Consider the following 56,581-nt stretch of genomic DNA (forward strand, 5'->3'; position numbering starts at 1 on the left):
ACTGGCTGCCGGTACTGCTGGGCGCCGCGTCGATGGTGGTGTGCTACGCCCTGTTCTACATCTCTACGGTGTTTTCGCTGAGCTACGGCGTCTCGACCCTGGGCTACAGCCGGGAAACCTTCCTCGGCCTACTGTGCTTCGCCGTGCTGTTCATGGCTGCGGCCACTCCACTGTCGGCCTGGGCCAGTGACCGCTTCGGGCGCAAACCGGTGCTGATTGTCGGTGCCGTGCTGGCGATTCTCTCCGGCTTCACCATGGAACCCTTGCTGACTCAGGGCTCCACCGTCGGCGTGGCGCTGTTCCTGTGCATCGAACTGTTCCTGATGGGGGTCACCTTCGCCCCGATGGGCGCCCTGCTGCCGGAACTGTTCCCGACCCACGTGCGTTATACCGGCGCTTCGGCGGCGTACAACCTGGGGGGCATCGTCGGAGCTTCGGCCGCGCCGTTCTTCGCCCAAAAACTGGTAGCGATGGGCGGTTTGAGCTGGGTTGGGGGGTATGTTTCAGGGGCGGCGATCCTGAGCCTGATCGCGGTGCTGTGCCTGAAGGAAACGCGCAATAACGATTTGAATCGGGTCGCTTGAGCGACCGCTTCACGAGCAAGCTCGCTCCTACAGGTTCAATCCGGACGCTGTAGGAGCGAGCTTGCTCGCGATGCTTTTTACAGTTCGACCACCACCGCTTGCGCAGCGCGGGTCGCCTTGGCCCGGGCGGCTTCGATCGACTCGTCACGCGCCAGGGCTACACCCATGCGGCGCTGGCCATTGACTTCCGGCTTGCCGAACAGGCGCAGCGCAGTGTCCGGCTCGCTCAGGGCGGCACCGAGGTTGGCGAAGGCGGTCTGGGTGGATGTGCCTTCTACCAGGATCACCGCCGAAGCCGAAGGGCCGAACTGGCGGATCAGCGGAATCGGCAAGCCGAGAATGGCCCGCGCATGCAGGGCGAACTGGGACAGGTCCTGGGAAATCAGGGTCACCAGGCCAGTGTCGTGTGGGCGCGGCGAAACTTCGCTGAACCACACCTGGTCGCCCTTGATGAACAGTTCCACGCCAAACAGGCCGCGGCCCCCCAGGGCCTCGGTGACTGCCTTGGCCACCCGCTCGGATTCGGCCAGGGCTTTGGGACTCATGGCCTGAGGCTGCCAGGATTCCTGGTAGTCGCCCTTTTCCTGACGATGGCCGACCGGCGCACAGAAGGTGGTGCCGCCCACATGACGTACGGTCAACAGGGTGATTTCGTAGTCGAAGTCGATAAAGCCTTCGATGATCACCCGGCCCTTGCCGGCACGGCCGCCTTCCTGGGCGTAGTCCCAGGCTTTCTGCACGTCGTCGACGCTGCGCAGCAGGCTCTGGCCCTTGCCCGAGGAACTCATCACCGGCTTGACCACGCACGGGAAGCCCAGGTCTTGCACGGCCTTGGAATAGTCTTCGAAGGTGTCGGCGAAATGGTACGGCGAGGTCGGCAGGTCCAGCTCTTCAGCGGCCAGGCGCCGGATGCCTTCGCGGTTCATGGTCAAGGAGGTGGCCCGGGCGGTGGGGATCACGGTGAAGCCCTCGGCTTCCAGTTCCACCAGGGTCGCGGTAGCGATGGCTTCGATTTCCGGCACGATGAAGTGCGGCTTCTCGGCTTCGATCACGGCCCGCAGCGCCGCGCCATCAAGCATGTTGATCACGTGGCTGCGATGGGCCACCTGCATCGCCGGAGCGTTGGCGTAGCGGTCCACGGCAATCACCTCGACACCCAGGCGTTGCAGCTCGATCACCACCTCCTTGCCCAACTCACCACAGCCACAAAGCAAGACGCGGGTCGCGGTTGGCGACAGTGGAGTTCCGATACGAGTCATCTGAAGGTCCTCAAAGGAGCGGATCATCGAGGGCCGAGCGCCAGGCGGGCGACCCATGGGGAGCGGCATTTTACATGAAGCGCGGGCTTTGGCTCAGCCGGCGCACGCCGCTTTGCGCAAACGCCAGGCCATGGCCAGCCAGACCACGGTGACACCGGCGAACTTCGAACCCAGGGCGGTCAGGATCACCCCAGGGGTCAAGGCATCGATCATGCCGAAGAAGATGAAGGTATCCAGGGGAATGCTCAGGGCCGAGCTGATCCACAGACGATCATGCAGGGGCCGCCTGGTGATACTGAACACCAGCCAGTCGATGCATTCCGAGACGGCGAATGCCGTGGCGCTGGCCAGGGCGATGGTCGGATCGGAGGTCACATAGGACAGCACCAGAGCCGCCAGCATCGCGACGATGGCGCCGTGGCCGAAACGAGTCTGCACCATGTCCCGCAGGACGAACACCAACCCGCCCCAGGCCGACCAGATGATGTCCAGATGCGGGGCAGACGAAAAGGCGTAGTTGATCAGCACGACACTGCTGATATAGGCGATCAGGAAGAACATGGGGGCGAAGGGTACCTGTCAGGAAGGTGCACAGGTTACTGCAGGCCCGGGGCTGGGCCAAGAAGCCCTTTCGCCAGCACGCTGGCACCTGCACAAGATTGCAGGTGCCGGCTTGCTGGCGAAACGAGCGGATCAACTTGCCGAGCTGGAGCCGATCATCCACAGCAAGCCGCTGGACTTGGCCCGCTCATGGCACAGGGCCAGGACCGCACGCCGCTCGGCGTTGTCCATGCGGCTCCAGCGGGTGATCTCGTCCACCGTGCGCTGGCAACCGGTGCAGATATCCTGCTCGTCCAGGGCACAGATGCTCACGCAGGGCGAAGCGACGGGTCTTTCAGGGGCTGTCATTGTTCTTGCTCTACCAGGTCTCGGGCATAACGCTGGGCATTATGAACGTAGTGCGCGGCGCTGGCTTCGAGCATTTTCTTCTGCGGCTCGGTCAACTCCCGTACCACCTTGCCTGGCGAGCCCATGACCAGCGAACCGTCGGGGATTTCCTTGCCCTCGCCGATCAGCGAGTTGGCGCCGATGATGCAGTTCTTGCCGATCTTCGCGCCATTGAGGATCACCGCGTTGATGCCGATCAGGCTGTAGTCGCCCACGGTGCAGCCGTGCAGCATGGCATTGTGGCCGATGGTCACGCCGGTACCGATGGTCAGGGGAAAGCCCATGTCGGTGTGCATCACCGTGCCATCCTGGACGTTGCTGTGCTTGCCGATCAGGATCAGTTCGTTGTCCCCGCGCAGCACGGCGTTGAACCAGACGCTGGCTCCCTCCTCCAATTTGACCTTGCCCACCAGCGTGGCATTCGGGGCAACCCAGCTCTGTGGATGGGTCTCGACTCGGGCGTCGCCCAGGCGGTATTTCATCTTATTGTCCTCATGGCTCAGGCAGCCGCGGGTTTATGCCATGCGAAGTGATGGCTTCAGGTATCGATATAGTTTTTCGGCGGGCGATGCAGGCTGATTCCGGCGTCGTACAACAGGTTGACCAGCTCGACGATCATGATCGCGGTCAGGCCCCAGATCTTGTACTCGCCAAAGCGATAGCTGGGGACGTACCAGCTGCGCCCCTGGTAATCGATGCGATGGGTATGTTCGCGGGGGTCCTGGCGAAAAAACTCCAGGGGCACGCTGAAAACGGCAGCGATCTCGGCGTCATTGGCCTGGTATTCGACATAGTCGGGAATCACCCCGACGTAAGGTGTGACCTTGATTCCGTGCAGGGAAATCAGCGGGCTCAAAGGCCCGATGACCTCCACCAGCCCCGGCGGCAGGCCGATTTCCTCCTTGGCCTCGCGCAGCGCGGTAAAGATCAGGTCCGGATCTTCCGGATCGCGCCGGCCACCAGGGAAAGCCACCTCGCCGCCATGGGTCGACAGCCCGCTGGCACGCAAGGTCAATACCAGTTCCGGTTCTTCGCTGCGGGTGATGGGCACCAGCACCGCAGCCTCGGGAAAACGTCGGTCGGTCTCCAGCGTACGCGGCGTGTAGTGGCTTACCCGATGAAGTAGCTCGTCCAGCATGAGGCATCTCGATCTGTTGGCTACCGTGCATCATGCACCAATCCAATCTTCGGCCCAACCCCCGCCCCCGGGCATGTCGCTTAACGACAACTTGCCGACAACGGGGCTGGCGCGCCAAGATAGCCCCAGCCTTTTCGGATACCCCACATGAAATTTTGCAGCCAGTGCGGCAACCCGGTGACCCAGCGCATTCCCGAAGGCGATTCGCGCCTGCGCTATGTCTGCGACCACTGCCAGACCATCCATTACCAGAACCCCAATATCGTCGCCGGCTGCCTTGCCACCTGGGAGGGCAAGGTGCTGCTGTGCCGTCGCGCCATCGAGCCGCGCCTGGGCTACTGGACCCTGCCCGCAGGCTTCATGGAAAACGGCGAGACCATCGAACAGGCGGCCATTCGCGAAACCTACGAGGAGGCCTGCGCCCGGGTGCGCGGCCTGAGCATCTACACCCTGATCGACGTGCCGCACATCAGCCAGGTGCATGTGTTCTTTCGCGCGGAGCTCGCCGACCTGGACTTTGCCGCCGGCCCCGAGAGCCTGGAAGTGCAGTTGTTCGACGAAGCCGATATCCCTTGGTCCGAGCTGGCTTTCCGCACCGTCGGCCGTACCTTAGAATGCTTCTTCGCTGACCGGCGGGCCGCAGCCTTTGAAGTGCGCTCCGAATCCATTCCGCCGCTCTCTCAGCCTGCCATCAGTTAAACAATAAAACGTGCACGGGATCTGTGTGCGCCTGGGGATATCGTGTCAATGCGCTGGTTGCTTGCCCTGCTGTGCTGTTCCGTCGTTGCTGTGTGCCAGGCCTCCACCGTGGAAACCCTGGACGGCAAGGTCATCGAAAAGGTCCTGGTGCTCAAGTCCGCCCATCAACTGCAACTGATCAACGGTGGCAAGCCACTGAAGACCTACCGCATCTCCCTGGGCAAGAAGCCCAAGGGTCCCAAGCTCATGGAGGGCGACAAGCGCACCCCTGAAGGCCTCTACTGGCTCGACTGGCGCAAGACCAGCGACCGCTACAACCTGGCCATGCACATCTCCTATCCGAACATCACCGATGCCGCCCGCTCGCGGCGCGAAGGGGTGGACCCGGGCGGCATGATCATGATCCACGGCACCCCGGACACCGAAGAATTCCCGGAGCAGTATTTCCACACCCTGGACTGGACAGACGGGTGCATCGCCATGCGCAACGTCGACATGCGCGAGGTCTGGGGCCTGGTCAAGGACGGCACCATGATCGAGATCCGCCCTTAATTTCCCTTCCGCAAAAAATATTTTTACCCCCGCCAGCTCTTCCACTGCGCCCATACCACTTGGCGACCCGCAAGGGGTCGCCACTCGACGCCATGGCGATGGCAGTCAGACCTGCCTAATACCACTTTAATCGTTTACCCTTCAAATCACTCCGCAAATGCTGGATTTACGCCACCTTTAGCAGACCAGTGGCGTTGACATGGTATCTAAGTGGTATTAGTTTTTCGGCACTACCGGGCGACAACAACCTAATAACCGCATCGGAAAACCTACAGATGAATCACCTCCTGGCCCTGCGCCCCGACGACTCCCAACCCACTCCGCTGTACCTGCAACTGGCTCGCAACCTGGAAGCGGCAATCCATGCCGGCCAGTGGAAAGCCGAGCAGGCACTGCCGTCGGAACGCAACCTCAGCGAATTGCTGGGGATCTCCCGGGTCACCGCGCGCAAGGCCCTGGAAGTGCTCTTCGAACAGGGCTTGATCCGCCGCAGCCAGGGCTCGGGGACCTTCATCACCCCGCGCCTGGAGCAACCGCTGTCGCGGCTCTCCGGCTTCAGCGAAATGCTCCGCCTGAAGGGTTTCGTGCCCGGCTCCCAATGGCTGGAACGCACCCTCACCCCGCCCACCCATGAAGAACTGATCCGCCTCGGCCTGTCGCCCAACGACAAGGTGGCGCGGCTCAAGCGCCTGCGCAAAGCCGATGACACAGTGATGGCCATCGAGATGAGCACCCTGCCGGCCAGCATCATCGCCCAGCCGGAAGCGGTCGGGGATTCGCTCTATGAATACCTCGATGGCATCGGCAAGCCCGTGGTGCGGGCGCTGCAGCACATCCAGGCGATCAATGCCTCGGACGAATTCGCCGCCCTGGTGGGCATCGCCCCCGGCACCGCCATGTTGCTGATGACCCGGGTCGGCTACCTGGAAGACAACACGCCGATCGAGGTCACCGACACCTACTGCCGCAACGACTACTACGACTTCGTCGCTGAACTGCGACGCTGAACCCGCTTCCGGAGCCAGAGAAACGCCATGTCCGAAGACAATATCCTCACGCCCCAAGGCTGGGTCCGCGGCCGTCTGCTGCATCAGGACGGCAAGGTGATCGCCATCGAAGGCAGCCCCTGCAATCCGGCGGACAACGACCTGCCCTACCTGCTGCCCGGCTTTATCGACCTGCATGTGCACGGCGGCGGCGGCAAGGACATCATGCAAGGCCGCGATGCCTTCCAGACCATCACCCGCACCCATGTGCGCTTCGGCACCACCTCGTTGCTGGCCACCACCATGACGGCCCCCAGCGAGGAAATCCGCCAGGTCCTGGAGCAACTGGGCAGCTATGCCGAACAGCGCCCCCAGGGCTGCGCCCGAGTGCTCGGCGTGCACCTGGAAGGCCCCTACATCAACCCCGGCAAACTTGGCGCCCAGCCCAACTTCGCCCACACCGCACTGCTGGCGGAGGTGGAACAGTACCTGGCGCTGGCGCCGATCCGCGTGATCACCATCGCCCCGGAAGTCGCCGGCCACGACGGCCTGATCCGCGAACTCAGCGCCCGCGGCGTGCGCATGCAGATCGGCCACACCCTGGGCAGCTACGAGGAAGGCGTGGCGGCCCTCGCCGCTGGCGCCACCAGTTTCACCCACCTGTACAACGCCATGAGCCCGCTGCATCACCGCGAGCCGGGGATCGTCGGCGCGGCCCTGGCCCACGCCCAGTACGCCGAGCTGATCCCGGACCTGCTGCACGTGCACCCCGGTGCCATGCGCGTGGCCCTGCGCTCGATCCCATGCCTGTACTGCGTTACCGACTCCACCGCAGCTGCCGGCATGCCCGACGGTGAATACAAGCTGGGCAGCCACACCGTGACCAAGTGCCTGGGTGGTGTGCGCCTGGCCGACGGCACGCTGGCTGGCAGCACCCTGACCATGGACCAGGCCCTGCGCAATCTGGTGAAGATCGGCCTGCCCCTGGCCGAAGCCTCGCAGCGCCTGTCGCAATTTCCCGCCGACTACCTCGGCATCCCTGAACGCGGCCGCCTGCAACCTGGCAGCTGGGCCGACAGCGTGCGCCTGGACCGGGCACTCACACTGACCGCCGTCATGGTCGAAGGAGAAGACATTGACTTCAAAAATGCTTGAAGAGGCGCTGTCCTCGCACCTGGCCGCGAGCAACCAGTTGCAGCACCTGGACCCGGCGCTGCTCGAGGTCGCCGGCCGCCTGCGCCGCCAGCCGCCGCAAGTGGCGATGACCGTGGCCCGGGGCAGCTCCGACCACGCCGCCAGCTACTTCGCCTACCTGACCATGCAGCAAGTGGGTATTCCCGTGGCCTCGCTGCCGATGTCGGTGGTGACCATGCAGCAGGCGCCCCTACGGGTCAGCGGCCAGGCGGTGTTCGCCTTTTCGCAATCGGGGCAAAGCCCGGACCTGGTAAACAGCGTGCGCCTGCTGCGCAAGCGCGGGGCCCTCAGCGTGGCCATGGTCAACGCGGAAAACAGCCCGCTGGAAGCGGCCAGCGAATTCTTCCTGCCATTGCACGCCGGCGCCGAGCAGAGCGTGGCCGCCACCAAGAGCTTTATTGCCACCCTCAGTGCCAGCGCGCGACTGATCGGCCACTGGAATGATGACGGACGCTTGCTCGAAGCCGGCCTGGCCCTGCCCGAAGGCCTGCGCCAGGCCGCGACCCAGGATTGGAGCCTGGCCGTCAATGCGCTGCGCGATTGCCAGCGCCTGATGGTGATCGGCCGCGGGGCGGGATTCGCCATTGCCCAGGAAGCCGCGCTCAAGCTCAAGGAAACCTCGGCCATCCAGGCCGAAGCCTTCAGCAGTGCCGAAGTCCGCCACGGCCCCATGGCGCTGATCGACCACGACTATCCGCTGCTGGTGTTCGCCCCCCGCGGCGCCGAGCAGGGCGGCCTGCTGAGCCTGGCCGCCGACATGCGCCAGCGCGGCGCCAAGGTGCTGCTGGCCGCTCCGGACGACATCGGTGAACGGGACCTGACCCTGAGTCGTGCCGAACACCCGGCACTCGACCCGATCCTGGCGATCCAGAGTTTCTACGTCATGGCCGCCGGCCTCGCCCAAGCCCGCAGCATGGACCCCGACCAACCGCGCCACCTGAGCAAAGTGACCCGCACTCACTAAGCCCCATCGCCAACGAGTACTGCGCCATGCACAACAACAATAACGAACTGACGCTCGGTGCCCCGTTAAGCGGGCCAGTGCTAGCACTACGCAGCGTGCCCGACCCGGTGTTCGCCAGCGGTGCCATGGGCGACGGCATCGCCATCGATCCCCTCAACGACACCCTGCATGCGCCCTGCGCCGGCCAGGTGATCCAGGTCGCACGTACCGGGCACGCAATCACCCTGCGCGCCGCCAATGGGGCCGAACTGCTGCTGCACCTGGGTCTGGACACTGTCGAACTGCAGGGCGAGGGGTTTGCCCTGCTGGTGAAGGAAGGCCAGCAGGTGCGTGCCGGCCAGCCCTTGCTGCGGGTTGATCTGGACCACGTGGCACAGCATTGCCGAAGCCTGATCAGCCTGCTGATCCTGACCAATGGCGAGGGTTTCGACCTGCGCCCGCTGACCCTGTCGACAGTCCAGGTGGGCGAGCCATTGCTGCACATCAGCCGGCGCGCCAACGCGGGCCCGCAGCCGCTGGCGCAAGAGCAATCCGGGCAGCAGGCCAGCGCCCGGATCAAGGTCGCCCATCGCGGCGGCCTGCATGCCCGCCCCGCCGCCCTGGTGCGCCAGACCGCCCTGAGCTTCAACAGCCATTCGCAGTTGACCTTCAAGGACAAGAGCGCCCCCTGCACCAGCCTGATTGCCCTGATGAGCCTGGGCATCGGTGAACAGGAAGAAGTGCTGGTCAGTTGCCAGGGCGACGATTGCCAGGATGCCCTGCAGGCGATGCTGCAGACCCTCGGCACCGCGATGGCCGCAGATGCCCATGGCGAAACCCCGGTACCGGCCCCGGCCGCCCAAGGCCCCGTGGAAGACGGCGTGCTGCCGGGCGTCTGCGCCGCGCCGGGCCTGGTGTGCGGACCCCTGGTGCGGCTCAACGCCATGGTCCTGGCGGAGGATCATGGCCAGCATGCACCCGAGCCCCAACGGCAAGCATTGAGCACCGCACTGGACCAGGTGCGCGGGGAAATCCGCCACACCCTGGAGCAGGCCCGGCAACGCCGCGACCAACAGGAACAGGACATCTTCAGCGCCCACCTGGCGCTGCTCGAAGACCCGACCCTGCTGGACGCCGCCGAAGCCTCCATTGCCCAGGGCCGCGCCGCCACCCATGCCTGGAGCGCGGCGATTACCGAGCAATGCCAGATCCTGCAGCAACTGGGCAGTACGCTGCTGGCTGAACGCGCCAACGACCTGCGGGACCTGCAGCAGCGCGTTCTGCGCGCCCTGCTGGGGGAAGCCTGGCACTACGACCTGCCAGCCGGGGCGATCGTTGCCGCCGAGGAGTTGACCCCTTCCGACCTTCTGCAACTCAGCGCCCAGGGCGTGGCCGGGCTGTGCATGGCCGCCGGCGGTGCCACTTCCCACGTGGCGATCCTTGCCCGGGGCAAGGGCCTGCCTTGCCTGGTGGCCCTGGGCCCGCAAGTGCTGCGCATCGACAGTGGCCGCCAGGTAGTGCTGGATGCCAACGGCGGGCGCCTGGAACTGGAGCCCGACCCGCAGCGCATCGCACAGGTGCAACAGGCCGGCGAAACCCAGCGCCAGCGCCATGCGCTGCAACAGCAAAAAGCCCATGAGCCCGCCCTGACCCAGGACGGCCAGCAGATCGAGGTGGCGGCCAATGTGGCGTCCAGCGAGGAAGCCCGGGACGCCCACCAGGGTGGCGCCGACGGCGTCGGCCTGCTGCGCACCGAGTTTCTCTTCGTTGACCGCCAGACCGCCCCGGATCAAGAAGAACAGCGCCAGGCCTATCAGGCAGTGCTCAACGCCATGGGCGACAAGCCGGTGATCATTCGCACCATCGACGTCGGCGGCGACAAACAGCTGGATTACCTGCCCCTGCCGGTGGAAGCCAACCCGGTACTTGGGCTGCGCGGCATCCGCCTGGCCCAGGCGCGCCCTGAGCTGCTGGACCAACAACTGCGGGCGCTGCTCCAGGTCAGCCCCGTGCAACGCTGCCGGGTGATGCTGCCGATGGTCACCGAAGTCGCCGAGCTGCTGCACATTCGCCAGCGCCTGGACCTGTTCGCTGCCGAACTGGGCCTGAGCCAGCGCCCGGAACTGGGGGTCATGATCGAAGTCCCCGCCGCCGCCCTGATGGCCGAGCAACTGGCCGAACACGCCGACTTCCTGTCCATCGGCACCAACGACCTGTCCCAGTACACCCTGGCCATGGACCGTGACCACGCCGGGCTGGCGGCACGGGTCGACGCCCTGCACCCCGCCCTGCTGCGGCTGATCGCCCAGACCTGCGCCGGCGCCCAGCGCCATGGTCGCTGGGTCGGGGTCTGTGGCGCCCTGGCCTCCGATCCCCTGGCCACACCCGTACTCATTGGCCTGGGCGTCAGCGAGCTGTCGGTCAGCCCGCCACAGGTGGGCGAGATCAAGGACCGGGTGCGCCAGCTGGACGCCAGCCAGTGCCGCCAGCTCAGCCAGCCGCTGCTCAACCTGCCCGGTGCCGCCGCAGTCCGTCAGGCCTGCGAACGGCTTTGGCCTCTGCACTCATAACAAGAATTCCAGGAGAGACGCCATGTACCAGTATTTCATCGAGGGCCTGCAACGCCTCGGCCGGGCGCTGATGCTGCCCATCGCCATCTTGCCCATCGCCGGTCTGCTGCTGCGCCTGGGCGACACCGACCTGCTGAACATCGCGATCATCCACGATGCCGGGCAGTCGATCTTCGGCAACCTGGCGCTGATCTTCGCCATCGGTATCGCCGTCGGCTTTGCCAAGGACAACAATGGCACCGCCGGGCTGGCCGGGGCCATTGGCTACCTGGTGATGATCTCGACCCTCAAGGTGCTGGACGCCAGCATCAACATGGGCATGCTCGCCGGGATCATCAGCGGGCTGATGGCCGGCGCGCTGTACAACCGCTTCAAGGACATCAAGCTGCCGGAGTACCTGGCGTTTTTCGGCGGCCGGCGCTTCGTGCCCATCGCCACCGGTTTCACCGCCGTGGGCCTGGGGGTGGTGTTCGGCCTGATCTGGCCGCCGATCCAGCACGGCATCAACAGCTTCGGCCAGTTGCTGCTGGAAAGCGGCAGCTTCGGCGCCTTCGTCTTCGGTGTGTTCAACCGGCTGCTGATCGTCACCGGCCTGCACCACATCCTCAACAACATGGCCTGGTTCATCTTCGGCAGCTTCACCGACCCGAGCACCGGCGCCGTGGTCACCGGCGACCTGACCCGCTACTTTGCCGGCGACCCCAAGGGCGGCCAGTTCATGACCGGGATGTTCCCGATGATGCTGTTCGGCCTGCCCGCCGCCTGCCTGGCGATGTACCGCAACACACCGCCGGAACGGCGCAAGGTAATGGGCGGGATCTTCCTGTCCATGGCCCTGACATCCTTCCTGACCGGGGTCACCGAGCCGATCGAATTCGCCTTCATGTTCCTTGCCCCCCTGCTGTACCTGGTGCATGCCCTGCTCACCGGGCTGGCCATGGCCCTGACCAACCTACTGAACATCCACCTGGGCTTTACCTTTTCCGGCGGCGCCATCGACATGGCCCTGGGCTGGGGCCGCTCCACCAACGGCTGGAAGGTGTTTCCGGTGGGCCTGCTGTACGCGGTGGTGTACTACCTGGTGTTCGATTTCTGCATCCGCCGCTTCAACCTCAAGACCCCGGGCCGTGAAGACAGCCCCTCCAGCGAAAAGACTGAACTGAGCGTCGACCAGCGCGCCGCGGCCTACATCAAGGCCCTGGGTGGCGCCGGCAACCTGCTTACCGTCGGTGCCTGCACCACGCGCCTGCGCCTGGAGCTGGCAGACCGCAACCTGGCTTCGGACAGCGAGCTCAAGGCCCTGGGCGCCATGGCCGTGGTGCGCCCCGGCAAGGGCGGCAGCTTGCAGGTGGTGGTGGGGCCGCTGGCAGACAGCATCGCCGACGAGATCCGCCTGGCGTCACCCGTTTCAGCCAGGGCTGCGGTGGCACAGGCGCCTGTTGAAGAACCCCCGCAGGTCGACATTTCCATCCACGAAGCCCAGCAGTGGCTCAACGCCCTGGGCGGTCGGGACAACCTGCTGCAGATGGACTGTGTGGCGCTGACCCGGTTGCGAGTGCGGGTGAACAATAGCCGCAGCCTGTCGGAGCCGGCGCTCAAGGGGCTGGGCTGCCAGGGCATGCGGCGCATGGAGGGGGACGTCTGGCACGTGCTGATTGGCGAAAAGGCCGGGGGCTTGCAGGTGGCGCTGACGGGCTTGCTGCACCGAGAGGTCGGCGCAGGAGCTTGAAGGCACTTTCGCCGGCCAGCCGGCTCCTGCAAGGCTCCTGTAGGAGCCGGCTGGCTGGCGAAGGCCCACAAAAAAGCCCGCTGACCGTTGCCGGTTCAGCGGGCTTTGTGTCTGTGGATAACCTCAGAACGCTTCGAGGCGCCAGACTTCATAAGCCGGCGTTTCGTAGGGATGGCTCTGCTTGAGGGCCAGTACCACGTCGCGAATCAGTTCGTCGGCCACCACCAGCTCGACCTTCCACTCCTCCACCCGCTCCACCTGGCCGGTCTGCCCGAGAAACGGCTGGCTGCCGTCCAACGGGCGAAACTGGCCCTGGCCGAGCACCTGCCAGGCGCACTGGTCATAGGCGCCGATGCGTCCGCCGCCCGCGGCGAACACAGCGCTCTTGACCGACTCCACATGGCTGGGAGGCACGAAGAAGCTGAGCTTGTACATCAGCCTCAGTTCACCCAGACCCGAGCGTTACGGAACATGCGCATCCACGCCCCATCTTCGTTCCACTCATCCGGGCGCCAGGAGTTCTGCACGGCACGGAACACCCGCTCAGGGTGCGGCATCATGATGGTGACGCGACCGTCGCGGCTGGTGAGGCCGGTGATCCCGCGCGGCGAACCGTTGGGGTTGGCCGGGTAGCGCTCGGTGACCTTGCCGTGGTTGTCGACGAAACGCAGGGCCACGCAACCGGACAGGTCGGCTTCCAGCAATGCCTCTTCGCTTTCGAACTCCGCATGGCCTTCACCGTGGGCGATGGCGATCGGCATCCGCGAACCGGCCATGCCCTGCAGGAAGATCGAGTTCGACTCCTGCACCTGGACCATGGCCACCCGGGCTTCGAACTGCTCGGAGCGGTTGCGCACGAAGTGCGGCCAGAACTCGCTGCCCGGGATCAGCTCGTGCAGGTTGGACATCATCTGGCAACCGTTGCACACACCCAGGGTGAAGCTGTCGGTACGTTCGAAGAAGCCCTGGAAGGCATCCCGCGCACGGCTGTTGAACAGCGCCGACTTGGCCCAGCCTTCACCGGCGCCCAGTACGTCGCCGTAGGAGAAGCCGCCGCAGGCAACCATGCCCTTGAAGTCGTTGAGGTCGACGCGACCGGCGAGGATATCGCTCATGTGCACGTCGATGGCGTTGAAGCCGGCGCGGTCAAAGGCCGCTGCCATTTCCACCTGGCCGTTGACGCCCTGCTCACGCAGTACCGCCACCTGTGGACGCACGCCTTTCTTGATGTAAGGCGCGGCGATGTCCTGGTTGACGTCGAAGCCCAGCTTGACGCTCAGGCCCGGGTTGTCTTCTTCCAGTACCACGTCGAATTCCTGCTCGGCGCAGTCGGCGTTGTCCCGCAGGCGCTGGATCTGGTAGCTGGTTTCTGCCCACTGACGCTGCAGCAGGCGGCGCTGGCCGGTGAACACGCTTTCGCCGTTGTAGGAGATGCTCACTTCACCGTTGTTGATCGGCTGGCCGATCACGGCCACGCAATCGCCCAGGCCGGCGGCGCTGAACTGGGCCAGCACGTCCGGAGTAGCGTCCTGGCGCACCTGGATCACCGCACCCAGCTCTTCGTTGAACAGGATGGCGGCGATTTCGGCGGTGTTTTCCGCCACGGCGTCGAGGCTCAGGTTCAGGCCGCAATGGCCGGCGAAGGCCATTTCCACGGCGCTGACCAGCAGGCCGCCATCGGAACGGTCGTGGTAGGCCAGCAGGTGACCGTCGGCGTTGAGGCCCTGGATCACCGCGAAGAAGGCCTTGAGGTCTTCCGCATCATCCACGTCCGGTGCCTGGCTGCCGAGCTTGCCGTGGGTCTGGGCGAGGATCGAGGCGCCCATGCGGTTCTGCCCGCGACCGAGGTCGATCAGGATCAGGTCGGTGGTGCCCTTGTCCATGCGCAGTTGCGGGGTCAGGGTCTGGCGAATGTCCGCTACGGGTGCGAAGCCAGTGACGATCAGCGACAGCGGCGAGGTGACGCTCTTGTCCACGCCCTCTTCGTTCCAGCGGGTGGCCATGGACATGGAGTCCTTGCCCACCGGGATGGTGATGCCCAGCTCTGGGCACAGCTCCATGCCCACTGCCTTGACGGTGTCGTACAGGCGCGCGTCTTCGCCCGGGTGGCCGGCAGCGGACATCCAGTTGGCGGAGAGCTTGATGTCGCTGATCTTGTTGATGCGCGAGGCCGCGATGTTGGTCAGGGTCTCGCCGATCGCCATGCGGCCGGACGCCGGGGCGTCCAGCAGGGCCAGCGGCGTGCGCTCGCCCATGGCCATGGCCTCACCGGTGTAGACGTCGAAGCTGGTGGCGGTCACGGCCACGTCGGCCACCGGCACCTGCCATGGGCCGACCATCTGGTCGCGGGCCACGAGGCCGGTGATGGTGCGGTCGCCGATGGTGATCAGGAAGCTCTTGCTGGCCACGGCCGGGTGGTGCAGGACGCGCTCGATGCTCTCGGCGATATCCAGGGTGCTTGGATCGAAATCGTCACCCAACTCGTTTTCCCGTACGGCCGAACGGTGCATGCGCGGGGCCTTGCCCAGCAGCACTTCCAGCGGCATGTCCACCGGGCTGTTGCCGAAGTGGCTGTCGGTCACGGTCAACTGTGGCTCGGCAGTGGCTTCGCCGACCACCGCGAACGGGCAGCGCTCACGCTCGCAGATGGCCTTGAAACGTTCGAAATCCGCAGCGCCCACCGCCAGGACATAACGCTCCTGGGATTCGTTGGACCAGATTTCGTGCGGGGCCATGCCCGGCTCGTCGTTGGGGATGTTGCGCAGTTCGAAGCGACCGCCACGGCCGCCATCGTTGACCAGTTCCGGGAAGGCGTTGGACAGGCCACCGGCGCCCACGTCGTGGATGAAGCTGATGGGGTTGTTGTCCCCCAGTTGCCAGCAACGGTCGATGACTTCCTGGCAACGGCGTTCCATTTCAGGGTTTTCACGCTGTACCGAAGCGAAATCCAGGTCCGCCGAGCTGGTGCCGGTGGCCATGGAGGAAGCGGCGCCGCCGCCCAGGCCGATGAGCATCGCCGGGCCGCCGAGCACGATCAGCTTGGAGCCGACGGTGATCTCGCCTTTCTGCACGTGCTCGTCACGGATGTTGCCCATGCCGCCTGCCAGCATGATCGGCTTGTGGTAACCGCGAACTTCATCGCCACGAGGCGTGGTAATGGATTGCTCGAAGGTGCGGAAATAACCGGTCAGGGCCGGACGGCCGAATTCGTTGTTGAACGCCGCGCCACCCAGTGGGCCTTCGATCATGATGTCGAGGGCGGTGACGATGCGCTCAGGCTTGCCGTACGGCACTTCCCACGGCTGTTCGAAGCCCGGGATCTGCAGGTTGGACACGGTGAAACCGGTGAGGCCGGCCTTGGGCTTGGCGCCGCGCCCGGTGGCGCCTTCGTCGCGGATTTCGCCGCCGGAACCGGTGGAGGCCCCCGGGAACGGCGCGATGGCGGTCGGGTGGTTGTGGGTCTCGACCTTCATCAGGATGTGCACCGGCTCCTGCACCGCACCGTACTGGCGGGTCTCAGGGTTCGGATAGAAACGCCCGGCAACCGAACCGACGATGACCGCGGCGTTGTCCTTATAGGCGGAGAGCACACCTTCGTTGTGCATCTGATAGGTGTTCTTGATCATGCCGAACAGGCTTTTTTCCTGGCTCTGGCCGTCGATATCCCAACTGGCGTTGAAGATCTTGTGACGGCAGTGCTCGGAGTTGGCCTGGGCGAACATCATCAGCTCGATGTCGTGGGGATTACGCTTGAGGCCCTGGAAGGCGTTCATCAGGTAATCGATTTCGTCTTCGGCCAGGGCCAGGCCCAGCTCGCTGTTGGCCTGCTCCAGCGCAGCCCGGCCACCGCCGAGGATGTCGATGGCGGTCAGCGGCTTGGGTTCGGCGTGGCTGAACAGGCCGGCGGCCTGTTCCAGGTTGGCCACCACGATCTGGGTCATGCGGTCGTGCAGGGCGTCGGCGATCAGTTGGGCCTCGGCCTCGCTGAACTCACCGGCCACATAGAAGGCGATGCCGCGCTCCAGGCGCTGGATCTTCGCCAGGCCACAGTTGCGGGCGATGTCGCTGGCCTTGCTCGACCACGGCGAAATGGTGCCGAAACGTGGCAGGACCAGGAACAGACGGCCGGTCGGCTCTTGTACCGGAACGCTGGGGCCGTACTTCAGAAGGCGCGCAAGCACCTGCTGTTCGTCGCCGGTCAGGACGCCGGTGACTTCGGCGAAGTGAGCGAATTCAGCATACAAGCCACTGACAGCCGGTACTTTCTGGCTCAGTTGCTCAAGGAGTTTGCTGTGGCGAAAGGCAGAAAGGGCAGGAGCGCCGCGCAGGATCAACATCTTCGGGACAGCCTCGGGAAGGGGGTGTGCTTTGAGGCCGTGCATTCTAACGTAAACCGCTGGCATCGGCACTCGAAACGCAACCCCCGGGCGCCTCCGGACGTCGGCCCGGGGCCAGCCCCCTATAACAAAGCCTCATCAGGGTCATTGCCGGTGGTTATTTTAAACGTCACATTCAGCGCCCAGGCCCCATTCCTGAGGCCTTCAGCCCGGCTCGACCATCGCTAGCAGACAAGCCCTTCGCTGTCGAGATATGGCGGCCGTTATCCTTTGCGTATACTGCGCCAATGTTTTCCCCTATGGCTTTACGTCCGCGCTGCGCCAAGTGGCTCATCGTTACCGGACTCTTCCTGATGCTCGGCGCCTGTGTTGAGAAACCCAGCACGCTCGAGCGCGTAAAGGAGGATGGTGTGCTGCGGGTGGTCACCCGTAACAGCCCTGCCACCTACTTTCAGGATCGCAACGGTGAAACCGGCTTCGAATACGAGCTGGTGAAACGCTTTGCCGACGATCTGGGGGTGGAGCTCAAGATCGAGACCGCCGACAACCTCGACGATCTGTTCGACCAGCTGGGCCAGCCCAAGGGCCCGGTACTGGCCGCCGCCGGCCTGGTGAGCAGCGAGCAGCGCAAGCAGCAGGTGCGGTTCTCCCACCCCTATCTGGAAGTCACGCCCCAGGTCATCTATCGCAATGGCCGTTCCCGCCCCACCACCGCGCAAGACCTGCTGGGCAAGCACATCATGGTGCTCAAGGGCAGCACCCACGCCGAACAACTGGCGGAACTCAAGCTCAAGTACCCCGGCATCGAATACGAAGAGTCGGACGCCGTGGAAGTGGTGGACCTGCTGCGCATGGTGGACGAAGGGCAGATCGACCTGACCCTGGTGGACTCCAACGAACTGGCGATGAACCAGGTCTACTTCCCCAATGTGCGAGTGGCCTTTGACCTGGGCGACGCCCGCAGCCAGAGCTGGGCCGTGGCCGCAGGCGACGACAACAGCCTGCTCAACGAGATCAACAGTTTCCTCGACAAGGTCGAGAAGAACGGCACCCTGCAACGCCTGAAGGACCGCTACTACGGCCATGTGGACGTGCTCGGCTATGTCGGCGCCTACACCTTTGCCCAGCACCTGCAGCAACGCCTGCCCAAGTACGAGAAGCACTTCAAGGCGTCGGCCAAGCAGGAAAAGCTCGACTGGCGCCTGCTGGCGGCGGTGGGCTATCAGGAATCGATGTGGCAGGCCGAGGTCACCTCCAAGACCGGGGTGCGCGGGCTGATGATGCTGACCCAGAACACGGCCCAGGCCATGGGCGTTTCCAACCGCCTGGACCCCAAGCAGAGCATCAGCGGCGGGGCCAAGTACCTGGCCTATATCAAGGAACAGCTGGACGACAAGATCGAGGAACCGGACCGCACCTGGTTCGCCCTGGCCGCCTATAACGTCGGCACCGGCCACCTGGACGATGCGCGCAAGCTGGCCGAGAAAGAGGGCCTGAACCCGAACAAGTGGCTGGATGTGAAGAAGATGCTGCCGCGCCTGTCGCAGAAGCAGTGGTACAGCAAGACCCGCTACGGCTATGCCCGGGGCGGCGAGCCCGTGCATTTCGTCGCCAACATCCGTCGCTACTACGACATTCTCACCTGGGTGACCCAGCCGCAGCTGGAAGGCGACCAGGTTGCCGAAGGCAACCTGCACGTACCCGGGGTCAACAAGACCAAGCCGCCGGAAGAGAATCCGCCGCTTTAAAAGCATTCGCCGGCCAGCCGGCTCCTACGCAGGTTGTGCAGGAGCCGGCTGGCCGGCGAAGGCGATTCAGGCCTTGGCCGCAGCCGCCAGGATCAAGGCCTTCATCTCAGCCACCGCACCTTTGAAACCGACAAACAGAGCGTGTGCCACCAGGGCATGGCCGATGTTCAGCTCGTTGATGCCCTTGATCGCCGCCACCGCCTCGACGTTGTGGTAATGCAGGCCATGGCCGGCGTTGACGATCAGGCCCTGGGCCAGGCCAACAGCAACGCCGTCGACGATACGCTGCAGCTCCTCGGCCACTTCACTGGGTGTCTGGGCATCGGCATAACGCCCGGTGTGCAACTCGATGGCCGGCGCGCCGACCCGCTTGGAGGCCTCGATCTGGCGCTCGTCGGCGTCGATGAAAAGGGACACTTCGGAACCGATTTTCGACAGCCGCTCTACCGCCGCCTTGATCCGCGCCTCCTGCCCCGCCACATCCAGACCGCCTTCGGTGGTGAGCTCCTGGCGGGTTTCCGGCACCAGGCAGATATGTGCCGGACGGATACGCTCGGCAAAAGCCATCATCTCTTCGGTGACGCCCATTTCGAAGTTCATGCGGGTCTGCAGCACATCCTTGAGCAGCAGCACGTCGCGCTCCTGGATATGCCGGCGATCTTCGCGCAGGTGCACGGTGATGCCGTCGGCGCCCGCCTCTTCCGCGTCCAGCGCTGCCTTGACCGGGTCCGGGTAACGGGTGCCCCGTGCCTGGCGCAGGGTGGCAACGTGGTCGATGTTCACGCCAAGAAGAATGCGATTGCTGGTGGTCACGGAAGCGCTCCTGAATAAATGAAGATTCGGCGCACAGCATACGGGGAGACTAAGGCTTGCGAAACAACTCGCGACTGACCAGGGGCCGGCCGCCCAGGTGCACCGCCAGGGCCTGGCGCATCAGGCGCTTGGCCGCCGACAGCGCGCCGGGAGCGCTCCAGTCGGCATCGGCCATGGCCAGCAACTCGGTGCCGTTGAACAGCCCCGGCTGCAGCAGGAACACCTGCTCCAGCCCGGCATCCACCTGTAAGCGATACAGGCCGTCGGCAGCAATGGGCGCGCCATGGATGTCGCTGTCCAGGGCAAAGCCGTAGCCCAGGTCATCCAGCAGGCGCCACTCAAAGGCCCGCAGCAGAGGCTCCAGGGGACGGCCTTCGGCCAGGGCCAGCAGCGTGGCAGCGTAGTGGTCGAATACCGCGGGATGGGGATCTTCCGCCGGCAGCAGGCGAATCAGCAGCTCGTTCAGATAGAGGCCGCTGAACAACGCCTCGCCATTGAGCCAGGCGGCAATGCCGGCACTTTCCATGCGCCCGACGTTCTTCAGTTCGCCACGGCCGCGAAACTCGACCTCCAGGGGCACGAAGGGCCGCGCCAGGGTCCCGGCCTTGCCCCGGGCATTGCGCAGCACCGCTCGCAGGCGACCTTGGGGGGTAAGAAAATCCACCAGGGCACTGCTTTCGCGGTAGGCGCGGCTGTGCAGGACGTAGGCGAGTTGGCCGACTAGGGCGTTGCTGGACATGGTTGCGGGGGATCTCAGGGGAAGAGAGGGAACCGGGTCCGGAGAAGGGGTTGCAGCTGTACGCCGACAAGCCGGCTCCTACAGGAAGGTGCAGGAGCCGGCTTGCCGGCTAAGTGCATCAGAGGTCGCCGTAGCCCAGCGAGCGCAGGGCGCGTTCGTCGTCGGACCAGCCGCCCTTGACCTTGACCCAGAGGTTGAGCATGACCTTGGAATCGAACAGCAGCTCCATGTCCTTGCGCGCCTCCATGCCGATGCGCTTGATCCGCTCACCCTTGTCGCCAATGATGATTTTCTTCTGGCCGTCGCGCTCGACGAGGATCAAGGCATGGATATGCAGGGTCTTGCCCTGCTGCTTGAACTCTTCGATTTCCACGGTGATCTGGTAGGGCAGCTCGGCACCGAGCTGGCGCATGATCTTTTCCCGCACCAGTTCGGCGGCGAGGAAGCGGCTGCTGCGGTCGGTGATCTGGTCTTCCGGGAAGAAGTGGTCGTTCTCCGGCAGGTGCTTGGCGATCAGGCCTTCCAGGGCTTCGAGGTTGTGGCCCTGCTGGGCGGAGACCGGCACGATCTCGGCGTTCGGCAGTTGCTCCTGCAGCCAGGTCAGGTGCGGCATCAGCTCGGCCTTGTCCTCGATGCGATCGGTCTTGTTGATCGCCAGGATTACCGGGCCCTGCACGTACTGCACACGCTCCAGTACCAGTTGGTCTTCGTCGGTCCACTTGGTGCGATCGACCACGAAGATCACCACGTCGACGTCTTTCAACGCCGCCGAAGCGGTCTTGTTCATGTAGCGGTTCAGCGCCTTCTCGTTGCTTTTGTGCATACCGGGGGTATCGACGTAGATCGCCTGGATGGCGCCTTCGGTCTTGATCCCGAGCATGTTGTGACGAGTGGTCTGGGGCTTGCGCGAGGTGATCGCCAGCTTCTGGCCGAGGATGTGGTTGAGCAGCGTCGACTTGCCCACGTTGGGGCGGCCGACGATGGCGACATAGCCACAGCGTGTTGCAGTTGAATCAGTCATGGCCATTCTCCACGCCCAGGGCAATCAGTGCTGCGGCGGCCGCTACCTGTTCGGCAATACGGCGGCTCACACCCTGACCTCGGCTTTTTTCATTCAATAAGGTGACTTCACATTCAACGAAGAATGTCCGGCAATGCGGTTCGCCCTGGATATCCACCACTTCGTAACGTGGCAATTCGCAGGCGCGGGACTGGAGGAATTCCTGCAGCCGGGTCTTGGGGTCCTTGTTGGTGTCCACCAGGGTCAGGCTCTCGAACTCCGAGGCCAGCCAGGACAGCACGCGGTCACGGGCAGTCTCCATGCCGGCGTCCAGGTAGATCGCACCAATCAGGGCCTCCAGGGCATCGGCAAGGATCGACTCACGACGGAAACCGCCGCTCTTCAATTCGCCGGAGCCCAGGCGCAGGTACTCGCCCAGGTCGAAACCACGGGCCAGCACCGCCAGTGTTTCACCTTTCACCAGACGCGCGCGCAAACGCGACAGCTGGCCTTCGCGGGCCTGGGGAAAGCGCTCGAACAGCGCCTCGCCGGCAACGAAGTTGAGAATGGCGTCACCGAGAAACTCCAGGCGTTCGTTGTTGCGCCCGGCAAAGCTGCGGTGAGTGAGGGCCAGCAGCATCAGCTCCTGGTCCTTGAAGGAATAACCGAGCTGACGCTCGAGACGGCTCAAAGAAACGCTCACGGTTTACCCACGCTGGTTTCGTTGCCGAAACTCGCCATCCCAGGGGCCGCGCACGAGGTGCGGGTGGCAATTAACGCTGTGTTCAAATTTACATCCTGAATATCGTTGACTGCATGCATCTGGCGATAAGGCTGTTACGGGTCGCCCAAGGGCAAGGCCGTTTTATACAAGAGCCAGAAAAGCATTCGGCGCTGTGTTCAACAGCGCCGCGTGTGATTACTTGATCAGGCCAACCCGCGAGAAATTCGGCAGGTGGCTGAGTTTCGGTTCGGGCCAGCTCATCCATACTGCGAAGGCCTTGCCGACGATATTCTTGTCGGGAACCATGCCCAGCAGGTCCTTGGGAATACTTGGATCGTCCCAATAGCGACTATCGTTAGAGTTGTCGCGGTTGTCGCCCATCATGAAGTAGTGCCCGGCCGGAACCACCCAGCGACCGTCCGGGGTTGCCCGGTAACGGCTCATTTCCTTGCGGATCAAGTGCTCGGCGGCGCCCAGTTTTTCCTTGTACAGCTCGGCGCTGCCCAAGGTGCCGGGTTCAGCCCCCACCAGTTGCTCCGCCACCGGCTGACCGTTGACGAACAGGTGCTTGTCGCTGGTGTAGCGCACTTCATCACCCGGCAGGCCGACCACACGCTTGATGTAGTTGACGTTCGGATCGCTTGGGTAGCGGAACACCATCACATCGCCGCGCTGCGGATCACCGACTTCGATGACCTTCTTGTCGATCACCGGCAAGCGGATCCCGTAGGAAAACTTGTTCACCAGGATGAAGTCGCCCACATCCAGGGTCGGCTTCATCGAGCCCGATGGAATCTGGAACGGCTCCACCAGGAACGAACGCAGCACCAGGACGATGAACAGCACCGGAAAGAACGACTTGCCGTATTCAACCAGCAGCGGCTCTTTGCTCAGCTTCTCGACCACCACCCCGTCCGGCTGGCTGACGCTGCCCTGATAGTTGGCAATGGCGGCACGCCGGCGCGGTGCCAGGAACACCAGGTCGAGCAACGCCAAGAGACCGCAAACGAAGACAGCGATGACCAGCAACAGCGGGAAATTTAGTGACATAGGACCTAACTATCCAACCTGAGCACGGCAAGGAAGGCTTCTTGTGGAATTTCCACGTTGCCCACTTGCTTCATGCGTTTCTTACCGGCCTTTTGCTTTTCCAACAGCTTGCGCTTACGGCTAACGTCGCCGCCGTAGCATTTGGCCAGTACGTTCTTTCTGAGTGCCTTGACGGTTGTCCGCGCCACAATCTGCCCGCCAATGGCGGCCTGGATTGCCACGTCAAACATCTGCCGAGGAATCAGTTCTTTCATCTTTTCGGTCAGCGCACGCCCTTTGTAGTGGGCGTTGTCACGGTGCACGATCAACGCCAGGGCGTCGACCTTCTCACCGTTGATCAGCACATCCAGTTTCACCAGATTAGCCGACTGGTAACGATCGAAATGGTAATCCAGCGAAGCATAGCCGCGGCTGGTGGATTTCAGGCGGTCGAAGAAGTCCAGGACCACTTCGTTCATCGGCAGGTCGTAGGTCACCTGGACCTGGCTGCCGAGGAACAGCATGTCGTGCTGTACGCCGCGCTTCTCGATGCACAGGGTTATGACGTTGCCCAGGTGCTCTTGCGGCACAAGAATATTGGCCCGCACGATCGGCTCGCGCATGTCTTCGATCGCCGACAGATCCGGAAGCTTGGACGGGTTGTCGACGTAGATCGTTTCACCGTTCTTCAGTTGCAGCTCGAAGATTACCGTCGGTGCGGTGGTGATCAGGTCCAGGTCGTACTCGCGCTCCAGGCGCTCCTGGATGATCTCCATGTGCAGCATGCCGAGGAACCCGCAGCGGAAGCCGAAGCCCAGGGCGTCGGAGCTTTCCGGGGTGTACTGCAGGGAAGAGTCGTTCAGGGTGAGCTTCTGCAGGGCTTCGCGGAAATCCTCGAAGTCGTCGGAGCTGACCGGGAACAGGCCGGCGTAGACCTGGGGCTGGATGCGCTTGAAACCCGGCAGCACTTCAACGTCCGGGGTCGAGCTCAGGGTCAGGGTGTCACCCACGGGCGCGCCGTGAATGTCCTTGATGCCCGCGATGATGAAGCCCACTTCACCGGCCTTGAGGTCGGTGGTGGCGGTGTGTTTCGGGTTGAATACACCAACGCTGTCCACCAGGTGGATCTTGCCGGTGGATTTCACCAGGATCTTGTCGCCCTTCTTCACCCGGCCATGACGTACACGTACCAGGGACACGACGCCCAGGTAGTTGTCGAACCAGGAGTCGATGATCAGGGCTTGCAGCGGGTCTTCGATGTTGCCGGTCGGTGCCGGAATGGTGGTCACCAGGCGCTCGAGCACCTCGTCCACGCCCAGGCCGGTCTTGGCGCTGCAGGTCACGGCGTCGGTGGCATCGATACCGATGATCTTCTCGATCTCTTCCTTGACCCGCTCCGGATCGGCCTGTGGCAGGTCGATCTTGTTCAGCACCGGCATCACTTCCAGGCCTTGCTCGATGGCGGTGTAGCAGTTGGCAACCGACTGGGCTTCGACGCCCTGGCCGGCGTCCACCACCAGCAATGCACCTTCACAGGCCGCCAGGGAACGGCTGACTTCGTAGGTGAAGTCCACGTGGCCCGGGGTGTCAATGAAGTTCAGCTGGTAGGTAATGCCGTCGCGGGCCTTGTAATAGAGGGTGACGCTGTGGGCCTTGATGGTGATCCCGCGCTCACGCTCAAGGTCCATGGAGTCCAGAACCTGGGCTTCCATTTCGCGCTCGGCCAGGCCGCCGCACATCTGGATGAAGCGATCGGCCAGAGTCGACTTGCCATGGTCAATGTGGGCGATGATGGAGAAATTGCGGATATGACTCAAATCACTCACGGATGAACACTCAAAAAGGCTGCAGGCATGGCCCGCCGAAAAATAGCCGGGAATTGTACCTGATACTCGGCACAAGCGTCACGCTCGCCTGTCAGCGTTTGTCAAATGCAAAAACGCCCCGATCCAAGGACCGGGGCGTTACGTCAAGACCCTGGCAAAGCCGCGGAATCAGCCGGCCCGGCGCAACAGCCAGACGCCCGCCACCGCGCAGATACCCGCAGGCACCAGCACCGCGAACAGCGGCGAAAAGCCAAATACCAGGCTCGAAGGGCCCAGCAGATCCTGGGCGATGCGGAAGGTGAAACCCACCAGTACGCCGGTGAATACCCGCTGACCCAGGGTCACCGAACGCAGCGGACCGAAAATGAAGGAAATGGCCATCAATACCAGCGCCGCCGTCACCAGCGGCTGCAGGACCTTGACCCAGAACGCCAGCCAGTAGCGACCGTTGTTCAGGCCCTGGTCGGCCAGGTAGTGGATGTAGCCCCACAGGCCGCTGATGGACAGGGATTCCGGCGCCATCACCACAGTGCTCAGCAGTTGCGGGCTCAAGGCCACATCCCAACGTTCGCCGGGCACGCTGATGACTTCGGTATGACCGTCGCGGAAGTAGGTGGTGGTGACATCCGTCAGCTGCCAGTAGTCCTCGTGGAAACGGGCCTGGCGGGCAAAGCTCGACGACAGCATGTGGCGCTGGTCATCGAAGTGGTAGCGGGTCACGCCATAGAGCAGGCCATTGGGCTGCACTGCGTTGATATGGATGAATTCATCGCCCTGGCGGTGCCACAGGCCGTGCTTGGAACTCTGGGCATCGCCGGAACCCTGGGCCAGGGCCCGACTGGCCTGGGCCTGGGTCTCGGTGGCCGGCGCTACGTATTCGCCCACCAGCACGCCCACCAGCATCAGCACCAGCATGGGTTTCATGACCGCCCAGACAATACGGCCCACCGATACACCGGCCGCGCGCATGATGGTCAACTCGCTGTTACTGGCCAGGCTGCCAAGGCCGATCAGGCAGCCGATCAGGGCTGCCATGGGCAGCATTTCATAGACCCGACGCGGCGCAGTGAGAGCCACGTAGCTCATTACATCCACCACGGTATACGTTTCGTTGACAGCCCCCATCTCATCGATGAAGGCAAACAGCGAGGCCAGCCCGAGGATGATCCCCAGGACCGCCAGGATAGCCATGAACACACTGCTACCGATGTAGCGATCGAGCTTAACCACGAGCCATCTCCTTCACGCTGCGACGACTCGCCATTTTCAAGCGCATCGGCTCCCAATACATGAGGCCGAGGCCGATCAACAGAAACAGTAGGTGCACCCACCACAGCCCCAGGGCCGGGGAAATCTTGCCCTTCTCCAGTGCACCGCGCACGGCGATCAGGATGGTCAGGTAGGCCATGTACAGCAGGATCGCCGGGATCAGCTTGAGGAAGCGACCCTGGCGCGGGTTGACCCGGGACAACGGCACCGCCATCAAGGTCACGATAAACACCAGCAATGGCAGGGACAGGCGCCATTGCAGCTCGGCACGTGCCCGCAGGTCATCCTTGCCGATCAGTTGGGAGGTCGGCATGGCGTCGCGATCGGTGACTTCGTCGCTGACGTCCGGACGTTCCAGCAAAACACCGTAGGTGTCGTACTTGATCACCCGGTAGTTGGCCTCGCCCGGGTTGCCGTCATAGCGATAGCCGTTTTCCAGGATCAGGTAGCGATTGCCGTCGGGGCGAATGTCCTGATGGCCCTTCTCGGCCACCAGCACCGAAATGCCCTCGTCCTTTTTCTGCTGGCCCAGGCGTTTCTCGGAAATGAACACGCCGCCCAGGTTGGCCCGGTCTTCGGACAACTGCTCGGTGTAGGTGACCCGGGTACCGTCGTTGAGCGCCTGGAAGCGCCCGGCCACCAGCGTGTCGAACTCGGTCAGGGCATCCTGCTTGTTCAGCAAAAGCTGGAACTGGTTGGCACCCTGGGGCGCCAGGCTCAGGCTCAGCCAGGCCACCAGCAGGGCCACCAGGGCCGCCGGGATCATGGTCATGCCCAACAGGCGCTGCTGGCTCATGCCGGTGGCCGACAGCACGGTCATCTCGCTTTCGAGATAGAGCCGGCCGTAAGCCAGGAGAATGCCGAGGAACAGCCCCAGGGGCAGGATCAGTTGCAAGAAGCCCGGCAGGCGAAAACCCATGATCAGGAACAGCGAGCCCGGATCCAGGGCCCCCGAGGCGGCTTGCGCGAGGAACTTGACGAAGCGCCCGCTCATGATGATGACCAGCAATACCGCGCTCACGGCACTCAGGGTCAGCAGGATTTCGCGGGACAGATAACGAAAGACGATCAAACCAGACACTCCAGGGTTGTCAGGCTAAGGCGGCCGAACAAGCAAACGTATCGAGCCGGCCCCAGACGCAGGGCCGCCGAAAAAAGATGGCGCATTATCCTGTGATTGCGCGCGCCTGTCACGGAGGATGCTCACCCAGCGCTCTAATGCGCCGAAACTGGCCCATGCGAGGGTTGTCAGCCGCGACCGGCGAGGTTCAAACTGGCGGCTTTGTCGTCGGCAGCATGCGGCGTCTTCTTCTATATAGATAAGCTCGGCGCAGGACAGCCTCCTGCGCTCTTTGACCATTTATTCAGGGACCCAGACATGGAACTGGTTGTAAAAAGCGTTAGCCCGGAAACGTTGAAGACCGCCACCCTGGTGGTCGCCGTCGGCGAAGGCCGCAAACTCGGCAGCGTTGCCAAGCAACTCGACGAACTCAGCGGCGGCGCCATCAGCGCCGTACTCAAGCGCGGCGACCTGGCCGGCAAGGTCGGCCAGAGCCTGCTGCTGCACGGCGTGGCCAAGCTCAAGGCCGAGCGGGTGCTGCTGGTAGGCACCGGCAAGGACGGCGAACTGGGCGACCGCCCGTTCCGCAAGATCATCAGCGGCGTGCTCACCACCCTCAAGGGCCTGGGCGGCAGCGACGCCGTGCTGGCGCTGGATGAAGTCGTGGTCAAGGGCCGCGACAGCTACGGCAAGACCCGCCTGCTGGCGGAAACCCTGGTGGACGGTGGTTATGTCTTCGACCGCTACAAGAGCCAGAAGGCAGAGCCCCGCGCCCTGAAGAAAATCACCCTGCTGACCATCAAGGCCGCCGAAGCCGAAGTCCAGCGCGGCGTGACCCATGCCCAAGCCATTGCCAACGGCATGGCCTTTACCCGCGACCTGGGCAACCTGCCGCCGAACGTCTGCCATCCGACCTTCCTCGGCGAACAGGCCAAGGCCCTGGGCAAGGAGTTCAAGGGCCTGAAGGTCGAGGTCCTCGACGAGAAGAAGATCAAGGAACTGGGCATGGGCTCGTTCTATGCCGTGGGCCAGGGCAGCGACCAGCCGCCACGCCTGATCGTCATGCAGTACAACGGCGGCAAGAAGTCCGAGAAGCCGTTCGCCCTGGTGGGCAAGGGCATCACTTTCGACACCGGCGGCATCAGCCTCAAGCCGGGCGCCGGCATGGATGAAATGAAGTACGACATGGGCGGCGCCGCCAGCGTATTCGGCACCCTGCGCGCCGTGCTGGAGCTGAAGCTGCCGATCAACCTGGTGTGCATCCTGGCCTGCGCCGAGAACATGCCCAGCGGTGGCGCCGCGCGCCCTGGCGACATCGTCACCACCATGAGCGGGCAGACCGTGGAGATCCTCAACACCGACGCCGAAGGCCGCCTGGTGCTGTGCGATGCCCTGACCTACTCCGAGCGCTTCAAGCCACAGGCCGTGATCGATATTGCCACCCTCACCGGTGCCTGCGTGGTCGCCCTGGGCGCCCATACTTCGGGCCTGCTGGGCAACAACGACGAACTGATCGACCAACTGCTCAGCGCCGGCCAGCAAGCCGACGACCGCGCCTGGCAACTGCCGTTGTTCGACGAGTACCAGGAGCAACTGGACAGCCCGTTCGCCGACATCGCCAACATCGGCGGGCCGAAGGCCGGCACCATCACCGCCGCCTGCTTCCTCTCGCGCTTCACCAAGAACCTCAACTGGGCGCACCTGGACATCGCCGGCACTGCCTGGACCAGCGGTGGCAAGGACAAGGGCGCCACTGGCCGTCCGGTCCCCCTGCTGACCCAATACCTGCTGGACCGCGCCAAAGCCTGAAAACCATGACCGCAGGGGGCGCCGCATGAAGGCGGCGCCCTCCTCGGCTCAGGAAGCCCAATGACCAAAGTCGACTTCTATATTCTTCCCAGCGCGGACCCTGCGGCGCGCCTGGATTTTGCCTGCAAGCTCACCGACAAGGCCTGGCGCATGGGCCACCGCATCTACCTGCATTGCAGCGATGCAGAGCAACGGGACGAGCTCGATGCCCGCCTGTGGCGCTTCAAGGGCGAAACCTTCGTCCCCCACGGCCCGGCGGAAAGCGAACCCGAAAGCCTGATCGTCCTCGGCCTCGGCCAGGACCCCGGCCCCCACAATGACCTGCTGGTGAACCTGGACCTGAAAGTGCCGGCCTTCGCCCCGCGTTTTGCCCGGATTGCCGAGGTGGTGGTGGAAGACCCCGCTATTCGTCAGGCGGCCCGCGAGAGTTTCCGTTTCTATCGCGAACAGGGCTATCCTCTGCAAGATCACCGTTTACAGCGACTCTGAGCACCCGATGGACACTCCCAATCCGCTGCAAAAGCCCGCGCACCTGCTGGATGACCTCGAGTCGATCCGTAAACTGCTCGGCGATGAAAACCTGCAACCGCCACTGCTGACCGAGACCGTCAGCAGCGAAGTACAGATTCCCCTGCTGTTCGACATGGTGGGCAACCAGCAGCCGGCCGCTGCCCAAGCCGCTCCTGCCGCACCCGCCAAGGCGCAACCCGCGCCAGCCCCGGCGCAAGTGGCCACCCCCGCGCCGGCTCAAGCGGCAACACCCGCTCCAGCACCTGCAGCGGCGGCCCCCGTCGCCAAGCCTGCCACCGCCAGCAACAACGCCGATGCCTTGCTGCACCTGGACAGCGAACTGCGCGCTGCCGCACAACTGATCATGCAGGACGTGATCGACGACTTCGCGCCGCATATCGAAACCGAGATCAAGCGTCGCCTCGACGCCCGCCTGGAACGCCTGCTCGCAGCGACCACCAGCGGCAAACCATAAGCCACACGCAAAAGCCGGGCCGGTCCATCTTGTCGCTTGCCGCTGGTGGCTTGCTGCCGCCCCCCTCCGCTATACTTCCCGGCTTTTCCTGAATAAATGCCAATAGGGTCCCGCCGCGCATGGATAAGACCTACCAGCCGCACGCCATTGAAACTTCCTGGTACCAGACCTGGGAGTCCGAGAACTACTTCGCCCCGCAAGGCGCGGGCGACTCCTACACCATCATGATCCCGCCGCCGAACGTCACCGGCAGCCTGCACATGGGCCACGGCTTCAACAACGCGATCATGGACGCCCTGATCCGTTTCCGCCGCATGCAGGGTCGCAACACCCTGTGGCAGCCGGGCACCGACCACGCCGGTATCGCCACGCAAATGCTGGTGGAGCGCCAGATCGAAGCCCAGGGCCAGAATCGCCATGACCTGGGCCGGGAAAAATTCCTCGAGAAAGTCTGGGAATGGAAGGATCAGTCCGGGGGCAACATCAGCCGCCAGATCCGCCGCCTGGGCTCCTCCGTGGACTGGAGCCGCGAGCGCTTCACCATGGACGACGGCCTCTCGGAAGCGGTGAAGGAAGCCTTCGTGCGCCTGCACGAAGACGGCCTGATCTACCGCGGCAAGCGCCTGGTGAACTGGGATACCAAGCTGCACACGGCGATTTCCGACCTCGAAGTGGAAAACCACGACGAGAAGGGTTTCCTGTGGAACCTCAAGTACCCGCTGGCCGACGGCGCCAAGACAGCCGAAGGCAACGACTACCTGATCGTCGCCACCACCCGTCCGGAAACCATGCTCGGTGACTCCGCCGTCGCGGTGAACCCTGAAGACGAGCGCTACAAGGCCCTGATCGGCAAATTCGTCGAGCTGCCCCTGGTGGGCCGCCGCATCCCGATCATCGCCGACGATTACTGCGACCCCGAATTCGGCACCGGCTGCGTGAAGATCACCCCGGCCCACGACTTCAACGACTATGAAGTCGGCAAGCGCCACAACCTGCCGCTGCTCAACATCTTCGACAAGAACGCCGCCGTACTGCCGGCCTGCCAGGTATTCAACCTGGACGGCAGCCTGAACGACAACATCGACGGCAAGATCCCGGCCGAGTACGTGGGCCTGGACCGCTTCGAAGCACGCAAGCAGATCGTGGCCGCGTTCGACGCCGCCGGCCTGCTGGTGAGCGTCGACGATCACGCGCTGAAAGTGCCGAAGGGCGACCGTTCCGGCACCGTCATCGAGCCGTGGCTGACCGACCAGTGGTATGTCTCCACCAAGCCGCTGGCAGAACCTGCCATCGCCGCCGTGGAAGACGGCCGCATCGCCTTCGTGCCCAAGCAGTACGAGAACATGTATTTCTCCTGGATGCGTGACATCCAGGACTGGTGCATCAGCCGCCAGCTGTGGTGGGGCCACCGCATTCCGGCCTGGTACGACGAGTCGGGCAAGGTCTATGTCGGCCGCGACGAAGCGGAAGTACGGGCCAAGCACAACCTCGGCCCGGACGTTGCCCTGCAGCAGGACAACGACGTGCTCGACACCTGGTTCAGTTCGGGGCTGTGGACCTTCTCCACCCTGGGCTGGCCGGAGCAGACCGACTTCCTCAAGACCTTCCACCCCACCGACGTGCTGGTCACCGGCTTCGACATCATTTTCTTCTGGGTCGCCCGGATGATCATGCTCACCATGCACCTGGTGAAGAACGAAGACGGCACGCCGCAGGTTCCGTTCAAGACCGTGTACGTGCACGGCCTGGTCCGCGACGGCCAGGGCCAGAAGATGTCCAAGTCCAAGGGCAACGTCCTCGACCCGCTGGACATCATCGACGGTATTGACCTGGAAACCCTGGTGCAGAAGCGCACCACCGGCCTGATGCAGCCCAAACTGCAGAAAGCCATCGAGAAGCAGACCCGCGCCGAATTCGCCGACGGCATCGCCAGCTACGGCACCGACGCCCTGCGTTTCACCTTCTGCTCCCTGGCCACCACTGGTCGCGACATCAAGTTCGACATGGGCCGCGTCGAGGGTTACCGCAACTTCTGCAACAAGATCTGGAACGCCGCGCGCTACGTGCTGGACAAGGGCGAGGACTGCGGCCAGAACGGCGAAGCTTACGAGCTGTCCCTGGCGGACCGCTGGATCATCTCGCAGCTGCAGCGCACTGAAGCCGAAGTCACCCGCCAACTCGACCAGTTCCGTTTCGACCTGGCCGCCCAGGCCCTGTACGAGTTCATCTGGAACCAGTACTGCGACTGGTACCTGGAGCTGTCCAAGCCGGTGCTGTGGGACGAGAACTCGCCGGTTGAGCGCCAGCGCGGCACCCGTCGCACCCTGGTACGGGTACTGGAAGTGGCGCTGCGCCTGGCGCATCCGTTCATGCCGTTCATCACCGAGGAAATCTGGCAGCGCCTGGCGCCGTTGGCAGGCAGCACCGGCAAGACCATCATGCTGCAACCTTGGCCGGTGGCTAACGAAACCCGCATCGACCAAGGCGCTGAAGACGACATCGAATGGCTCAAGGGCCTGATGCTCGGCACGCGCAACATTCGCGCGGAAATGAACATCGGCCCGGGCAAGCCCCTGGCGCTGTTCCTGAAGAATGTCAGCGCCGAAGACCAGCGTCGCCTGGCCGAGAACGAAGCCTTGCTGAAGAAGCTGGCCCGTCTCGAATCCATCACCGTACTGGCTGCCGGCGACGAAGCGCCGCTGTCCGCCACGGCGCTGGTGGGCGAGATGGAAGTGCTGGTGCCCATGGCCGGCCTGATCGACAAGGGCGCCGAACTGGCACGCCTGGACAAGGAAATCCAGCGCCTGCAAGGCGAAGTGCAACGCGTGGGCGGCAAGCTGTCCAACCCGTCCTTCGTCGACAAGGCCCCGGCCGAAGTGATCGAGAAGGAACGCGCCAAACTGGCCGAGGCCGAACAGGCCCTGGGCAAGCTGGCAGAGCAGCACGCACGGATCTCCAGCCTGTAACGGCGATTCGCGCAGTGTGAAAGAGGGAGGCCCGCAAAGGCCTCCCTTTTTTATTGGCGGCAGATCGCTTTCGCTGGCAAGCCAGCGAAAGCGTTACGCGGTGGTTTGCCAGGAGCCGGCTTGCCGGCGGCGAAGCCTCCCGCCCCAACGCCGCAAGATATGGGACAATGCCCGCCACTTTGAACCACCCCGAATCGATCCCCCATGACCGCCCCCAGCACACCCAAGCCTTCGCGCAAAAAGCCCAAGCCTGCCTCCCCAGCCAAGCCCGCCACGCCCCGGGAAAAGGCCAGCCTGCATCCGCGCAATCGTCACCAGGGGCGTTACGACTTCCCGCAACTGATCAAGAGCACACCGGAGTTGGGGCAGTTCGTGATCCTCAATCCCTATGGCAAGGAAAGCATCGATTTTGCCGACCCGGCCGCCGTGCGGGTATTCAACCGGGCCCTGCTCAAGGCCTTCTACGGCATCGCCCACTGGGATATTCCGGCGGACTTCCTCTGCCCGCCAGTGCCCGGTCGCGCTGACTATGTGCACTTCCTCGCCGATCTGCTGGCCAGCCACAACCAGGGTGAAATCCCTCGTGGCGCGGCCGTGCGCGTCCTGGATGTCGGGGTCGGCGCCAACTGCATCTACCCCCTGATCGGCTACAGCGACTACCGCTGGCAGTTCCTCGGCTCGGACATCGACAGCACCGCCCTGGCGGCGGCCAAGGCGATTGTCCAGGCCAACGGCTTGAACAAGGCCATCAGCCTGCGCCAGCAGGGCAATCCCAAGCAGATCCTCACCGGCCTGCTGGACAGCACCGAGCGTTTCGACCTGACGATGTGCAACCCGCCCTTCCATGCCTCCCTGGACGAAGCCACCCGCGGCAGCCAGCGTAAATGGCGGGCCCTGGGCAAGGCCGACCCCAAGCGCAAATTGCCGGTGCTGAATTTCGGCGGGCAGGCCCGGGAGCTCTGGTGCGAAGGCGGCGAGATCCGCTTTGTCAGCCAGTTGATCAGTGAAAGCGCCAGCGTCGGCCAACAGGTACTGTGGTTCAGCACCCTGGTGTCGAAGGCCTCTAACCTGCCGGCGATTGAAAGCGCGCTGAAAAAGGCCGGAGCCCTGGAAAGCCAGGTGGTGGAAATGTCCCAGGGGCAGAAACAGAGCCGCTTCGTCGCCTGGACCTTCAAGGACAAGTCACAGCAACAGGCCTGGAGCCAGGAACGCTGGATGAGGAAGAACTAGAGAGGCGGGGGATTCAAGGACGATTCACCTTGCGTGAATCGGTGTTACACAAACCGTGCCCGGAAAACTTCTGAGCACGGTTTCACTGCAAGTATTACTTGTTAACAGCGTCGGTCAGGCCTTTAGCCACAACCAGCTTGATAACTTTCTTGGCAGCGATTTCGATGGCAGCGCCAGTCGATGGGTTACGGCCAGTACGGGCAGGACGCTCGGTCACTTTCAGTTTGCCGATACCTGGCAGAGTGATTTCGCCGCCATTTTCCAATTGATCAGCAACGATCTGAGCCAGTTGGTCCAGGGCGTTACGCGCGGTGGTTTTCGGCGCGTCGATAGCTTCAGCGATATCAGCGATCAGTTGGTCTTTAGTAATAGCCATTGTGGTGTTCCTTCCCTATCAAATTCATTTGGATTGCAGAGTGCAGTGTCAGCCATCGAGCCAGATCTTGTGAATCTGGCACCCCGGTTACAACCACGACAGATCGGGGTTATAGATACCGAAATCAGGGTTTGGTTCGACCCGACAAATGCTGAATGCACGCTTAACGCTGAGACATCGCGTAAGACGGGGCAAAACTAGCACACAGACGGGGAAATATCCGCCTCTACCTAGCCATTTGGTCAGCTTTATTGCTCTAAATCGGTAAAAAAATGCATAAGCCTTACCGAGGAGCCGTTCATCACCCGGCAAACCGCGCCAAAACCAGCGGGTGCGGTACACTGGGCACTTTTTCGGGGAGCCCGCCCTCCCCCTTCAATCAGCCGAGAAGCCCATGCCGATCCGTCATTGCATCGTCCACCTGATCGACAAAAAACCCGACGGCAGCCCAGCAGTCCTGCACGCCCGCGATTCCGAACTGGCAGAGTCCGCGGCCATCGAGAACATGCTCGCCGACCTCAATGAAAGCTATAACGCCAAACAGGGCAAAGCCTGGGGCCTGTTCCACCCCGAGTCCGGTGCGTTCCCCTTCAGCGGCTGGCTGAAGGAGTACCTGGAAGGCGGCCAGGACTTCACCGCGTTCAGCCGGGTGGCGGTGGAGCATCTGCAGAAGCTGATGGAAGAGTCCAACCTGTCGGTGGGCGGCCACGTACTGTTCGCCCACTACCAGCAAGGCATGACCGACTACCTGGCGATCGCCCTGCTGCACCACAGTGAGGGCGTGGCGGTGACCGACCAGCTGGACGTGACGCCGTCCCGTCACCTGGACTTGGGCCAGCTGCATCTGGCGGCGCGGATCAACATCTCCGAATGGCAGAACAACAAGCAGTCCAAGCAGTACATCTCCTTTATCAAGGGTAAGAACGGCAAGAAGGTCTCGGAGTATTTCCGCGACTTCATCGGCTGCCAGGAAGGCGTCGACGGCCCGGGCGAGACCCGCACCCTGCTCAAGGCCTTCAGCGACTTCGTGGAAAGCGAGGACCTGCCGGAAGACTCGGCCCGGGAGAAGACCAAGACCCTGGTGGACTACGCCAGCAGCCAGGCCAAGCTCGGCGAACCCATGGGCCTGGAAGAACTCTCGGAACTGATCGACGAGGATCGCCCCAAGGCGTTCTACGATCACATCCGCAACAAGGACTACGGTCTGTCGCCGGAGATCCCGGCGGACAAGCGCACCCTGAACCAGTTCCGCCGCTTCACCGGTCGCGCCGAGGGCCTGTCCATCAGTTTCGAGGCCCATCTGCTGGGTTCGAAGATCGAGTACGACGAAGAAGCCGGGACCCTGATCATCAAGGGCCTGCCAACCCAGCTGACCGACCAGCTCAAGCGCCGTAACTGATGCTCCAGGGGGTATTGAAGAAGTTCCTGCTGATCCTGCTGGTGGTGGTGACCTACCAGCACTGGGGCAAGATCGAACGGCTGTTCAACCCTTCGGCAATGGTCAGCGAAGAGACTCGCGAGCATGCCCGGGTGGTGCTGTACGCCACCGATTGGTGCGGCTACTGCAAGGCCACCCGGCGCTTTCTCGATCAGAAGGGCATTCCCTTCCGGGAATTCGACATCGAGAAAGACGCCGCGGCACGCCAGGCCTACACCGCCCTGGGCGGTGCCGGGATTCCGATCCTGGACGTGAATGGCACCCTGATCCGCACCTACGACCCCGACGCAATCATGGCCGCGCTGAAGCCCTAGGAGCCGTTTCGCTTGCCGGCGAAGGGGGCGGCCGCTCTGGGAATGCCTTGGCAGGCAAGCCAGCTCCTGCAGATATGCATCACTGGGCCTGGATGCGAAAGCCCAGCCGTGGGAAGTGCACGTGGACCACTCCGGCACGTGGATCTTCACGGCGCAGGATCAGCTCTTCAGTGCCGGCGAACAGCAACTCGCCCGCCACCGGGTCGACACCGTAGTCAGTCGCGGCAATCACCACCTGCTGGCCCGCCTTGAAGCCGTTGGGGTCGACGAACTGTTCATCCGGCAGCGCCGCCGGGGTGGCACTGCGCGAGACCTCGAGGGCCTCTTCGGCGCTCATTTCGGTGAAGGAGCCATGCCCGAAACCCAGGACCCGCGCCAGCCAGCCAGCAACCGCCGGGTAGTCGTCCACCAGCGGCGCGGTCACCGGCGTGCCCTTGAGGAACCACAGCGGGTGAGCCAGGGCAATATCGGCAATCGACGGTTGGCCAAACAGGAAGTCCCCGGGCTCGCGCTGCAACTGCTGCTCCAGGCGCGCCATGAGGGTCGGCCACTGATGCTTGGCCACCTCCAGAGGCAGCCGGCTGGCGCTGCCGCCACTGAACAGCCCGGCACGGTCGGCCATGAAGGCCTTGACCGCTTCCGGCGGCAGCTTGCCGAAACGCACGGCTGCGGATTCAGGCTGGAATACCAGGGTCACCGCGTGCTGGAACACTACCGAATCGACCCAGGCGGCGAAGGCCGCACTGATCATTTCCTGGCCTTCGGGAAACAGCGCAGGCGAGGATTTTTCCTGCTCCAGGCGGCGCGCGATCAAGGCCGTGTCGCAATAGATATCCGCGCCGACCTGCAACACCGGGGTCTTGCGATAGCCACCGGTCAGGGCGGTCAGGTCGGGCTTGGGCATCACCGGGGAAATCTTCACCGAGCGCCAGGACAGCCCCTTGAAACCCAGCAGCAAGCGGGCTTTTTCCGCAAAGGGAGAGGTCGGGTAATGGTGGAGAATCAACTCTGACATGCTGGGGTCCGCCGGAAGAGGGAGAGCGCTGAGCTTAGCGCGCAATCCGTGGACGGCCTACAGATCCGGCTGATGAGAACCTATCAGTCAGATTGATGCCGCGGCGGTGGCCGAAGCCACCAGGCATTCCTTGGCACTCTTCCTGAGCTTCTTGATCAGCCGCTCCTGGCGCAAGGCTTCGCCCTTGTCCCGGCAAGCCTCGGTATAGACCAGCGCCACCGCCGGGCTGGAGAGAAAGAAACGCGCGCCCTTGCCGCTCTGGTGCTTGGCAAAGCGCTTCACCGGGTCGTCGCTGATACCGCAGTACAGGGCACCGTTGGCCGCCCGCACCAGATACACGAACCAGGGCTTGGCGTCAGTGGCAGGCTGCGCCGTTTCGGCACTGGAGGATGAAAGAGGGCTGGTCACAAAAGGTATCGAGGCCTGTGGATAACAAGCCGCGATCTTAGCAGAGGATGGCTTTCAGCGACCGCTCTGGAAGGCCTTGAGCCCCTTGCGCGCCTGGGCTCGAACAGCATTCTTGAGCAGCGGCGTCCAGCCCAGCAGCAGGCCCTTGGTGCCCAGGGCCTGGCGCGCCCAACGCCACATGTCGAACTGATCGTGATGCTCGCAGATCTTGCCGTCGCGAAACACGAACCGGGCCTGGATATCGTTGATCACCGTATTGCCGGTCTGGCTGAACAGGTAGGTGGCAACCCAGTGCGCGCCGCCGGAATTCGAGTCGGCACGCACCTGATCGAAAGTCAGGGAAAAGTCCTTGGCACGGGAGGTGAGCATGCGCCACATATCGCCGGCATCACGCCCGCGCAACTCGCCGAACGCCGGGTCACTGAACAGCACATCCTCGGTGTAGCAGGCGCTCATGGCCTCGGCATCCAGGCGCTGGAAAGCCTGATAGAACTCGGTGATCAGGGCGCGATGGGCATCACTCATGAACGGACTCCGAAAGGGCAAGGGGGATGCAGCACAATAATCCGCAACCCCGGCGAACACTATCGGCATTTACCGGGCAAATAGCGCAAGCAAGGCCCGTCAGATTCTCTCGCTCTGCACCTGCACATGCAGCGAACGACCGGCGCCCAGCCCGGCAATGATCGCACCGCAGCCCAACACCGCGAAAATCCAGCCCACAGCGTTCCAGCCCCCGGTCCAGTCGTGCACCAGGCCCACCGCAAACGGCCCCATGGAAGCCAGGGTGTAGCCGATGCCCTGGGCCATGCTCGACAGGTTGGCCGCCACATGGGGGTCCCGGGAGCGCAGCACGATCAGGGTCAGGGCCAGGCTGAAGGTGCCACCCTGCCCCAGGCCCAGCAGGACCGCCCAGCCCCACAGGCCCTCGATGGGCGCGTACAGGCAACCGAACAGGCCGCCCAGGGTCATCAGCATGACAATCACGATGGCCAGGCGCTGGTCCTTGCCCCGGGTCGCCAGCCAGGGCGCCGCCAGAGAACTGGCCAATTGCACGATCACCGAACCGGAGAGCACCAGCCCGGCCTGGGTCGGGGTCAGCCCACGGCCGATCAGGATCGACGGCAACCAGCCAAACACGATGTACGCCAGGGAGGATTGCAGGCCCATGTACAGGGTTACCTGCCAGGCCAGGCGGTCCCGCAACAGGCCGCGCACGCGAAAGGCCACATGGTGAGCACCGTGCTTGTGCCCCACCTGAGGCAACCAGAACAGGGCCGCCACCAGCGCCGGCACCACCCAGAAGCCCAGCCCCATGGCCCAACTGCCCCCGAAATGCTGGCTCAGAGGTACCGTGGCCCCCGCCGCCATCGCCGCGCCCAGGCACAGGGCCATGGTGTAGACCCCGGTCATGGTGCCCGCGTGCCGGGCGAAGTCACGCTTGACGATACCCGGCAGCAGCACCCCGATCACGCCGATGCTGGCGCCGGCCAGGATGCTCCCGGCAAACACTCCGACCTCACCGAAGGAACTGCGCAGCACAATGCCCAGGGCCAGGGTCATGAGGATGCCCAGCACCACCCGCTCGGCGCCGAAGCGCCGGGCCAGCAGCGGCGCCAAAGGCGCGAACAGCCCCAGGCACAGCACCGGCAAGGTAGTCAGCAGCCCGGCCTTGGCGGCCGATAGCCCCAGGTGCTGCGACACATCACTGAGCAGTGGCGCCATGCTCGACAGCGCCGGACGCAGGTTCAGCGCCACCAGGATCAGCCCCAGCAGCAACAGCCAGGGGCGCTGCAGAGGCGGTGGAGCCTGCTGCACCTCTTCATCATCAGCCTCGGCGTCGATCAGCAGCTCTTCGAGCTCGGCGGAACGCCGAGGCGAGGACGGGGTATTCGCAGGTACCGTTTGATTGGACATGGAGGTCTCGGACTCAGGATTCGTTGATCAGCTGGCGGGAAATGTTCTTGGCTCGTTCGGGGTCGCGTTGCTCGATGGCATCCAGCAGGTGCTGGTGCCGATCGAAGATTTCCTGACGCCTGGGGGTCACGGTCAGGGTCTGGCGCAACTGGGCGCCGACCACGCTGGAGAAATAGCGATACAGCTGGCTGAGGGTCGGGTTGTGGGCGGCGTCCACCAGGCGCTGGTGAAACACCAGGTCGCAGGCGATGTAGCTTTCCAGGTCGCCATGAAAGTGCCCGCCGCTGACGGCCAGCGCATCGCTCAGGGCGTGCAGGTCCTCGTCGGTGCGGCGCAGGGCGGCCAGGCCGACGGCCTCCACTTCCAGAATGTGGCGGGTTTCCCGGGCCTGCTCCAGGGAGCACTGGGACAGTGCCTGGAGCATGTCCAAGGGATCGGCCACCGCCCGCAGGTAACTGCCGTCACCCTGGCGGATCTCGATCAGCCCGGAAAACGCCAGTACCCGCAGGGCCTCGCGCACGGTGTTGCGGCTGATGCCCAGCTCACTGGCCAGTTCCGGTTCGGTGGGCAGGCGCTGGCCCACGACCCAGGCGCCATTGGTGATGCGCAGGCGCAGTTGCTCCAGGGCCTGGTCGACCAGGGAACGTTTGATCAGGGGGGATATTTCGCTCATTGAACTCACTCTTTCATCCAATCATCGGACGAATTGCCTGGCATGGTATTCAGACCTTTCCCAGAGTTCAACGTTTTAGGCTGGAGCAGGCACTTTCGCCATTTCAGCCAGGCCTTGACAAAAAACCCTATAAGGGTAATTTAAATCAAGCCTCAAGGGTGTCTCATGGAAAAGAAAACACCTCACTATGACCTGTCGCTGATCAAGGCACAGGTCGTTCGGCAAGGGGCGCAAGCCTTCACTCGAAGCGCGTTGCTCTGTGGCAAGGAACTCGGATTGTCCTTGGCGGCCATGCAACGAGTGATAGCCGGACTCCAGGGCAGCATGCTCTACAAATCGATGACCACCTATCACGATCACCGGGTGTGGCAGGACGTGTATTACACCGGCATCGATAACCGGACGCTCTACATCAAGATCACCCAGCGCCCCGGCATAGGGCCTCCAGTGATCTCCTTCAAGGAGGCACAAGCATGAAACGACAACAGTGCTACAGCTGCGGCGCTCCCACCGGCATGCTGGCGTTCGAGCAGCGCAGCGAGCTCATCGACTACCGGCACCTGCAGCGTCACCTCCATGGCCTGGCGGGTTGGGAATGCCAGGAATGCGATGAAATCGAATTCGACGCACCGAGCGCAGAACGTTACGCCGCCGCGGGCGACCAATTGCTGGAGGAGTACCGGCAGAGCGTCGCCGCCGACATGAAGCGCATCCGCCGCAAGCTGCACCTCTCGCAGAAGGAAGCGGTCAAACTGCTGTCGGGTGGCGGGCACAATGCCTTTTCCCGTTACGAGCGCGGCGAAGTCGGCGCGCCCCAGCCGCTGTACATGCTGATGCGCCTGCTGGATCGCCACCCGCAGTTGATGAAGGACGTACTGGAGCTCAGCGAACCGCAACTGGCGCCCTCAGCCTTGAGCGACCAACCCGAGCCACAGCTCGGCGCTGCCGGCCGTTGAACGCCGGGCAAAAATAAACCCGGAGCCAGTCCGGGTTTATCGTCAGCGCAGGCCCCGCTGCAGCATCAATGCAGGATCTGGCTCAGGAACAGCTTGGTACGGTCGTTCTGCGGGTTGTCGAAGAAGTCGTTGGGCGCCGCCTGCTCGACGATCTCGCCCTTGTCCATGAAGATCACCCGGTTGGCCACGGTGCGGGCAAAGCCCATTTCGTGGGTCACGCAGAGCATGGTCATGCCGTCTTCGGCCAGGCCGATCATGGTGTCCAGCACCTCCTTGACCATCTCCGGGTCGAGGGCCGAGGTGGGCTCGTCAAAGAGCATGATCTTGGGCTTCATGCACAACGCCCGGGCAATCGCCACCCGTTGCTGCTGGCCACCGGAGAGCTGGCCAGGGTACTTGTTGGCCTGCTCCGGAATGCGCACTCGCTCCAGGTAATGCATGGCGATTTCCTCGGCCTTGCGCTTGGGCATCTTGCGTACCCACATCGGCGCCAACGTGCAGTTCTGCAAAATGGTCAGGTGCGGGAACAGGTTGAAGTGCTGGAACACCATGCCCACTTCCCGGCGAATGGCCTCGATCTGCTTGAGGTCGTTGGTCAGTTCCACGCCGTCCACCACGATGCGCCCCTGCTGGTGTTCTTCCAGGCGGTTGAGGCAGCGGATGGTGGTGGATTTGCCCGACCCCGAAGGCCCGCACAGGACAATGCGCTCGCCTTGGCGGACGTTGAGGTTGATGTCCTTCAACACGTGGAACTGGCCGTACCACTTGTTCACACCCTGCATCTGAATAATGCCTTCAGGGCCCACAGGCTTTTTGCTCGCTTGACTCATGGAGATACTCCTAACGCTTGTGGCCTGTGTCCAACTTACGCTCCAGGTGCATGGAGTAGCGGGACATACCAAAACAGAAAATCCAGAACACCAGGGCCGCGAAGACATAGCCTTCGGTGGCCATGCCAAGCCATTTGGGGTCGGCGGCGGCTTGCTTGACGCTGTTGAGCAGGTCGAACAGGCCAATGATGATCACCAGGCTGGTGTCCTTGAACAGGGCGATGAAGGTGTTGACGATGCCGGGAATCACCAGCTTCAGGGCCTGCGGCAGAATCACCAGCCCCATGGCACGCCAGTAGCCCAGGCCCATGGCCGCAGCCGCTTCGTACTGGCCCTTGGGAATGGCCTGCAAGCCACCCCGCACCACCTCGGCCACATAGGCCGACTGGAACAGGATCACCCCGATCAGCGCACGCAACAGCTTGTCGAAGTTCATGCCTTCGGGCAGGAACAGCGGCAGCATCACCGAGGACATGAACAGCACGGTGATCAGCGGCACGCCGCGCCAGAACTCGATGAAGGTCACGCAGACCACGCGGATCGCCGGCAGGTTGGAGCGCCTTCCCAATGCCAGCAGGATTCCCAGCGGCAGTGCCCCGGCGATGCCCACGGTGGCAATCACCAGGGTCAGCATCAGGCCACCCCACTGGCTGGTGGCCACCGTGCTCAGGCCCAGGTAACCGCCGTGCAACAGGCTGTAGGCAATGATCGGGTAACCCACCAGGAAGCACAGCCCGTAGATCGCCTTGCGCGGGAAGCGCGAGATGAACAACGGTGCGGCACCGATCACCGCCAGCCACACGCTCAGGTCCACTCGCCAGCGCAGTTCCAGCGGGTAGTAGCCGTACATGAACTGGCCGAAGCGCTGCTGGATGAACACCCAGCAGGCGCCGCCCCTGGTGCAGTCGGCGCGAGAGGTACCGACCCAGTTGGCGTCGAGAATCGCCCAATGCAGCAGCGGCGGCACCACCAGGTAGATCAGGTAGAAGGCAAACAGGGTCAACAGGGTATTGAGCCAGTTGGAGAACATGTTGGCGCGCATCCACGCCAGCACGCCGATACTGCGGCTGGGCGGCGGCATATCGGGCTTGAAGGTATGAGTCGTCATGGGCGCTTCCTCACCGCTCGATCAGCGCAATGCGCTTGTTGTACCAGTTCATCAGCAGGGAAATGCTGATGCTGATCGCCAGGTATACGCTCATGGTGATGGCAATGACTTCAATGGCCTGGCCGGTCTGGTTGAGCACCGTGCCGGCGAACAGCGAAACCATTTCCGGGTAGCCGATACCGGCGGCCAGGGAAGAGTTCTTCGCCAGGTTCAGGTATTGGCTGGTCAGCGGCGGAATGATCACCCGCAGGGCCTGGGGAATGATCACCTTGCGCAGGGTCGGGCCGTTGCGCAGCCCCAGGGAGCGGGCCGCCTCGGTCTGGCCGTGGCTCACCGACTTGATCCCGGACCGCACGATCTCGGCGATGAACGCCGCGGTGTAGACAGTCAGGGCCAGGGTCAGGGCCAGCAACTCGGGAATCAGCACCCAGCCGCCGACGAAGTTGAACCCCGCCAGCTTCGGCATCTCCCAGTGCACCGGCGAGCCAAAGATCAGCGTGCACAACGCGGGAATCACCAACAGCAGGCCCAGGCCGCTCCAGAACTTGTGAAAAGGCACGCCGGTGGCCTCAAAGCGCCGATTGGCCCAGCGGCACATCAGCCCAATGGCGCCGATGGCCAGGACCAGGCTTGCGACAAACGCCCAGAAACCGGGGGCCATCTGCGCCGCCGGCATGTTCAGGCCGCGGCTGCTGACAAAGAACATATCGCCGAAGTTGTGGCTGTTGCGCGGCCCCGGCATGGTCAGGAATACCGCGAAGTACCAGAACAGGATCTGCAGCAGCGGCGGAATGTTGCGGAACACTTCCACATACACCGTCGCCAGCTTGCTGATGATCCAGTTCGGCGATAGCCGCGCCACACCGATGATGAACCCCAGCAGGGTCGCGAGGATCACCCCGATAAAGGTCACCAGCAGGGTGTTGAGCAGGCCGATGACGAACACCCGGGCATAACTGTCCGCTTCGGTGTAGGCAATCAGGTGTTGCGCGATGCCGAACCCGGCGCTGCGCTCGAGAAAGTCGAAACCCGAGGTGATCCCTCGGTGCTGGAGGTTGGTTTGCGTGTTGTCGAACAGAAACCAGCCCAGCGAAACCACCGCCACCAGGGTGATGATCTGGAACAGCCAGGCGCGCACACGGGGATCGCTGAGGCTGAGCCTCTGCTTGGGTGCGCCGATTGTATTTTGCATGAAGTGCCCCAGGAATAATGGAACAGAACATCACCCGGCGGTTGGCCCGCCGGGTGATAGAACCATCAGCGCACAGGTGGTGCGTATTGGATGCCGCCGTTGTTCCACAGCGCGTTCAGGCCGCGGTCGATGGCCAGTGGCGTGCTCTTGCCGAGGTTTTTCTCGAACACTTCACCGTAGTTACCTACTTGCTTGACGATCTGCACCACCCAGTCCTTCGGCAGTTTCAGGTCTTTGCCGTATTCACCGTCCGCGCCCAGCAGACGTGCAACATCAGGGTTCTTGGTGGATTTGGCTTCAGCCTCGACGTTCTTCGAGGTGACGCCCGCCTCTTCGGCGTTGAGCATGGCGAACAGGGTCCACTTGACGATGCTGAACCACTCTTCGTCGCCCTTGCGCACCACCGGACCCAGGGGCTCCTTGGAGATGGTTTCCGGCAGAACGACATAGTCGGTAGGGGTTGCCAGCTTGCTGCGCTGTGCGTAGAGCTGGGATTTGTCGGAGGTCAGTACGTCGCAACGCCCGGACTCCAGGGACTTGGCGCTTTCGTCAGAGGTATCGAAAGTGATCGGGGTGTATTTCAGACCATTGCCGCGGAAGTAGTCCGACACGTTCAGTTCGGTAGTAGTACCGGCTTGAATACAGATAGTCGCACCGTCCAGCTCTTTGGCGCTTTTTACGCCCAGTTTTTTGTTCACCAGGAAACCGATGCCGTCGTAATAGGTGACGCCGGCGAACACCAGGCCCATGCCCGCATCGCGGGAACTGGTCCAGGTGGTGTTGCGCGACAGCACGTCGATCTCGCCGGACTGCAGCGCAGTGAAGCGCTCCTTGGCGTTCAACTGGCTGAACTTGACCTTGGTCGCATCGCCGAACACCGCAGCCGCCACCGCGCGGCAAACGTCGGCATCGATGCCGAGGATCTTGCCGGTGGCATCCGGTACCGAGAAGCCCGGCAAACCGTCACTGACGCCGCATTGCACGAATCCTTTCTTCTGTACTGCATCGAGGGTCGCACCCGCCTGTGCGAAACCGCTCATACCCAGCACCGTTGCTGCCGTGACGGCAGCCAGGGTGGATTTCAACATCTTCATTCAAACCTCCAATTTTGCTCTTGTTGTGTCGGAGCTTGAGTCCTGCCGCACCCTCATGAGGCGCTGTTGACCCGTGTCGGCTTTTTTATGGGGTCAAGCGGCGTAAGACCTTAGCTATGAGTCTAGTAGGAGAAATCCACGTAATAGGGAGCCTACATCTCACCAATCGGCCAAACGGGCTGTAGCCCTTCGCAGTTCGCAAAGCCCGTAGCGGCCAGTGGCGAACCTTCATCAGAGGAGGCTGGCTATCCCATCGCCTGCGGTAGCCTGTTAGTGTTACCGCCGGCGGACAGGGCTTTCACCTGGACTCCTCTTTCTGAGCCATAGCAAAGCCCGTACCACAGTCCCGGCTAAAGCGTTTCAGCCAGTGGTCAACAGTAAAACGTTCAACCGTGCGACATCTTCTTCACCGATCAACCGGGCGCGCCCTTCACTCACGCACTCAATCAGCGCGCACGCACACAAATGGAGCAGCCATGACCGAGCCCTTGATTCTTCAGCCCAGCAAGCCCGCAGATGCCTGTGTGATCTGGCTTCACGGCCTGGGAGCGGACCGTTACGACTTCCTGCCGGTAGCCGAGATGCTGCAGGAAACCCTGCTGAGCACGCGCTTCGTATTGCCCCAGGCGCCGACCCGGGCAGTGACCATCAATGGCGGATATGCCATGCCCAGCTGGTACGACATTCTGGCCATGAACCCGGCCCGCGCCATAAGCCGTGAACAGCTCGAGGAATCGTCTGACGAGGTCATCAGACTGATCGAAGAACAACGCACCAGCGGAATAGACGCATCGCGAATTTTCCTCGCCGGTTTCTCCCAGGGTGGCGCCGTTGTACTGCACACCGCCTTCCTCAAATGGCAGGGTCCATTGGGTGGCGTACTTGCCCTGTCCACCTATGCCCCGACCTTCAGCGATGAACTGCAACTATCGGCCAGCCAACAGCGGATTCCGGTGCTTTGCCTGCACGGCCAGTACGACGAAGTGGTGCAGAACGCCATGGGCCGTACCGCTTATGAGTACCTGAAGCAGCATGGTGTCACCGTGACATGGCAGGAATACCCAATGGAACACGAGGTGTTACCAGAGGAAATCCGCGACATCGGCACCTGGCTGAGCGAGCGCTTGCGCTAGAAAATCCGCGCGCCGTGCCCCCGGCGAGCAACAGACTACGCCGCGCCCGCTTCTTGCATTACACTGGCCGGCGTACATTCCTTAACCAATTGATGAGATGACCGTGCTCAAAGCACTCAAGAAAATCTTCGGTAAAAGCGAGGCTGAGCCGCTCGCGCCAAGCCCCAGTGCCCCCTCCCCCAGTTCCAGCAGCCGTCATGACGGCCGTCAGCCGGAACGGAGCGCACCCGCTACCGCAGCTAAAAAAGAACCGGTGAACACACCGGCCACCCCTTCCGCTCCCAAAGCCCCACGCCAAGAGAAGCCCAAGGCCGAGCAACCCAAAGCTGAGCAGCCGCGTCGCCCGCGCGCGCCGAAACCGCCGGTCAGCACCTGGAAACTCGAAGACTTCGTGGTCGAACCCCAGGAAGGCAAGACCCGCTTCCACGACTTCAAGCTCGCTCCGGAACTGATGCACGCCATCCAGGACCTGGGCTTTCCCTATTGCACGCCAATCCAGGCCCAGGTGCTGGGCTATACCCTGGCGGGCAAGGACGCCATCGGCCGGGCCCAGACCGGTACCGGCAAGACCGCCGCATTCCTGGTGTCGATCATCACCCAGCTGCTGCAGACCCCGCCGCCCAAGGAGCGCTACATGGGCGAACCACGGGCGCTGATCATCGCTCCGACCCGGGAGCTGGTGGTACAGATCGCCAAGGACGCCGCGGCGCTGACCAAGTACACCGGCCTCAACGTCATGACCTTCGTTGGCGGCATGGATTTCGACAAGCAGCTCAAGCACCTGGAAGCGCGCCACTGCGACATCCTGGTCGCCACCCCGGGCCGCCTGCTGGACTTCAACCAGCGCGGCGACGTGCACCTGGACATGGTCGAAGTGATGGTGCTGGACGAAGCCGACCGCATGCTCGACATGGGCTTCATCCCGCAGGTACGGCAGATCATTCGCCAGACACCTCCCAAGAGCGAGCGCCAGACCCTGCTGTTCTCCGCCACCTTCACCGAAGACGTGATGAACCTGGCCAAGCAATGGACCACCGACCCGGCCATCGTCGAGATCGAAGCCGAGAACGTCGCCAACGCCAACGTCGAACAGCACATCTATGCCGTGGCCGGCGCCGACAAGTACAAGCTGCTGTACAACCTGGTCACCGACAACGGCTGGGAACGGGTGATGGTCTTCGCCAACCGCAAGGATGAAGTGCGACGCATCGAGGAACGCCTGGTACGCGATGGGGTGAACGCCGCCCAGCTGTCCGGCGACGTGCCGCAGCACAAGCGGATCAAGACCCTGGAAGGCTTCCGCGAAGGCAAGATCCGGGTCCTGGTGGCCACCGACGTGGCCGGCCGCGGCATCCACATCGACGGCATCAGCCACGTGATCAACTTCACCCTGCCGGAAGTGCCGGACGACTACGTGCACCGCATCGGCCGGACCGGTCGCGCCGGTGCCGACGGCGTATCCATCAGCTTCGCCGGCGAAGACGACTCCTACCAGCTGCCATCGATCGAAGCCCTGCTGGGCCGCAAGATCAGCTGCGAGATGCCGCCCGCCGAACTGCTGCGCCCGGTGGAGCGCAAACGCCCGCAAGCCTGACGGCCGGCACACCCGCGGCGCCCCGGCAACCTGAAGAAACGCAGCCCGACCACAGGCTGCGTTTTTTTTCGCCTGGATATTGCCCGCCAAAACTAAAAGTCCATAATAGACAAATTAGTTTAAATCCTGGGAACCCTTGCATGTCCAGCACGCCTTACGTGATTGCCCGCCCCGAGGCCCGTCAATTGCTCGAACGCATCGACGTGCCGCAGATCCTGCGCAAACTGTTCCGCGACCTGGCTGCCGGGCTCGCCGTGCAACCGGCGCAGCAACTGGTGGAGTTTCCCCAGGGGGCCGGCGACTTCATCAATTACCTGGGGGTGCTGGCCGAAGACCGGGTGTACGGGGTCAAGACCTCGCCCTACATCGTCCGTACCGAAGGCGCGCTGGTCACCGCCTGGACGTTGCTGATGTCCATGGACAGCGGCCAGCCGTTGCTGCTGTGCGACGCCGCCGAACTGACCACCGCCCGTACCGCGGCCACCACAGCGGTCGCGGTCGACGCCCTGGCGCCCCCCACAACCCGGCACCTGGCAATCATCGGTAGCGGCGCGGTGGCCCAGGCGCACTTGCGCTATGTGCAAAACCTGCGCCCCTGGCAGAGCATCCGCCTCTACTCCCCGAGCCTGGCGAACAAGCCCGCCGCGGAGCTTGCCCGCCTGCAAGCCCTCGACCCGCGCTTGCAACTGGTGGCCCGGCTTGAGGACGCCACCGAGGGCGCCGACGTGATCATGCTCTGCACCTCGTCCGCCGGACCCGTGCTGGATCCGAGCAGCCTCGGCAAGCCGGCGCTGATCACCTCCATCAGCACCAATGCGCCACGGGCCCACGAAGTGCCGCCCGCGGCCCTGGCACAGATGCAGGTCTACTGCGACTACCGGCGCACCACACCGGGCTGCGCCGGTGAAATGCTGATCGCCAGCGAACAGCACGGCTGGGACAGTGCGGCGATTCTCGGCGACCTGCCGGAGCTGCTCAGCGAACAGGCCCCGCTCCCGGATGCCGAACGCCCGGTGTTCTTCCGTTCCATCGGCCTGGGCCTGGAAGACATCGCCCTGGCCAATGCCCTGTACCACCTGCGGCGCGCGCAGTAACCACTGCTGCTCGCCCCTATTGCGGAGCTTCGAATGATCCAGGCAGATTTCATCATCATTGGCGGCGGTATCGCCGGCGCGTCCACCGGCTACTGGCTGTCGCCCCATGGCCGGGTGGTTGTGCTGGAACGTGAATCCCATCCCGCCTATCACTCCACCGGCCGCTCCGCGGCGCTCTATACCGCCGCCTACGGCACCGCCCAGGTGCGCGCCCTGACCCTGGCCAGCCGGGCCTTCTTCGACCACCCGCCGCAGGGTTTCTGCGAGCACCCGCTGCTGACCCCGCGGGGTGAAATGACCGTGGACTTCAACGGTGATCCGGCCGAGCTGAACAACCAGTACCTGAGCGCCAGGGCCACGGTGCCGGAGATGCAACTGCTGAGCGCCGACGAAGCCTGCGCGCGCCTGCCGATCCTGCGCCGGGAAAAGGTCCATGGCGCGCTCTACGACCCCAGCGCCAGCGATATCGACACCGACGCCCTGCACCAGGGCTACCTGCGGGGCATCCGCCGCAACCAGGGCCAGGTCTGCACCGACCATGAAGTGCTGGGGATCGAGCGCGACAGCCAAGGGCAGTGGCAGGTGCGAACGGCCGCTCAGGCGTTCAGTGCGCCGGTGTTGATCAATGCCGCCGGGGCCTGGGCCGACCACATCGGCACAATGGCCGGAGCCCGCGCCCTGGGCCTGCAGCCCAAGCGCCGCGCGGCTTTCATCTTCGCCGCCGCCGAAGGCCTGGACTTTCACCACTGGCCAATGCTGGTGAGCCTGGATGAATCCTTCTACATGAAGCCCGACGCCGGCATGTTCCTCGGCTCACCGGCCAATGCCGATCCGGTTGAACCCCACGATGTGCAACCCGAAGAACTGGACATTGCCCTGGGTATCCACCAGATCGAAGAAGCCACCACCCTGAGCATCCGTCGTCCGACCCGGACCTGGGCCGGGCTGCGCAGCTTTGTCAGCGACGGCGATCTGCTGGCCGGTTTCGACCTGCAGGTTCCGGGGCTGTTCTGGGTTGCCGGCCAGGGCGGCTACGGTATCCAGACCTCGCCGGCCATGGGCCAGGCCAGCGCCGCCCTGGTGCGAGGTGCCCCCTTGCCGGAACACCTGACCCGCTTCGGCCTCACGACTGCCATGCTCTCCCCGGCCCGCCTCGACCGAACCACCGGTTGAGGCGCCCCCAACGATTGCGGCACACTCCCAGCGCCCGCTGCCGGCGGGCGCTGAAGCTGCCTGGAGTACGACCATGACCTCACCTGCAAAGGACCCTGCCCTGGACAATTTCCGGGCGATTGCCGATGCCATTGCCACCCTGTTCTTCCCCCATGCCGAGGTGGTGCTCCACGACCTGCGTACACAGAAGATCGACTACATCGCCAACAACCTGTCCAAACGCGAAGTGGGCGACGACGCAGCCCTGGAAGACCTGCTCAGCGGCGACCGCGACGAACGCAACATCGGCCCCTATGAAAAGCTCAACTGGGACGGACAGAAGATCCGCAGCCTCAGCAGCGTGCTGCGCGACAGCCAGGGCCAGCCCCAGGCGGTGCTGTGCATCAACCTGAACATCTCGCTGTTCGAAAACGCCAAGGCGGCGCTGGACCTGTTTCTGTCGCCGAGCAAACTGATTCCCCAGCCCGACTCGCTGTTTCGCGATGACTGGCAGGAGCGGATCAACACCTTCCTGCACAACTGGCTGCGCGAGCGCCAGCTGGGGCTGAACCTGCTGACCCGCGATCACAAGCGCGAACTGGTGCTGGCGCTGCACGCCGAGGGCGCCTTCAAGGGCAAGAGCGCCTCCAACTACGTGGCCAACGTGCTGAACATGGGCCGGGCGACGGTGTACAAGCACCTGAAAGAATTGAAGGGACAATAAAGGTTCACGAGCAAGCTCGCTCCTACGCGGAATTGCACAACACCTGTAGGAGCGAGCTCGCTCGCGAAGGCGTCCTCAAGAACGCCACAATGTCTCAATCCCCATAGATATCCGACTTGAAGTACTTGGCCTGGATCTTCTGATATTCACCATTGGCCCGAATATCATCGATGGCCTTGTTCAACTCGCCCACCAGTTCACTGTTGCCCTTGCGCACGGCAATCCCGGCGCCCTCGCCGACGTACTTCGGATCTTTGAGCTCAGGCCCGACAAAGGCGTAGGCGGCCCCCCGGGGCATCGACAGAAAGTCGGCCAGCGGAATGCTGTCGGCAAAGATCGCGTCCAGGCGCCCGGCCGCCAGGTCCATGTAGATCTCCTCGTTGTTGCTGTAGCGCACCACCTTGATGCCCTTGGGCTCGAACACCTCCGTGGCATAGCGGTCGGTGGTGGTGGAGCGCTGCACGCCCACGGTCTTGCCCTTGAGGCTGGCGTACTGGTCGTCCACCTCGGCGCCCTTCTTCATCACCAGGCGCGACGACGTGAAGTAGTACTTGTGGGTGAAATCCACGGATTTGCGGCGCTCGGCGGTAATGGTCATGGAGGACAGCGCAGCGTCGATCTTCTTCACCTTCAGCGAAGGAATCAGGCCGTCGAACTCGCCCTCGATCCACTCGCACTTGACCTGCATCTGCGCGCACAGGGCATTGCCGATGTCGTAGTCGAAACCACCGATCTTGCCCTCGGCGGTCTTGAAGGCAAATGGCGGGTACGCCGCCTCGATGCCCAGGCGCAGGGTCTTTTCGGCCGCGAACAGGCTGCTGCACGCCAACAGGCTCAAGGCCAGGCCACTGATCAGGGGGAGTTTTTTCATGTTCGTTCTCTCGCGGGTTGTTGTTGGTTTGGCAAGACAGAAAGAAGAGGAGAAACAGGCGACGCTTTATTTGTACTTGTTAATCCATACTGGACTTTTACGTACATATCGTCAACGGCGCGCGCAACGACTTATCCCCAGCGGTCGGCGGGAACAGTCGCAGTCGATTGCAGGTTGGATTGCGGCGGGCTCAGGCGCCGCCGGCAAGTATCAGGGGATCAGTCTTTCCAGCGCGCGGCCGCCGCGTGATCACTGTCGCGGCCTTCCACCCAGCGCGGGCCGTCGGCGGTGTTTTCCTTTTTCCAGAACGGCGCCCGGGTCTTCAGGTAATCCATGACAAAGACACAGGCATCGAACGCAGCCTGGCGATGGGCACTGGCCGCACCGACAAACACAATGGGCTCGCCCGGCTCCAGGGCGCCGATGCGGTGCAGCACTTCCAGTTGCAACAGCGGCCAGCGCTGCTCGGCTTCGGCGGCGATCTTGCCCAGGGCCTTTTCGGTCATGCCCGGGTAGTGCTCAAGAAACATGCCGTGGACATCCTGCCCATCATTGAAATCGCGCACGTAGCCGACAAAGCTGACCACCGCACCCACCCCGGTATCCGCGGCGTGCATGGCGTTGACTTCAGCCCCGGGATCGAACGCTGCTGACTGCACTCGAATCGCCATCTCAACCTCCGGTCACCGTGGGAAAAAACGCCACTTCGTCGCCGTCTTCCAGGGGTTCGTCCAGCTGGCACAGCTCTTCATTGCGGGCGCACATCAGGTTCTGCTCGGCCAATACCTCGGCCCCGTCCCGGGACAGCAACGCCTGGCGCACATCCTCGACCTGCTGGAACACGCCTTCGATCTCCAGCCCGTCAATGCCCAGGGCCTCGCGGTAGCGAGCGAAAAACTTCACCGAGATCTTCATGCCTGATCCGCCTGGTAATGGCCGCTCTTGCCGCCGAGCTTCTCCAGCACCCGAACGCTGTCGATGGTCATGCCCCGGTCCACCGCCTTGCACATGTCATAGATGGTCAGCGCGGCGACGCTGGCGGCGGTCAGCGCCTCCATTTCCACCCCGGTCTGCCCCGATAGCTTGCAACGCGCAACGATGTGCACGCAGTCCTCGCCTTCGGCACTGAGCTCGACCTTGACACTGGTAAGCATCAACGGATGGCACAGGGGGATCAGGTCACTGGTTTTCTTTGCCGCCTGGATCCCGGCGATGCGCGCCACGGCGAATACATCGCCCTTGGGGTGACCGCCGCTGACGATCATCTGCAGGGTTTGCGGGAGCATGCGTACCCGCGCTTCGGCCACCGCCTCGCGAAAGGTCACGGCCTTGTCGGTGACGTCGACCATATTGGCGCGCCCCTGGGAATCGAGATGAGTCAGCACGGCGTTACTCCTGATCTGGTGGCGGCGATTGTAAACCCGCGGGTCAGTTTTCCGCACCCTGCAGCCCCGCCCCCCGGGGGAAAACAATCCTGCCCGAGATGGTCAGCCGGCCTGTCTGGCCCAGGGTCCCAGAGGACGATCAGCGTGGCGAATACCCAGCATAAGAACAAAGAATTGGCGCCATTATATTAATAAAAGTACAACTTCCCGGAAAAAGGAAACGAAAAAACATGGCATTTCTAATATCAATCCTCCTAAGCCTCCTGGCCGGTTTCGCAGTACCACTACAAGCAGGAACCAATTCAAGACTTGGACACCTATTAGGCCATCCATTATGGGCCACCGGGGTATCACTACTTGTCAGCCTACTGGCACTTATTGCTGTAATAATCTTTATTAAAGTTCCTCGCCCCAACTTCGCAGCCGCTCAGGAAGGCCCCTGGTGGATCTGGATGGGCGGGATTGCCGGTGTGTTCTACATCACCGTCGCCCTACTGATGGCGCCACGCCTAGGGGCCCTCAACTTCATCATGACAGTGATTGTCGGACAACTGATCATTTCCTTGCTCATCGACTATTTCGGTTTGGTCGGTCTTCCACGCCAAACAATAAGCATGCAAAAACTCATTGGCGTACTAGTAGTCATTGGTGGATTCATCATTACCACTCGCGGCTAGCCATAAGAACAACGCAACAACCGATAACAACCAGAAACAACCTGCCCAACTATTTCCTCATCGGAAAGTTAATAACACTCAGCCGACCAGATAGGTGAACAATGACCAGTCAAGCTGCAACTTATGACTCCATCGGTGAACGCTTTGAAGACTTTACCGACACCGCCTCGCAACGCTCGGTAGAAACCGAAACCTTCTTCCATATGGTGGGAGCCATCCAAGGCAAATCCGTCCTGGACCTGGCCTGCGGCTTCGGCTACTTCGGCCGCGAGCTTTACCACCAGGGCGCCAGCAAGGTGGTCGGGGTGGATATTTCCTCATCGATGATCGAACTGGCACGCAAGGAATCGGCGCGCAACCAGGAGGCCATCGAGTATCACGTCGCCAACGTCTGCGACATGGGCGTACTGGGGCACTTCGACCGCGTCACTGCGGCCTGGCTGTTCAACTACGCGCAATCGCCACAAGAGCTGGAAAAGATGTTCAAGGTCGTGGCCAGGAACATGGTCCCCGGCGGCAAACTCATCGCCTACACCGTGGACCCGGGCTTCGAGCTGCAACGCGGCAACTTCACCAAGTACGGCGTCCACGTACTCAGCGAAGAACCCCATGCCGGCGGCTTCCGCCATCACGCCGAGTTCGTTACCCAACCGCCCAGCGCCTTCACCTTCCACCGCTGGAGCCGCGACACCTACGAGCACGCCATCCTCAAGGCCGGCTTCTCCAAGCTGCAGTGGCAGAAGCCAATCATCTCCGTCGCCAATCGTGCCAAGCATCCCGTCGGCTACTGGGACGATTTCGAGCGCAACTGCCTGCAAACCGGGCTGATCTGCACCCTGTGACCGCCCCTCTCCCCTCAACCAGATGCAGGACAAGAAGTACTATGAATTCCAAGGGTTTTGCTCACTGGCCAGTGTTCGACGGCCCCCTGACAGCCGAAATGACCGACAGGCAATTGATGGGCCTCGCGGAACACTTTCAGCCAGGCATCGAGCTTTCGCTGCCCCTGGCAGTCTGGCGGCAGTTGTCCGACAAATCGGCGGAGCAGTTGGCCCTGGGGGTGGAAAACCCTGACGCTCCTCTGTCATGGCGTCTGGCCTCGGCACGGCTGCTGGCACAGACCATGGACCCACGCCTGGATGTACTCAACCCGCCGATGATCACCATCGAAGGCGGCCAGGTCGAGATCGGCCTGGAGGAGTCGGCCATCGACCAGGTGCTGCAGCGCATGCAGGGCCTGGGGCTGGACCGCAGCTGGATCGAGAAGGAGGCCCCGCGCCACCGGGTGGAGCTCAAGCCCTACGCCATTGGCAAGTACCCGGTAACCAACCTGGAATACCGGGCATTCCTGGAGGATTCGCAGTACCCCGTCATCCCCGGCAACTGGCTTTTCGGCCAGTTCCCCAGCGAACGCGCCAACCATCCGGTCTATGGCCTGAGCGCCGGCGATGCCGACGTCTACTGCCAGTGGCTGGCGGCCCGTACCGGTCGCTCGTTCCGCCTGCCCAGCGAAGCGGAATGGGAGTTTGCCGCCGCCGGCCATGAAAACCTCGAATACCCCTGGGGCGACCAGTTTCTGCCCCTGCACGCCAACACCGCGGAAATGGGCCTGTTCGCCACCACCCCGGTAGGTGCCCTGCCCGAGGGCGCATCGCCCTTCGGCTGCATGGACATGGCCGGAAACGTCGAAGAATACGTGGCCGATGACTACGCCCCCTACCCCGGCGGCAACGCCGTCATCGACGACCTGGTGACCGTGGTCGGCACCCACCGGATTGCCCGCGGCGGCAGCTTCACGCGCTTTCGCGACTTGACCCGCAACTGCCGTCGACACGGCAAATACCCCAGGGAGATCTACGTGATGGGCTTCAGGCTCGCCGAGAGCCTCTGACCCGGCATTTCTACTTTTGCAACCAAACAATTACACGTTCAACGTCAAAGAACGGAAGGGATTTCCATGAACACACTCAGCATCAGAAACCAGGTCGACATCCCCCTGAACGACTCGCCCACCCCCGGCACTTTCTACAGTTTCAGCGGCCTGGAAGCGGCCCATGAACACATCCTGATCAAGCTGGGCCCCGCCAGCGAACACAGCCCCCTGGTGCGCATTCATTCCGAATGCCTGACCGGCGATGTCTTCAACTCCCAGCGCTGCGATTGCGGCCCGCAACTGAGCGAGTCCATCTCGCGCATGCAGGAAGAAGGCGGCTACCTCATCTACCTGCGCCAGGAAGGCCGGGGCATCGGCCTGTACGCCAAGCTGGATGCCTACCGCCTGCAAGACGGCGGCATGGACACCTTCGAAGCCAACAGCCACTTGAACTTCCCCGAGGACGGCCGGGACTTCTCCATGGCCGCCAGGATGCTCAAGGCCCTGGGCGTGCAGCACTGCCGCCTGATCACCAACAACCCGGACAAGGTCCAGGCCCTGAAGGACAACGGCATCATCGTGGACAGCACCATCCCCACCGGGGTCTTCCTCACCCGGCA

At 63.2% G+C, this 56,581-nt stretch carries 56 protein-coding genes (2 of these 56 running past the window's edge); 27 read left to right on the forward strand and 29 right to left on the reverse strand.

Annotation, left to right across the window (positions count from 1 at the left end):
* On the forward strand, positions 1–584 hold the end of the coding sequence (locus AC1RCO_RS11140) for an MFS transporter (RefSeq protein WP_492617700.1). 733 nt of this gene lie to the left of the window's left edge; only the last 584 of its 1,317 coding nucleotides appear in the window; its start codon lies beyond the left edge, outside the window; its stop codon occupies positions 582–584.
* 77 nt (positions 585–661) lie between these two features.
* On the opposite strand, the gene purT is transcribed toward AC1RCO_RS11140, so the two are convergent.
* The 5 genes from purT to AC1RCO_RS11165 all read right to left on the reverse strand — a co-directional run bounded on the left by purT (position 662) and on the right by AC1RCO_RS11165 (position 3,929).
* On the reverse strand, positions 662–1,843 hold the full coding sequence (purT, locus tag AC1RCO_RS11145; protein WP_015634276.1) for a formate-dependent phosphoribosylglycinamide formyltransferase: 1,182 nt from the start codon (positions 1,841–1,843) through the stop codon (positions 662–664).
* A 93-nt stretch (positions 1,844–1,936) separates the two neighbouring features.
* Positions 1,937–2,404, reverse strand: coding sequence for a preQ0 transporter (locus AC1RCO_RS11150; RefSeq protein ID WP_011059438.1), 468 nt, complete (start codon positions 2,402–2,404; stop codon positions 1,937–1,939).
* A gap of 132 nt (positions 2,405–2,536) precedes the next feature.
* Positions 2,537–2,752, reverse strand: a complete 216-nt coding sequence (locus tag AC1RCO_RS11155) for a DUF1289 domain-containing protein (RefSeq protein WP_011059437.1) — start codon at positions 2,750–2,752, stop codon at positions 2,537–2,539.
* Positions 2,749–3,273 (reverse strand): gamma carbonic anhydrase family protein, encoded by a 525-nt coding sequence (locus AC1RCO_RS11160; RefSeq protein WP_011059436.1) that lies wholly within the window; start codon positions 3,271–3,273, stop codon positions 2,749–2,751. The genes AC1RCO_RS11155 and AC1RCO_RS11160 overlap by 4 nt, the downstream gene beginning before the upstream one ends.
* A 56-nt stretch (positions 3,274–3,329) precedes the next feature.
* Positions 3,330–3,929 (reverse strand): CoA pyrophosphatase, encoded by a 600-nt coding sequence (locus AC1RCO_RS11165; RefSeq protein WP_011059435.1) that lies wholly within the window; start codon positions 3,927–3,929, stop codon positions 3,330–3,332.
* 147 nt (positions 3,930–4,076) lie between these two features.
* Here AC1RCO_RS11165 and AC1RCO_RS11170 point away from each other — a divergent pair, with 147 nt between their 5' ends.
* From AC1RCO_RS11170 to nagE, 7 genes are all read left to right on the forward strand, one after another.
* On the forward strand, positions 4,077–4,628 hold the full coding sequence (locus tag AC1RCO_RS11170; RefSeq protein WP_011059434.1) for an NUDIX hydrolase: 552 nt from the start codon (positions 4,077–4,079) through the stop codon (positions 4,626–4,628).
* Positions 4,629–4,676: 48 nt separating this feature from the next.
* A complete protein-coding gene (locus AC1RCO_RS11175; RefSeq protein ID WP_011059433.1) occupies positions 4,677–5,180 on the forward strand; it encodes a L,D-transpeptidase family protein in 504 nt (167 codons plus the stop codon).
* A gap of 275 nt (positions 5,181–5,455) precedes the next feature.
* Positions 5,456–6,187, forward strand: a complete 732-nt coding sequence (locus AC1RCO_RS11180) for a GntR family transcriptional regulator (RefSeq protein WP_011059432.1) — start codon at positions 5,456–5,458, stop codon at positions 6,185–6,187.
* A 27-nt stretch (positions 6,188–6,214) separates the two neighbouring features.
* Entirely contained in the window at positions 6,215–7,321 is a 1,107-nt protein-coding gene (gene nagA, locus AC1RCO_RS11185; protein WP_019094765.1) for an N-acetylglucosamine-6-phosphate deacetylase, read from the forward strand.
* A complete protein-coding gene (locus AC1RCO_RS11190; RefSeq protein WP_011059430.1) occupies positions 7,302–8,324 on the forward strand; it encodes an SIS domain-containing protein in 1,023 nt (340 codons plus the stop codon). Before nagA ends, AC1RCO_RS11190 begins: the two co-directional genes overlap by 20 nt.
* Positions 8,325–8,350: 26 nt before the next feature.
* Positions 8,351–10,873, forward strand: a complete 2,523-nt coding sequence (gene ptsP / locus AC1RCO_RS11195) for a phosphoenolpyruvate--protein phosphotransferase (RefSeq protein ID WP_475264426.1) — start codon at positions 8,351–8,353, stop codon at positions 10,871–10,873.
* A 22-nt stretch (positions 10,874–10,895) separates the two neighbouring features.
* Complete coding sequence (gene nagE, locus AC1RCO_RS11200) at positions 10,896–12,602, forward strand: N-acetylglucosamine-specific PTS transporter subunit IIBC (RefSeq protein WP_065364576.1); 1,707 nt, start codon at positions 10,896–10,898, stop codon at positions 12,600–12,602.
* Positions 12,603–12,725: 123 nt separating this feature from the next.
* Here the strand turns inward: nagE and AC1RCO_RS11205 are convergent, their stop codons facing one another.
* Both AC1RCO_RS11205 and purL read right to left on the reverse strand, forming a co-directional pair.
* Positions 12,726–13,037: a YqfO family protein gene (locus AC1RCO_RS11205; protein WP_015634269.1), complete on the reverse strand. Its 312-nt coding sequence runs from the start codon at positions 13,035–13,037 to the stop codon at positions 12,726–12,728.
* 5 nt (positions 13,038–13,042) lie between these two features.
* The gene (gene purL, locus AC1RCO_RS11210; protein WP_011059426.1) at positions 13,043–16,939 is read right to left on the reverse strand and encodes a phosphoribosylformylglycinamidine synthase; all 3,897 of its coding nucleotides are present in this window, start codon (positions 16,937–16,939) and stop codon (positions 13,043–13,045) included.
* Positions 16,940–17,226: 287 nt separating this feature from the next.
* Here purL and mltF point away from each other — a divergent pair, with 287 nt between their 5' ends.
* Positions 17,227–18,687 (forward strand): membrane-bound lytic murein transglycosylase MltF, encoded by a 1,461-nt coding sequence (gene mltF, locus AC1RCO_RS11215; protein WP_492617701.1) that lies wholly within the window; start codon positions 17,227–17,229, stop codon positions 18,685–18,687.
* Positions 18,688–18,753: 66 nt separating this feature from the next.
* Here mltF and pdxJ read toward each other — a convergent pair whose 3' ends face one another.
* From pdxJ to lptF, 8 genes are all read right to left on the reverse strand, one after another.
* Complete coding sequence (gene pdxJ, locus AC1RCO_RS11220; RefSeq protein WP_011059424.1) at positions 18,754–19,500, reverse strand: pyridoxine 5'-phosphate synthase; 747 nt, start codon at positions 19,498–19,500, stop codon at positions 18,754–18,756.
* A gap of 49 nt (positions 19,501–19,549) precedes the next feature.
* Positions 19,550–20,239 (reverse strand): DNA repair protein RecO, encoded by a 690-nt coding sequence (gene recO / locus AC1RCO_RS11225; protein ID WP_342401170.1) that lies wholly within the window; start codon positions 20,237–20,239, stop codon positions 19,550–19,552.
* 118 nt (positions 20,240–20,357) lie between these two features.
* On the reverse strand, positions 20,358–21,260 hold the full coding sequence (gene era, locus AC1RCO_RS11230) for a GTPase Era (RefSeq protein WP_019094760.1): 903 nt from the start codon (positions 21,258–21,260) through the stop codon (positions 20,358–20,360).
* On the reverse strand, positions 21,253–21,942 hold the full coding sequence (rnc, locus tag AC1RCO_RS11235) for a ribonuclease III (protein ID WP_011059421.1): 690 nt from the start codon (positions 21,940–21,942) through the stop codon (positions 21,253–21,255). Before rnc ends, era begins: the two co-directional genes overlap by 8 nt.
* A 216-nt stretch (positions 21,943–22,158) precedes the next feature.
* A complete protein-coding gene (gene lepB / locus AC1RCO_RS11240) occupies positions 22,159–23,013 on the reverse strand; it encodes a signal peptidase I (protein ID WP_011059420.1) in 855 nt (284 codons plus the stop codon).
* Between the two features lie 5 nt (positions 23,014–23,018).
* Positions 23,019–24,818 (reverse strand): translation elongation factor 4, encoded by a 1,800-nt coding sequence (gene lepA / locus AC1RCO_RS11245; RefSeq protein WP_011059419.1) that lies wholly within the window; start codon positions 24,816–24,818, stop codon positions 23,019–23,021.
* A 168-nt stretch (positions 24,819–24,986) separates the two neighbouring features.
* Positions 24,987–26,048 (reverse strand): LPS export ABC transporter permease LptG, encoded by a 1,062-nt coding sequence (gene lptG / locus AC1RCO_RS11250; RefSeq protein ID WP_065364578.1) that lies wholly within the window; start codon positions 26,046–26,048, stop codon positions 24,987–24,989.
* Entirely contained in the window at positions 26,041–27,159 is a 1,119-nt protein-coding gene (lptF, locus tag AC1RCO_RS11255; RefSeq protein WP_065364579.1) for an LPS export ABC transporter permease LptF, read from the reverse strand. The genes lptG and lptF overlap by 8 nt, the downstream gene beginning before the upstream one ends.
* 306 nt (positions 27,160–27,465) lie before the next feature.
* Here lptF and AC1RCO_RS11260 point away from each other — a divergent pair, with 306 nt between their 5' ends.
* From AC1RCO_RS11260 to rlmF, 5 genes are all read left to right on the forward strand, one after another.
* The gene (locus tag AC1RCO_RS11260; RefSeq protein ID WP_492617702.1) at positions 27,466–28,956 is read left to right on the forward strand and encodes a leucyl aminopeptidase; all 1,491 of its coding nucleotides are present in this window, start codon (positions 27,466–27,468) and stop codon (positions 28,954–28,956) included.
* A gap of 60 nt (positions 28,957–29,016) precedes the next feature.
* Positions 29,017–29,445, forward strand: a complete 429-nt coding sequence (locus tag AC1RCO_RS11265) for a DNA polymerase III subunit chi (RefSeq protein WP_015634262.1) — start codon at positions 29,017–29,019, stop codon at positions 29,443–29,445.
* A gap of 7 nt (positions 29,446–29,452) precedes the next feature.
* Positions 29,453–29,941, forward strand: a complete 489-nt coding sequence (locus AC1RCO_RS11270; RefSeq protein ID WP_053156481.1) for a hypothetical protein — start codon at positions 29,453–29,455, stop codon at positions 29,939–29,941.
* 119 nt (positions 29,942–30,060) lie between these two features.
* Positions 30,061–32,907: a valine--tRNA ligase gene (locus tag AC1RCO_RS11275; protein ID WP_492617703.1), complete on the forward strand. Its 2,847-nt coding sequence runs from the start codon at positions 30,061–30,063 to the stop codon at positions 32,905–32,907.
* Positions 32,908–33,111: 204 nt separating this feature from the next.
* Positions 33,112–34,137: a 23S rRNA (adenine(1618)-N(6))-methyltransferase RlmF gene (gene rlmF, locus AC1RCO_RS11280; protein WP_401402618.1), complete on the forward strand. Its 1,026-nt coding sequence runs from the start codon at positions 33,112–33,114 to the stop codon at positions 34,135–34,137.
* A 94-nt stretch (positions 34,138–34,231) separates the two neighbouring features.
* Here the strand turns inward: rlmF and AC1RCO_RS11285 are convergent, their stop codons facing one another.
* Positions 34,232–34,513: an HU family DNA-binding protein gene (locus AC1RCO_RS11285; protein ID WP_003440137.1), complete on the reverse strand. Its 282-nt coding sequence runs from the start codon at positions 34,511–34,513 to the stop codon at positions 34,232–34,234.
* A gap of 394 nt (positions 34,514–34,907) precedes the next feature.
* Here AC1RCO_RS11285 and yejK point away from each other — a divergent pair, with 394 nt between their 5' ends.
* Both yejK and AC1RCO_RS11295 read left to right on the forward strand, forming a co-directional pair.
* Positions 34,908–35,912: a nucleoid-associated protein YejK gene (gene yejK, locus AC1RCO_RS11290; RefSeq protein ID WP_015634258.1), complete on the forward strand. Its 1,005-nt coding sequence runs from the start codon at positions 34,908–34,910 to the stop codon at positions 35,910–35,912.
* On the forward strand, positions 35,912–36,265 hold the full coding sequence (locus AC1RCO_RS11295; protein ID WP_011059410.1) for a glutaredoxin family protein: 354 nt from the start codon (positions 35,912–35,914) through the stop codon (positions 36,263–36,265). Before yejK ends, AC1RCO_RS11295 begins: the two co-directional genes overlap by 1 nt.
* A gap of 79 nt (positions 36,266–36,344) precedes the next feature.
* Here the strand turns inward: AC1RCO_RS11295 and AC1RCO_RS11300 are convergent, their stop codons facing one another.
* From AC1RCO_RS11300 to AC1RCO_RS11320, 5 genes are all read right to left on the reverse strand, one after another.
* On the reverse strand, positions 36,345–37,280 hold the full coding sequence (locus tag AC1RCO_RS11300) for a glutathione S-transferase family protein (RefSeq protein WP_015634257.1): 936 nt from the start codon (positions 37,278–37,280) through the stop codon (positions 36,345–36,347).
* 87 nt (positions 37,281–37,367) lie between these two features.
* The gene (locus tag AC1RCO_RS11305; protein ID WP_011059408.1) at positions 37,368–37,688 is read right to left on the reverse strand and encodes a GIY-YIG nuclease family protein; all 321 of its coding nucleotides are present in this window, start codon (positions 37,686–37,688) and stop codon (positions 37,368–37,370) included.
* 54 nt (positions 37,689–37,742) lie between these two features.
* Positions 37,743–38,213: a nuclear transport factor 2 family protein gene (locus AC1RCO_RS11310; RefSeq protein WP_011059407.1), complete on the reverse strand. Its 471-nt coding sequence runs from the start codon at positions 38,211–38,213 to the stop codon at positions 37,743–37,745.
* Positions 38,214–38,312: 99 nt separating this feature from the next.
* A complete protein-coding gene (locus AC1RCO_RS11315; protein ID WP_019096059.1) occupies positions 38,313–39,605 on the reverse strand; it encodes a CynX/NimT family MFS transporter in 1,293 nt (430 codons plus the stop codon).
* Between the two features lie 13 nt (positions 39,606–39,618).
* Positions 39,619–40,278: a FadR/GntR family transcriptional regulator gene (locus tag AC1RCO_RS11320; RefSeq protein WP_220223738.1), complete on the reverse strand. Its 660-nt coding sequence runs from the start codon at positions 40,276–40,278 to the stop codon at positions 39,619–39,621.
* 165 nt (positions 40,279–40,443) lie between these two features.
* Between AC1RCO_RS11320 and AC1RCO_RS11325 the strand changes: the two genes are divergently transcribed.
* Both AC1RCO_RS11325 and AC1RCO_RS11330 read left to right on the forward strand, forming a co-directional pair.
* Positions 40,444–40,755 carry a type II toxin-antitoxin system MqsR family toxin gene (locus tag AC1RCO_RS11325; protein ID WP_077933388.1) on the forward strand — a complete coding sequence of 104 codons (312 nt, stop codon included), beginning with the start codon at positions 40,444–40,446 and terminating at the stop codon, positions 40,753–40,755.
* A complete protein-coding gene (locus AC1RCO_RS11330; RefSeq protein WP_492617704.1) occupies positions 40,752–41,234 on the forward strand; it encodes a type II toxin-antitoxin system MqsA family antitoxin in 483 nt (160 codons plus the stop codon). The genes AC1RCO_RS11325 and AC1RCO_RS11330 overlap by 4 nt, the downstream gene beginning before the upstream one ends.
* Before the next feature lie 65 nt (positions 41,235–41,299).
* Here the strand turns inward: AC1RCO_RS11330 and AC1RCO_RS11335 are convergent, their stop codons facing one another.
* The 4 genes from AC1RCO_RS11335 to AC1RCO_RS11350 all read right to left on the reverse strand — a co-directional run bounded on the left by AC1RCO_RS11335 (position 41,300) and on the right by AC1RCO_RS11350 (position 45,458).
* A complete protein-coding gene (locus AC1RCO_RS11335; RefSeq protein WP_011059402.1) occupies positions 41,300–42,064 on the reverse strand; it encodes an amino acid ABC transporter ATP-binding protein in 765 nt (254 codons plus the stop codon).
* 10 nt (positions 42,065–42,074) lie between these two features.
* A complete protein-coding gene (locus AC1RCO_RS11340) occupies positions 42,075–43,172 on the reverse strand; it encodes an amino acid ABC transporter permease (RefSeq protein ID WP_492617705.1) in 1,098 nt (365 codons plus the stop codon).
* A gap of 10 nt (positions 43,173–43,182) precedes the next feature.
* A complete protein-coding gene (locus tag AC1RCO_RS11345; protein ID WP_492617706.1) occupies positions 43,183–44,364 on the reverse strand; it encodes an amino acid ABC transporter permease in 1,182 nt (393 codons plus the stop codon).
* 65 nt (positions 44,365–44,429) lie between these two features.
* Entirely contained in the window at positions 44,430–45,458 is a 1,029-nt protein-coding gene (locus tag AC1RCO_RS11350; RefSeq protein WP_011059399.1) for an amino acid ABC transporter substrate-binding protein, read from the reverse strand.
* Positions 45,459–45,934: 476 nt separating this feature from the next.
* Between AC1RCO_RS11350 and AC1RCO_RS11355 the strand changes: the two genes are divergently transcribed.
* The 5 genes from AC1RCO_RS11355 to AC1RCO_RS11375 all read left to right on the forward strand — a co-directional run bounded on the left by AC1RCO_RS11355 (position 45,935) and on the right by AC1RCO_RS11375 (position 51,155).
* Positions 45,935–46,591 carry an alpha/beta hydrolase gene (locus AC1RCO_RS11355; protein WP_011059398.1) on the forward strand — a complete coding sequence of 219 codons (657 nt, stop codon included), beginning with the start codon at positions 45,935–45,937 and terminating at the stop codon, positions 46,589–46,591.
* Between the two features lie 97 nt (positions 46,592–46,688).
* Entirely contained in the window at positions 46,689–48,185 is a 1,497-nt protein-coding gene (rhlB, locus tag AC1RCO_RS11360) for an ATP-dependent RNA helicase RhlB (RefSeq protein ID WP_015634252.1), read from the forward strand.
* Positions 48,186–48,325: 140 nt separating this feature from the next.
* Positions 48,326–49,279, forward strand: a complete 954-nt coding sequence (locus AC1RCO_RS11365; protein ID WP_492617707.1) for an ornithine cyclodeaminase family protein — start codon at positions 48,326–48,328, stop codon at positions 49,277–49,279.
* Positions 49,280–49,312: 33 nt separating this feature from the next.
* The gene (locus tag AC1RCO_RS11370; RefSeq protein ID WP_492617708.1) at positions 49,313–50,452 is read left to right on the forward strand and encodes an NAD(P)/FAD-dependent oxidoreductase; all 1,140 of its coding nucleotides are present in this window, start codon (positions 49,313–49,315) and stop codon (positions 50,450–50,452) included.
* Between the two features lie 73 nt (positions 50,453–50,525).
* Complete coding sequence (locus AC1RCO_RS11375) at positions 50,526–51,155, forward strand: helix-turn-helix transcriptional regulator (RefSeq protein WP_011059395.1); 630 nt, start codon at positions 50,526–50,528, stop codon at positions 51,153–51,155.
* A 94-nt stretch (positions 51,156–51,249) separates the two neighbouring features.
* On the opposite strand, the gene AC1RCO_RS11380 is transcribed toward AC1RCO_RS11375, so the two are convergent.
* From AC1RCO_RS11380 to moaC, 4 genes are all read right to left on the reverse strand, one after another.
* On the reverse strand, positions 51,250–52,026 hold the full coding sequence (locus AC1RCO_RS11380) for an ABC transporter substrate-binding protein (protein WP_053149145.1): 777 nt from the start codon (positions 52,024–52,026) through the stop codon (positions 51,250–51,252).
* Between the two features lie 218 nt (positions 52,027–52,244).
* A complete protein-coding gene (gene moaE, locus AC1RCO_RS11385) occupies positions 52,245–52,697 on the reverse strand; it encodes a molybdopterin synthase catalytic subunit MoaE (RefSeq protein ID WP_123430101.1) in 453 nt (150 codons plus the stop codon).
* Between the two features lies 1 nt (position 52,698).
* Entirely contained in the window at positions 52,699–52,941 is a 243-nt protein-coding gene (locus AC1RCO_RS11390) for a MoaD/ThiS family protein (RefSeq protein WP_011059392.1), read from the reverse strand.
* Positions 52,938–53,411, reverse strand: a complete 474-nt coding sequence (moaC, locus tag AC1RCO_RS11395) for a cyclic pyranopterin monophosphate synthase MoaC (protein WP_011059391.1) — start codon at positions 53,409–53,411, stop codon at positions 52,938–52,940. Before moaC ends, AC1RCO_RS11390 begins: the two co-directional genes overlap by 4 nt.
* 230 nt (positions 53,412–53,641) lie before the next feature.
* Between moaC and AC1RCO_RS11400 the strand changes: the two genes are divergently transcribed.
* The 4 genes from AC1RCO_RS11400 to AC1RCO_RS11415 all read left to right on the forward strand — a co-directional run.
* Positions 53,642–54,088: a DMT family transporter gene (locus AC1RCO_RS11400; RefSeq protein ID WP_011059390.1), complete on the forward strand. Its 447-nt coding sequence runs from the start codon at positions 53,642–53,644 to the stop codon at positions 54,086–54,088.
* A gap of 101 nt (positions 54,089–54,189) precedes the next feature.
* Positions 54,190–54,930, forward strand: coding sequence for a class I SAM-dependent methyltransferase (locus tag AC1RCO_RS11405; protein ID WP_011059389.1), 741 nt, complete (start codon positions 54,190–54,192; stop codon positions 54,928–54,930).
* Between the two features lie 41 nt (positions 54,931–54,971).
* Complete coding sequence (locus tag AC1RCO_RS11410; protein ID WP_185066773.1) at positions 54,972–55,979, forward strand: formylglycine-generating enzyme family protein; 1,008 nt, start codon at positions 54,972–54,974, stop codon at positions 55,977–55,979.
* A 66-nt stretch (positions 55,980–56,045) separates the two neighbouring features.
* Positions 56,046–56,581, forward strand: the 5' portion of a protein-coding gene (locus tag AC1RCO_RS11415; protein ID WP_011059387.1) for a GTP cyclohydrolase II. Its footprint extends 64 nt past the window's final position; only the first 536 of its 600 coding nucleotides appear in the window; it begins with the start codon at positions 56,046–56,048; its stop codon lies beyond the right edge, outside the window.

It is taken from the genome of Pseudomonas sp. GW823-FHT03E05, assembly GCF_058796855.1.

Coding starts and splice junctions, on each gene's coding strand:
- purT (WP_015634276.1), bottom strand. CDS start 1,843: ATGACTCGTATCGGAACTCCACTGTCGCCAACCGCGACCCGCGTCTTG.
- AC1RCO_RS11150 (WP_011059438.1), bottom strand. CDS start 2,404: ATGTTCTTCCTGATCGCCTATATCAGCAGTGTCGTGCTGATCAACTAC.
- AC1RCO_RS11155 (WP_011059437.1), bottom strand. CDS start 2,752: ATGACAGCCCCTGAAAGACCCGTCGCTTCGCCCTGCGTGAGCATCTGT.
- AC1RCO_RS11160 (WP_011059436.1), bottom strand. CDS start 3,273: ATGAAATACCGCCTGGGCGACGCCCGAGTCGAGACCCATCCACAGAGC.
- AC1RCO_RS11165 (WP_011059435.1), bottom strand. CDS start 3,929: ATGCTGGACGAGCTACTTCATCGGGTAAGCCACTACACGCCGCGTACG.
- AC1RCO_RS11170 (WP_011059434.1), top strand. CDS start 4,077: ATGAAATTTTGCAGCCAGTGCGGCAACCCGGTGACCCAGCGCATTCCC.
- AC1RCO_RS11175 (WP_011059433.1), top strand. CDS start 4,677: ATGCGCTGGTTGCTTGCCCTGCTGTGCTGTTCCGTCGTTGCTGTGTGC.
- AC1RCO_RS11180 (WP_011059432.1), top strand. CDS start 5,456: ATGAATCACCTCCTGGCCCTGCGCCCCGACGACTCCCAACCCACTCCG.
- nagA (WP_019094765.1), top strand. CDS start 6,215: ATGTCCGAAGACAATATCCTCACGCCCCAAGGCTGGGTCCGCGGCCGT.
- ptsP (WP_475264426.1), top strand. CDS start 8,351: ATGCACAACAACAATAACGAACTGACGCTCGGTGCCCCGTTAAGCGGG.
- nagE (WP_065364576.1), top strand. CDS start 10,896: ATGTACCAGTATTTCATCGAGGGCCTGCAACGCCTCGGCCGGGCGCTG.
- AC1RCO_RS11205 (WP_015634269.1), bottom strand. CDS start 13,037: ATGTACAAGCTCAGCTTCTTCGTGCCTCCCAGCCATGTGGAGTCGGTC.
- purL (WP_011059426.1), bottom strand. CDS start 16,939: ATGTTGATCCTGCGCGGCGCTCCTGCCCTTTCTGCCTTTCGCCACAGC.
- mltF (WP_492617701.1), top strand. CDS start 17,227: ATGTTTTCCCCTATGGCTTTACGTCCGCGCTGCGCCAAGTGGCTCATC.
- recO (WP_342401170.1), bottom strand. CDS start 20,239: ATGTCCAGCAACGCCCTAGTCGGCCAACTCGCCTACGTCCTGCACAGC.
- era (WP_019094760.1), bottom strand. CDS start 21,260: ATGACTGATTCAACTGCAACACGCTGTGGCTATGTCGCCATCGTCGGC.
- lepB (WP_011059420.1), bottom strand. CDS start 23,013: ATGTCACTAAATTTCCCGCTGTTGCTGGTCATCGCTGTCTTCGTTTGC.
- AC1RCO_RS11260 (WP_492617702.1), top strand. CDS start 27,466: ATGGAACTGGTTGTAAAAAGCGTTAGCCCGGAAACGTTGAAGACCGCC.
- AC1RCO_RS11265 (WP_015634262.1), top strand. CDS start 29,017: ATGACCAAAGTCGACTTCTATATTCTTCCCAGCGCGGACCCTGCGGCG.
- AC1RCO_RS11270 (WP_053156481.1), top strand. CDS start 29,453: ATGGACACTCCCAATCCGCTGCAAAAGCCCGCGCACCTGCTGGATGAC.
- AC1RCO_RS11275 (WP_492617703.1), top strand. CDS start 30,061: ATGGATAAGACCTACCAGCCGCACGCCATTGAAACTTCCTGGTACCAG.
- rlmF (WP_401402618.1), top strand. CDS start 33,112: ATGACCGCCCCCAGCACACCCAAGCCTTCGCGCAAAAAGCCCAAGCCT.
- AC1RCO_RS11285 (WP_003440137.1), bottom strand. CDS start 34,513: ATGGCTATTACTAAAGACCAACTGATCGCTGATATCGCTGAAGCTATC.
- yejK (WP_015634258.1), top strand. CDS start 34,908: ATGCCGATCCGTCATTGCATCGTCCACCTGATCGACAAAAAACCCGAC.
- AC1RCO_RS11295 (WP_011059410.1), top strand. CDS start 35,912: ATGCTCCAGGGGGTATTGAAGAAGTTCCTGCTGATCCTGCTGGTGGTG.
- AC1RCO_RS11300 (WP_015634257.1), bottom strand. CDS start 37,280: ATGTCAGAGTTGATTCTCCACCATTACCCGACCTCTCCCTTTGCGGAA.
- AC1RCO_RS11310 (WP_011059407.1), bottom strand. CDS start 38,213: ATGAGTGATGCCCATCGCGCCCTGATCACCGAGTTCTATCAGGCTTTC.
- AC1RCO_RS11315 (WP_019096059.1), bottom strand. CDS start 39,605: ATGTCCAATCAAACGGTACCTGCGAATACCCCGTCCTCGCCTCGGCGT.
- AC1RCO_RS11320 (WP_220223738.1), bottom strand. CDS start 40,278: ATGAGCGAAATATCCCCCCTGATCAAACGTTCCCTGGTCGACCAGGCC.
- AC1RCO_RS11325 (WP_077933388.1), top strand. CDS start 40,444: ATGGAAAAGAAAACACCTCACTATGACCTGTCGCTGATCAAGGCACAG.
- AC1RCO_RS11330 (WP_492617704.1), top strand. CDS start 40,752: ATGAAACGACAACAGTGCTACAGCTGCGGCGCTCCCACCGGCATGCTG.
- AC1RCO_RS11335 (WP_011059402.1), bottom strand. CDS start 42,064: ATGAGTCAAGCGAGCAAAAAGCCTGTGGGCCCTGAAGGCATTATTCAG.
- AC1RCO_RS11340 (WP_492617705.1), bottom strand. CDS start 43,172: ATGACGACTCATACCTTCAAGCCCGATATGCCGCCGCCCAGCCGCAGT.
- AC1RCO_RS11345 (WP_492617706.1), bottom strand. CDS start 44,364: ATGCAAAATACAATCGGCGCACCCAAGCAGAGGCTCAGCCTCAGCGAT.
- AC1RCO_RS11350 (WP_011059399.1), bottom strand. CDS start 45,458: ATGAAGATGTTGAAATCCACCCTGGCTGCCGTCACGGCAGCAACGGTG.
- AC1RCO_RS11355 (WP_011059398.1), top strand. CDS start 45,935: ATGACCGAGCCCTTGATTCTTCAGCCCAGCAAGCCCGCAGATGCCTGT.
- rhlB (WP_015634252.1), top strand. CDS start 46,689: ATGACCGTGCTCAAAGCACTCAAGAAAATCTTCGGTAAAAGCGAGGCT.
- AC1RCO_RS11365 (WP_492617707.1), top strand. CDS start 48,326: ATGTCCAGCACGCCTTACGTGATTGCCCGCCCCGAGGCCCGTCAATTG.
- AC1RCO_RS11370 (WP_492617708.1), top strand. CDS start 49,313: ATGATCCAGGCAGATTTCATCATCATTGGCGGCGGTATCGCCGGCGCG.
- AC1RCO_RS11375 (WP_011059395.1), top strand. CDS start 50,526: ATGACCTCACCTGCAAAGGACCCTGCCCTGGACAATTTCCGGGCGATT.
- AC1RCO_RS11380 (WP_053149145.1), bottom strand. CDS start 52,026: ATGAAAAAACTCCCCCTGATCAGTGGCCTGGCCTTGAGCCTGTTGGCG.
- moaE (WP_123430101.1), bottom strand. CDS start 52,697: ATGGCGATTCGAGTGCAGTCAGCAGCGTTCGATCCCGGGGCTGAAGTC.
- AC1RCO_RS11390 (WP_011059392.1), bottom strand. CDS start 52,941: ATGAAGATCTCGGTGAAGTTTTTCGCTCGCTACCGCGAGGCCCTGGGC.
- AC1RCO_RS11400 (WP_011059390.1), top strand. CDS start 53,642: ATGGCATTTCTAATATCAATCCTCCTAAGCCTCCTGGCCGGTTTCGCA.
- AC1RCO_RS11405 (WP_011059389.1), top strand. CDS start 54,190: ATGACCAGTCAAGCTGCAACTTATGACTCCATCGGTGAACGCTTTGAA.
- AC1RCO_RS11410 (WP_185066773.1), top strand. CDS start 54,972: ATGAATTCCAAGGGTTTTGCTCACTGGCCAGTGTTCGACGGCCCCCTG.